The organism is Lactobacillus sp. ESL0684 (genome assembly GCF_029392675.1).
In the GTDB taxonomy this organism is placed as follows: Bacteria; Bacillota; Bacilli; order Lactobacillales; family Lactobacillaceae; genus Lactobacillus.
On record NZ_CP113941.1, the window covers coordinates 396,028 to 453,698 of the forward strand.

Annotated in this window: 54 protein-coding genes, 4 tRNA genes and 1 riboswitch (2 of these 59 only partly in view); of the genes, 50 read left to right on the forward strand and 8 right to left on the reverse strand. The window is 38.1% G+C overall.

The window, feature by feature from the left end; genetic code table 11:
- The 3 genes from OZX56_RS01880 to OZX56_RS01890 form a co-directional block, all read left to right on the forward strand.
- Positions 1-791: the final stretch of an LTA synthase family protein gene (locus tag OZX56_RS01880; protein ID WP_277139981.1), read on the forward strand. Its footprint begins 2,182 nt before the window's first position; only the last 791 of its 2,973 coding nucleotides appear in the window; the start codon falls outside the window, past its left edge; the stop codon is at positions 789-791.
- A 267-nt stretch (positions 792-1,058) separates the two neighbouring features.
- Complete coding sequence (gene tyrS / locus OZX56_RS01885; RefSeq protein WP_277139982.1) at positions 1,059-2,321, forward strand: tyrosine--tRNA ligase; 1,263 nt, start codon at positions 1,059-1,061, stop codon at positions 2,319-2,321.
- A 69-nt stretch (positions 2,322-2,390) separates the two neighbouring features.
- Positions 2,391-2,720 (forward strand): heavy metal-binding domain-containing protein, encoded by a 330-nt coding sequence (locus tag OZX56_RS01890; protein ID WP_277139983.1) that lies wholly within the window; start codon positions 2,391-2,393, stop codon positions 2,718-2,720.
- A 49-nt stretch (positions 2,721-2,769) separates the two neighbouring features.
- On the opposite strand, the gene OZX56_RS01895 is transcribed toward OZX56_RS01890, so the two are convergent.
- The gene (locus OZX56_RS01895; RefSeq protein ID WP_277139984.1) at positions 2,770-3,360 is read right to left on the reverse strand and encodes a hypothetical protein; all 591 of its coding nucleotides are present in this window, start codon (positions 3,358-3,360) and stop codon (positions 2,770-2,772) included.
- A 166-nt stretch (positions 3,361-3,526) separates the two neighbouring features.
- Here OZX56_RS01895 and OZX56_RS01900 point away from each other — a divergent pair, with 166 nt between their 5' ends.
- From OZX56_RS01900 to OZX56_RS01955, 12 genes are all read left to right on the forward strand, one after another.
- Positions 3,527-5,362: a beta-glucoside-specific PTS transporter subunit IIABC gene (locus OZX56_RS01900; RefSeq protein ID WP_277139985.1), complete on the forward strand. Its 1,836-nt coding sequence runs from the start codon at positions 3,527-3,529 to the stop codon at positions 5,360-5,362.
- 9 nt (positions 5,363-5,371) lie between these two features.
- The gene (locus tag OZX56_RS01905; protein WP_277139986.1) at positions 5,372-5,680 is read left to right on the forward strand and encodes a hypothetical protein; all 309 of its coding nucleotides are present in this window, start codon (positions 5,372-5,374) and stop codon (positions 5,678-5,680) included.
- Positions 5,681-5,694: 14 nt separating this feature from the next.
- Positions 5,695-7,116 (forward strand): 6-phospho-beta-glucosidase, encoded by a 1,422-nt coding sequence (locus OZX56_RS01910; RefSeq protein ID WP_277139987.1) that lies wholly within the window; start codon positions 5,695-5,697, stop codon positions 7,114-7,116.
- A 98-nt stretch (positions 7,117-7,214) separates the two neighbouring features.
- Positions 7,215-7,287, forward strand: a tRNA-Thr gene (locus OZX56_RS01915).
- Between the two features lie 29 nt (positions 7,288-7,316).
- Positions 7,317-7,970: an HD domain-containing protein gene (locus tag OZX56_RS01920; RefSeq protein ID WP_277139988.1), complete on the forward strand. Its 654-nt coding sequence runs from the start codon at positions 7,317-7,319 to the stop codon at positions 7,968-7,970.
- Between the two features lies 1 nt (position 7,971).
- The gene (locus OZX56_RS01925; RefSeq protein WP_277139989.1) at positions 7,972-8,382 is read left to right on the forward strand and encodes an NUDIX domain-containing protein; all 411 of its coding nucleotides are present in this window, start codon (positions 7,972-7,974) and stop codon (positions 8,380-8,382) included.
- 175 nt (positions 8,383-8,557) lie between these two features.
- On the forward strand, positions 8,558-9,637 hold the full coding sequence (locus OZX56_RS01930) for a BMP family ABC transporter substrate-binding protein (protein ID WP_277139990.1): 1,080 nt from the start codon (positions 8,558-8,560) through the stop codon (positions 9,635-9,637).
- A gap of 233 nt (positions 9,638-9,870) precedes the next feature.
- Complete coding sequence (locus OZX56_RS01935) at positions 9,871-10,962, forward strand: BMP family ABC transporter substrate-binding protein (RefSeq protein ID WP_277139991.1); 1,092 nt, start codon at positions 9,871-9,873, stop codon at positions 10,960-10,962.
- A 129-nt stretch (positions 10,963-11,091) separates the two neighbouring features.
- Positions 11,092-12,627 carry an ABC transporter ATP-binding protein gene (locus tag OZX56_RS01940; protein WP_277139992.1) on the forward strand — a complete coding sequence of 512 codons (1,536 nt, stop codon included), beginning with the start codon at positions 11,092-11,094 and terminating at the stop codon, positions 12,625-12,627.
- Complete coding sequence (locus OZX56_RS01945) at positions 12,620-13,741, forward strand: ABC transporter permease (RefSeq protein WP_277139993.1); 1,122 nt, start codon at positions 12,620-12,622, stop codon at positions 13,739-13,741. The genes OZX56_RS01940 and OZX56_RS01945 overlap by 8 nt, the downstream gene beginning before the upstream one ends.
- Entirely contained in the window at positions 13,741-14,697 is a 957-nt protein-coding gene (locus OZX56_RS01950) for an ABC transporter permease (protein ID WP_277139994.1), read from the forward strand. Before OZX56_RS01945 ends, OZX56_RS01950 begins: the two co-directional genes overlap by 1 nt.
- A 17-nt stretch (positions 14,698-14,714) precedes the next feature.
- Entirely contained in the window at positions 14,715-15,653 is a 939-nt protein-coding gene (locus OZX56_RS01955; protein ID WP_277139995.1) for a nucleoside hydrolase, read from the forward strand.
- A 57-nt stretch (positions 15,654-15,710) separates the two neighbouring features.
- On the opposite strand, the gene OZX56_RS01960 is transcribed toward OZX56_RS01955, so the two are convergent.
- Both OZX56_RS01960 and OZX56_RS01965 read right to left on the reverse strand, forming a co-directional pair.
- Positions 15,711-17,027, reverse strand: a complete 1,317-nt coding sequence (locus OZX56_RS01960) for a C1 family peptidase (RefSeq protein ID WP_277139996.1) — start codon at positions 17,025-17,027, stop codon at positions 15,711-15,713.
- Between the two features lie 100 nt (positions 17,028-17,127).
- Positions 17,128-17,550 (reverse strand): Hsp20/alpha crystallin family protein, encoded by a 423-nt coding sequence (locus tag OZX56_RS01965; RefSeq protein WP_277139997.1) that lies wholly within the window; start codon positions 17,548-17,550, stop codon positions 17,128-17,130.
- Between the two features lie 178 nt (positions 17,551-17,728).
- Here OZX56_RS01965 and greA point away from each other — a divergent pair, with 178 nt between their 5' ends.
- The 5 genes from greA to OZX56_RS01990 all read left to right on the forward strand — a co-directional run bounded on the left by greA (position 17,729) and on the right by OZX56_RS01990 (position 22,238).
- A complete protein-coding gene (gene greA, locus OZX56_RS01970) occupies positions 17,729-18,190 on the forward strand; it encodes a transcription elongation factor GreA (RefSeq protein WP_277126915.1) in 462 nt (153 codons plus the stop codon).
- A 151-nt stretch (positions 18,191-18,341) separates the two neighbouring features.
- The gene (locus OZX56_RS01975) at positions 18,342-19,691 is read left to right on the forward strand and encodes an MFS transporter (RefSeq protein WP_277126914.1); all 1,350 of its coding nucleotides are present in this window, start codon (positions 18,342-18,344) and stop codon (positions 19,689-19,691) included.
- 132 nt (positions 19,692-19,823) lie between these two features.
- Positions 19,824-21,137 (forward strand): nucleotidyltransferase, encoded by a 1,314-nt coding sequence (locus OZX56_RS01980; protein ID WP_277126913.1) that lies wholly within the window; start codon positions 19,824-19,826, stop codon positions 21,135-21,137.
- Complete coding sequence (locus tag OZX56_RS01985; RefSeq protein ID WP_277139998.1) at positions 21,130-21,510, forward strand: hypothetical protein; 381 nt, start codon at positions 21,130-21,132, stop codon at positions 21,508-21,510. Before OZX56_RS01980 ends, OZX56_RS01985 begins: the two co-directional genes overlap by 8 nt.
- A 62-nt stretch (positions 21,511-21,572) precedes the next feature.
- Positions 21,573-22,238: a type II CAAX endopeptidase family protein gene (locus OZX56_RS01990; RefSeq protein ID WP_277139999.1), complete on the forward strand. Its 666-nt coding sequence runs from the start codon at positions 21,573-21,575 to the stop codon at positions 22,236-22,238.
- 121 nt (positions 22,239-22,359) lie between these two features.
- On the opposite strand, the gene OZX56_RS01995 is transcribed toward OZX56_RS01990, so the two are convergent.
- Both OZX56_RS01995 and OZX56_RS02000 read right to left on the reverse strand, forming a co-directional pair.
- Positions 22,360-22,430, reverse strand: a tRNA-Gly gene (locus OZX56_RS01995).
- 49 nt (positions 22,431-22,479) lie between these two features.
- A complete protein-coding gene (locus OZX56_RS02000) occupies positions 22,480-23,082 on the reverse strand; it encodes an SOS response-associated peptidase family protein (protein WP_277140000.1) in 603 nt (200 codons plus the stop codon).
- Between the two features lie 94 nt (positions 23,083-23,176).
- On the opposite strand from OZX56_RS02000, the gene trpS reads away from it, so the two are divergent.
- From trpS to mgtA, 4 genes are all read left to right on the forward strand, one after another.
- Positions 23,177-24,196, forward strand: coding sequence for a tryptophan--tRNA ligase (gene trpS / locus OZX56_RS02005; RefSeq protein WP_277126909.1), 1,020 nt, complete (start codon positions 23,177-23,179; stop codon positions 24,194-24,196).
- Positions 24,197-24,202: 6 nt separating this feature from the next.
- Positions 24,203-24,682 (forward strand): deaminase, encoded by a 480-nt coding sequence (locus OZX56_RS02010; RefSeq protein WP_277140338.1) that lies wholly within the window; start codon positions 24,203-24,205, stop codon positions 24,680-24,682.
- Positions 24,669-25,271, forward strand: coding sequence for a TPM domain-containing protein (locus OZX56_RS02015; protein WP_277140001.1), 603 nt, complete (start codon positions 24,669-24,671; stop codon positions 25,269-25,271). Before OZX56_RS02010 ends, OZX56_RS02015 begins: the two co-directional genes overlap by 14 nt.
- Before the next feature lie 56 nt (positions 25,272-25,327).
- Positions 25,328-25,491, forward strand: a riboswitch (M-box (ykoK) riboswitch).
- Positions 25,492-25,580: 89 nt separating this feature from the next.
- A complete protein-coding gene (mgtA, locus tag OZX56_RS02020; protein WP_277140002.1) occupies positions 25,581-28,271 on the forward strand; it encodes a magnesium-translocating P-type ATPase in 2,691 nt (896 codons plus the stop codon).
- Positions 28,272-28,304: 33 nt separating this feature from the next.
- Here mgtA and OZX56_RS02025 read toward each other — a convergent pair whose 3' ends face one another.
- Together OZX56_RS02025 and OZX56_RS02030 are read right to left on the reverse strand one after the other, a co-directional pair.
- Positions 28,305-28,853, reverse strand: a complete 549-nt coding sequence (locus OZX56_RS02025; RefSeq protein ID WP_277126906.1) for an ECF transporter S component — start codon at positions 28,851-28,853, stop codon at positions 28,305-28,307.
- Between the two features lie 144 nt (positions 28,854-28,997).
- Complete coding sequence (locus tag OZX56_RS02030; RefSeq protein WP_277140003.1) at positions 28,998-30,305, reverse strand: amino acid permease; 1,308 nt, start codon at positions 30,303-30,305, stop codon at positions 28,998-29,000.
- 169 nt (positions 30,306-30,474) lie between these two features.
- Here OZX56_RS02030 and rbsK point away from each other — a divergent pair, with 169 nt between their 5' ends.
- From rbsK to alr, 12 genes are all read left to right on the forward strand, one after another.
- Entirely contained in the window at positions 30,475-31,389 is a 915-nt protein-coding gene (gene rbsK, locus OZX56_RS02035; RefSeq protein ID WP_277140004.1) for a ribokinase, read from the forward strand.
- A gap of 14 nt (positions 31,390-31,403) precedes the next feature.
- Complete coding sequence (rbsD, locus tag OZX56_RS02040) at positions 31,404-31,799, forward strand: D-ribose pyranase (RefSeq protein WP_277140005.1); 396 nt, start codon at positions 31,404-31,406, stop codon at positions 31,797-31,799.
- Positions 31,800-31,820: 21 nt separating this feature from the next.
- The gene (locus OZX56_RS02045; protein ID WP_277126986.1) at positions 31,821-32,717 is read left to right on the forward strand and encodes a GRP family sugar transporter; all 897 of its coding nucleotides are present in this window, start codon (positions 31,821-31,823) and stop codon (positions 32,715-32,717) included.
- A gap of 375 nt (positions 32,718-33,092) precedes the next feature.
- Positions 33,093-33,752 carry an amino acid ABC transporter permease gene (locus OZX56_RS02050; protein WP_277126902.1) on the forward strand — a complete coding sequence of 220 codons (660 nt, stop codon included), beginning with the start codon at positions 33,093-33,095 and terminating at the stop codon, positions 33,750-33,752.
- Positions 33,733-34,407 carry an amino acid ABC transporter permease gene (locus OZX56_RS02055; protein ID WP_277140006.1) on the forward strand — a complete coding sequence of 225 codons (675 nt, stop codon included), beginning with the start codon at positions 33,733-33,735 and terminating at the stop codon, positions 34,405-34,407. The genes OZX56_RS02050 and OZX56_RS02055 overlap by 20 nt, the downstream gene beginning before the upstream one ends.
- Positions 34,408-34,416: 9 nt before the next feature.
- Entirely contained in the window at positions 34,417-35,157 is a 741-nt protein-coding gene (locus OZX56_RS02060; protein ID WP_277140007.1) for an amino acid ABC transporter ATP-binding protein, read from the forward strand.
- A gap of 10 nt (positions 35,158-35,167) precedes the next feature.
- Positions 35,168-36,013 carry a transporter substrate-binding domain-containing protein gene (locus OZX56_RS02065; RefSeq protein WP_277140008.1) on the forward strand — a complete coding sequence of 282 codons (846 nt, stop codon included), beginning with the start codon at positions 35,168-35,170 and terminating at the stop codon, positions 36,011-36,013.
- 108 nt (positions 36,014-36,121) lie between these two features.
- A complete protein-coding gene (locus tag OZX56_RS02070; RefSeq protein WP_277126899.1) occupies positions 36,122-36,382 on the forward strand; it encodes a type B 50S ribosomal protein L31 in 261 nt (86 codons plus the stop codon).
- Positions 36,383-36,509: 127 nt separating this feature from the next.
- Complete coding sequence (gene murF / locus OZX56_RS02075) at positions 36,510-37,877, forward strand: UDP-N-acetylmuramoyl-tripeptide--D-alanyl-D-alanine ligase (RefSeq protein ID WP_277126898.1); 1,368 nt, start codon at positions 36,510-36,512, stop codon at positions 37,875-37,877.
- Between the two features lie 10 nt (positions 37,878-37,887).
- Entirely contained in the window at positions 37,888-39,405 is a 1,518-nt protein-coding gene (locus OZX56_RS02080) for a DEAD/DEAH box helicase (protein WP_277140009.1), read from the forward strand.
- 74 nt (positions 39,406-39,479) lie between these two features.
- Complete coding sequence (acpS, locus tag OZX56_RS02085) at positions 39,480-39,833, forward strand: holo-ACP synthase (RefSeq protein ID WP_277140010.1); 354 nt, start codon at positions 39,480-39,482, stop codon at positions 39,831-39,833.
- A complete protein-coding gene (gene alr, locus OZX56_RS02090) occupies positions 39,833-40,966 on the forward strand; it encodes an alanine racemase (RefSeq protein WP_277140011.1) in 1,134 nt (377 codons plus the stop codon). Before acpS ends, alr begins: the two co-directional genes overlap by 1 nt.
- 54 nt (positions 40,967-41,020) lie before the next feature.
- Here the strand turns inward: alr and cbpA are convergent, their stop codons facing one another.
- Positions 41,021-41,722: a cyclic di-AMP binding protein CbpA gene (cbpA, locus tag OZX56_RS02095; protein WP_277140012.1), complete on the reverse strand. Its 702-nt coding sequence runs from the start codon at positions 41,720-41,722 to the stop codon at positions 41,021-41,023.
- Between the two features lie 216 nt (positions 41,723-41,938).
- Here cbpA and pth point away from each other — a divergent pair, with 216 nt between their 5' ends.
- From pth to OZX56_RS02165, 14 genes are all read left to right on the forward strand, one after another.
- Entirely contained in the window at positions 41,939-42,505 is a 567-nt protein-coding gene (gene pth, locus OZX56_RS02100) for an aminoacyl-tRNA hydrolase (protein WP_277140013.1), read from the forward strand.
- A 1-nt stretch (position 42,506) separates the two neighbouring features.
- A complete protein-coding gene (mfd, locus tag OZX56_RS02105) occupies positions 42,507-45,998 on the forward strand; it encodes a transcription-repair coupling factor (protein ID WP_277140014.1) in 3,492 nt (1,163 codons plus the stop codon).
- Between the two features lie 13 nt (positions 45,999-46,011).
- The gene (locus OZX56_RS02110) at positions 46,012-46,254 is read left to right on the forward strand and encodes an RNA-binding S4 domain-containing protein (RefSeq protein ID WP_277126891.1); all 243 of its coding nucleotides are present in this window, start codon (positions 46,012-46,014) and stop codon (positions 46,252-46,254) included.
- Positions 46,255-46,331: 77 nt separating this feature from the next.
- Positions 46,332-46,709: a septum formation initiator family protein gene (locus OZX56_RS02115; RefSeq protein WP_277126890.1), complete on the forward strand. Its 378-nt coding sequence runs from the start codon at positions 46,332-46,334 to the stop codon at positions 46,707-46,709.
- The gene (locus tag OZX56_RS02120; RefSeq protein WP_277140339.1) at positions 46,706-47,074 is read left to right on the forward strand and encodes a S1 RNA-binding domain-containing protein; all 369 of its coding nucleotides are present in this window, start codon (positions 46,706-46,708) and stop codon (positions 47,072-47,074) included. The genes OZX56_RS02115 and OZX56_RS02120 overlap by 4 nt, the downstream gene beginning before the upstream one ends.
- Positions 47,064-48,332, forward strand: coding sequence for a tRNA lysidine(34) synthetase TilS (gene tilS / locus OZX56_RS02125; protein WP_277140015.1), 1,269 nt, complete (start codon positions 47,064-47,066; stop codon positions 48,330-48,332). Before OZX56_RS02120 ends, tilS begins: the two co-directional genes overlap by 11 nt.
- A 73-nt stretch (positions 48,333-48,405) precedes the next feature.
- Positions 48,406-50,562, forward strand: a complete 2,157-nt coding sequence (gene ftsH / locus OZX56_RS02130) for an ATP-dependent zinc metalloprotease FtsH (RefSeq protein WP_277140016.1) — start codon at positions 48,406-48,408, stop codon at positions 50,560-50,562.
- Positions 50,563-50,609: 47 nt separating this feature from the next.
- Complete coding sequence (gene hslO, locus OZX56_RS02135; RefSeq protein ID WP_277140017.1) at positions 50,610-51,488, forward strand: Hsp33 family molecular chaperone HslO; 879 nt, start codon at positions 50,610-50,612, stop codon at positions 51,486-51,488.
- Between the two features lie 96 nt (positions 51,489-51,584).
- Entirely contained in the window at positions 51,585-52,211 is a 627-nt protein-coding gene (locus tag OZX56_RS02140) for a histidine phosphatase family protein (RefSeq protein ID WP_277140018.1), read from the forward strand.
- An 88-nt stretch (positions 52,212-52,299) separates the two neighbouring features.
- The gene (gene dusB / locus OZX56_RS02145) at positions 52,300-53,337 is read left to right on the forward strand and encodes a tRNA dihydrouridine synthase DusB (protein ID WP_277140019.1); all 1,038 of its coding nucleotides are present in this window, start codon (positions 52,300-52,302) and stop codon (positions 53,335-53,337) included.
- Positions 53,338-54,882, forward strand: coding sequence for a lysine--tRNA ligase (gene lysS, locus OZX56_RS02150; protein WP_277126884.1), 1,545 nt, complete (start codon positions 53,338-53,340; stop codon positions 54,880-54,882). It abuts the gene before it with no gap.
- A 114-nt stretch (positions 54,883-54,996) separates the two neighbouring features.
- Positions 54,997-55,068: transfer RNA gene (locus OZX56_RS02155), tRNA-Gly, on the forward strand.
- A gap of 43 nt (positions 55,069-55,111) precedes the next feature.
- Positions 55,112-55,185, forward strand: a tRNA-Pro gene (locus tag OZX56_RS02160).
- Positions 55,186-55,342: 157 nt separating this feature from the next.
- Positions 55,343-57,671, forward strand: partial view of an ATP-dependent Clp protease ATP-binding subunit gene (locus OZX56_RS02165; protein ID WP_277140020.1) — the 5' portion only. The gene runs 176 nt beyond the window's last position; the window shows 2,329 of its 2,505 coding nt (coding positions 1-2,329); it begins with the start codon at positions 55,343-55,345; its stop codon lies off the right edge, out of view.

Below are 57,671 nucleotides of genomic sequence, written 5' to 3' on the forward strand. Positions count from 1 at the left end.
GTTTTAAGTTTGATAAATTTGCTTATGAAGGTTCAAAATATAAGATTGTCGATCAGAAGAAGTTAGGTAAAAACAGTTATAATTCTGACTTTACAACTTATAGTAACGGTATGCGTCAGATTAATTCACGTAAAGGTGGACAATTTATTAATCTGATTTCGATTCAAAATCACATGCCATATAATGATTGGTATCCAGATAATGAATACATGGGTAAAGTTTCAGGTGATTTGTTCAAGACAGCTGCTGTACGTGAACAGATGTCAACTTATATCAAGGGTACTCAATATACAGATAAAGCTGTTAAGCAATTTATTGGTCAAATCGATCAGGTTAAGAAGCCAATTACTTTGGTCTTCTACGGTGATCATTATCCAAGTATTTTATCGCAAAATTACACAGCCAAATACCCATTACAGATGCATTCAACCCGTTACTTTATCTATTCTAATAAGTATGCACGTGAACATGGTGCCAAAACTAGACTGCCACGCAAGGCCAATAATTATGTCAATACTAGTGACTTCATTGCCATGATGCTAGAACAGACAGACTCTAAAGTGACACCATATCAAGCATTGCTAACTGAGGTCCATAAGAAACTGCCAGCTATTTCAATTAACTTCAAAGGTGATAAAGGTTTTGAGTTAATTGGACGTAAGGGTCAGGTTGTTGATCCTAAATCATTGACTAAGAAGCAACAAGAATTGTTAGCTGATTATGAAATGATTCAATATGATATGACTTCTGGCAAGGCTTATGGATTAGAGAGTAAAGGTTTTTACAAATAAATTGGACTAGTATTGACTAATTAGAAATAAATTAGTATTATCATTTGTAATAAATTTAAGTAGTGCTTCGACTCAGAGAACAGAGAACTAGCGGTAGGTGTGAGCTAGGCAGGTTGTGGTTACGAATTACTGATGGGGTGGTTACCTTAGAAACCAAGTTGAGACACGTGATAGTACGTGAACGTGGGTGGTACCGCGGCTAAGAAGTAATTTAGTCGTCCCTAGATTCTTAATTGAATCTAGGGACGTTTTTTATTGGAGGAAAAAATGGCAAATTTTGATATTATTGAGGACTTAAAATGGCGTGGCGCCATTAATCAAGAAACTGATGAAGCAGGACTACGTGAATATTTGCAAACTCATGATGATCTAGCTTTATATTGCGGAGTTGACCCGACTGGTGATTCGCTGCATATTGGACACTTAATTCCCTTTATGATCTTAAAAAGATTCCAAGAGGCAGGCTATCATCCAGTAATCATTATCGGTGGTGGTACTGGTGCGATTGGTGATCCTTCTGGTCGAAAATCTGAGAGAGTTTTGCAAACAGCTGAGCAGGTAAAGCACAACGAGCAAGCATTAACTACTCAAATGGAACAGTTGTTTGGTACTGAAAATTTTGAAATTGTAAATAATATTGAATGGTTAGGTAAAATTGGGTTAATTGACTTTTTACGTGATTACAGTAAATTTTTCCAAGTTAATACGATGCTGAATAAGGACGTAATTGCTAGCCGTTTGGACAGTGGAATTTCTTTTACTGAATTTGCCTATCAAATTTTGCAAGCAATTGATTTTTATCAGCTAAATAAAAATTATGGCGTACAACTACAAATTGGTGGTAGTGACCAATGGGGCAATATTACTGCCGGGATTGATCTAATTCACAAGCTAGCGGGACCTGATCAGCAAGCATTTGGTCTAACGATCCCGCTAATGCTTAAGGCAGACGGCACTAAGTTTGGTAAGTCAGCTGGAGGAGCAGTTTGGCTTGATCCAGAGAAGACTAGTCCGTATGAGTTTTATCAATTTTGGATCAATCAAGATGATCGTGATGTAGTCAAGTATCTTAAGTACTTTACTTTCTTGAGTCGCGAAGAAATTGAAGATTTAGCGCAGGAGACTGAAAAAGAACCTTGGAAGCGAACTGCACAAAAACGATTGGCTGAAGAAGTAACTAGGTTTGTTCATGGGGATTCTGGACTTAGTGAAGCACAAATGATCACTCAGTCGCTATTTTCTGGTGATATCAAGAATTTATCTGTTAAGCAGATTGAGCAAGGTCTTAAGAGTGCACCAGCTGCAGTTGCTGAGGATAAACCACAAAATATTATTGACTTTTTAGTTGATACTAAGATTGAACCTTCTAAACGCCAAGCCCGTGAAGATGTCAAAAATGGTGCAATTTATCTAAACGGCGACCGTCAACAATCAGTTGATTTCGAAGTCAATCCTAGTTCAGCATTTGCTGGAAAATATGTTATTGTTCGTAAGGGCAAGAAGAAGTATACTCTGGTTACAATTAAATAGTTTAAAAATGACAATCTTTGACTAAATTAGTGGTATGCTTAAACAAAATTGTTTTAGGGAGGAAGCAGAATGGCTGCAGAGCAAATGTTGGTAACAACTACGGAGAACATACCCGGTCGAGAATATGAAATTGTCGGTGAAGTTTTTGGGTTAACAACTCAATCCAAGAATTTTATTAAAGATTTTGGTGCGGGACTGAAATCAATGATTGGTGGAGAAATCCGCAGTTATACTAAAATGATGGAAGAATCACGTAATAAGGCTTTGAGTCGCATGCGGCAAGCTGCTCAAGATAAAGGTGCAGATGCAATCGTCATGATGCGCTTTGATTCTGGGTCAATCGGTGGTGATATGCAGTCTGTTATAGCCTACGGGACAGCTGTTAAGTTTAAAGATTAATCAAATGAAGAAGATAAAAGCTGCTGAGAATTTTTTCTCAGCAGCTTTTTTAGTTTGTTTCTTTAAGGTTAATGTTTGTACTATTCTTTAAGCACTTAATAATAATATCGGCAATATTTTCTACTGAAGATGTTGGACTTTCATAGAACCACCATTTTAAGATTTGCATGATCGAAGCAGAGTATAAATTTGCTTGTAAGTTGTTAAATTTTTCATCATGATGATCATTGGTTAAAATGTGTGTTTTAAATTTTTGGGCTAACTTTGTTTGCATTTCGTTGAAAACGTCAAGTTCAAGATTGGTTGACCAAAGAATATTTAGCCAGTCTTTATGGTGAAAAATGGGTAAGAGAATTTTGATTAATCTATTGCGATAGTGTGCTAAATTATCACTTTTACTTGGATTTAAAAAAGAAACATTAAGATAATTTACGAAACTTTTGAGCGTTTCCTGTACCATCGTATCTCTTAAGTCGTATTTGTCTTGATAATATTTGTAAAAGGTTGACTTATTAATCATCATTGCTTGGGTCAGATCTTGAATGGTTAATTTTGAAAAAGTTTTTTTACTAATGCATTCAGCAAACCCTTTTTGAATGGTTAATTTAGTTTTTCTAACTCGTAAGTCTTCTGTTGCCATGAATTGTGTCCTTTTTACTAAATAGTTGCACCGTATATTTTAACTTAAAAGTTCAATAAGCAACAGATTTAATATTAAAGTTGCTTATCAGACTTTTAGCTTAAATTTAGTGATTTTTTTGAAACCGCAGTCATGATAAATTTATTGGTAGAAAGAGAGGAACTTTATGAATTATCAAAAAGTAGCTCAAGAAATTCTACATTTTTTGGGTAATGAAACAAATATTGATCAAGTAACTCATTGCTCGACTCGATTACGAATAAATGTGATTGATTTTAATAAGGTGAGTTTGCCTGATATTAAAAAAATTGCTGGTGTAGTTGATGCGGTTTATCAGGCTGGACAGGTACAAGTAGTTATTGGACCAAATGTTGCTAAGGTTTATGAAGCATTTGTGGAATTGCTGCCTAAAGTTAATCAGACTAATTTAAGTAGTCAGCCTCGAGAAAAAAAGGGAATATTCTCACGGCTGATTGAATTTATTTCTGGTAGTTTTACGCCAATTTTACCAGTAATTATTGGTGGTGGACTATTAAAGGGCTTTATTGCCATTTTTGTTGCCCTTAACTTATTAACTACAACCAGTCAAAATTATAAAATACTATCTTTGATTGCTGATGCAAGTTTTCAGTTCTTGCCAGTATTATTGGCTTATACTGCTGCTAAAAAATTAAAGGCAAATCCGTTTATTGCAGTAACTTTGGCGGGGGTGCTATTACATCCCACTTTTGCTGCGATGGTAAATAGTGGCCATCAAATTGCTTTGTTTGGCTTACCAATTAAGGCGGTCAATTATGGCTCAAGTGTAATTCCAATTTTGTTGATTGTTTATGTTCAATCTAAAATAGAAAAATGGCTGAATAGTATTTTTAACGATACTGTTGCGATGTTTGCGACTCCGACAATTTCGATTACAGTCAATGCTATTTTAGGCTTAGTTGTTTTAGGACCACTTGGCGGCTATGTAGGCGACTTACTAGGAATGGCAATCGCATTTTTGAATAGTACGGTTCCATGGCTTGCACCAACTATTTTAGGTGCTTTTTCACCATTATTGGTCATGATGGGTATGCATTATTCAATGTTTCCGATTGCTTTACAATCAATTGCCAAGTTTGGCTATGATTCTTTCTTTACACCAGCTGGATTGTGCGCCAATATGGCTCAAGCGGGAGCGGGTTTTGCTGTGGCGGTTAGAAATAAGCAAAGTAAACTTCGTTCGACCGCAGTTTCAACCTCAATTACCGCGCTGTTGGGAATTACCGAGCCAGTGTTATATGGGGTTAACTTAAAACTGAAAAAGCCACTTTATGCCGCTATAATTGGTGGCGCTGCTGGTGGCTTGTATGCTGGGTTAACTTTTGTAACTTCAACCGCTATGGCTAGCCCAGGTATTTTAGCCTTGGCTTTGTTTGCTAAAACGCCGCAAAATCTTTTGAATGCGATAATTGCCATGATCATTTCGCTAGTTGTTTCCTTTGTTGCTGGCTTGTTAATTATTAAAGCAGATGCTTCAACTGGTACGGCTGTTGTAACCAATGAGCAAACTGCTACGTTAACAGCTATTACCGCTGGACAAGTAGTTGATTTGGCAAAAGTTAACGATGAAACCTTTGCTAGTGGTGCTTTAGGAACAGGGTTAGCATTTAACTCAAAAACTGGCGATATTTTTGCACCGGTAGCTGGGAAATTAACATTGGTTTTTCCAACTAAGCATGCCTTAGGGATTACGACCGCAGATGGATTAGAAATTCTAATTCATTTGGGGATTAATACCGTTGAACTTAACGGAAAATATTTTACTAATTATGTTGAAAAAGATAGCCAAGTTTTTCAAGGGCAAAAGTTAGCACATTATGATGTTAATGCAATTAAGCAAGCTGGTTATGATCCAATTGCCATGATGATTATTACTAACTCAGGCAAACGAACTTTAGCATTAACAGCTAAGGCTGGTAGTGAGATTTTAGAAAAACAAACTGTGTTTAAAGTAACGGATTAAGGAGCAATAATGTATCAGTTAAGAATTTATACGATTAATAATCTAGAGAATGCCAAGATTTATTTAGATGTTCATTGGACTAGGCATATACCCAGTTTAAAGAAATACGGCATTACTACCTGCAATGTTTTTCGTACTGATCATCAAGCAGATGAAGAACAGCAAGTTTTGGCCTTAGTTAAATGTGATGCTGATCAGGATTTGAATGAATTGAATCAGAAATATATGGCTAGTCCGGAATTTAAAGTTGATATGCAGGGTTTTGATATGTCAGCGATTAAAAATGTCATGACAATTGATCTTGTTGAAAAAGCTTAAGGAGTCGAGTTATTTTGGTTAAGAAAAAGTTTCTCTGGGGAGTGGCAACATCAGCTAGTCAAATTGAGGGTGCTTATCAAGCAGATGGCAAAGGCCTAAGCATGGCTGATATATTACCGGGCGATAAAAAGCAGCGATTGCAATGCATGTTAAATGGTACTTATGCTCTGGAAAATTATCTACCGCAACAGAAAAATTATCCTGCTCATCAAGCAATCGATTTTTATCATACTTATCAGTCGGATATTAAGTTACTAGCTGAAATGGGGATTAATTCTTTTCGCTTTTCAATTATGTGGTCACGGATTTTTCCTAATGGCGATGAAACTATGCCTAATCAGGCTGGTTTGCAATTTTATATCGATGTAGTTGATGAATGCTTGAAGTATGATATCGAACCAATTATTACGATTAGTCACTTTGATTTACCGATTAATTTAATCAAAAATTATGGTGGTTGGCGTAATCGCAAGCTAATTGATCTGTACTTACACTTATGTGAAGTATTATTTTCTACTTTCAAGGGCAAAGTCCATTATTGGATTACTTTTAATGAAATTAATATGATTTTAAATCTGCCGTTTGTCGGTGGTGGTTTATCTTTTACCCAAGGAGAAAATGAAGCAGAAATCAAATACCAGGCAGCACATTATCAGTTGGTTGCTTCGGCTGCAGCAACTAAACTAGCACATGAAATTGATGCAACTAACCAGATCGGATGTATGCTGGCGGCAGGGGATGTTTACCCGTATTCATGTGCGCCAGAAGATATTATGAGTGCCCTAGAAAAAAATCGTGAACAATATTTCTTTACGGATATCCAAGTCAGAGGCTACTATCCAAGTTATGCTGCCAAAATGTTTACAGATCAGAATATTAAACTTGATATAACGCAGGCGGATCGTGATACGTTACGACATACAGTTGATTTTATTTCGTTTTCATATTATTCCAGTCGTTGTGTTTCGACAGATCCTAAAATTAATCAGAATATGACTGCTGGCAACGCTTTTGCTTCAGTTAAAAATCCTAACCTTCAAGTTAGTGAATGGGGTTGGCAGATTGATCCTTTGGGATTACGGATTACACTTAATACATTATATGATCGATATCAAAAACCGTTGATGATTATTGAAAATGGCTTAGGTGCACGTGATACAGTTACTAGTGATGGGCAAATTCATGATGATTATCGAATAGATTATTTTAACCAACATCTAGCAGCTATCAACCAGGCTACAGCTGAAGGTGTCGAGTTAATTGGTTATACGGCATGGAGCGGCATTGATTTGCTCAGTGCGTCTACGGGTGAAATGGACAAACGTTATGGTATGATTTACGTCGATTTAGATAATGAAGGCCATGGTAGTGGTAAAAGGATTAAGAAGGATTCATATTATTGGTATCAGAATTATCTTAAAAATTTAAATAATTAGTAAACGGGCTATTAGCATAAACGCTAGTAGCCTGTTTTGTTTAATCAGCGTTGTAATTATCGGCTACCAAAAATGCTGCTTTCTGGTACAATAAAGATGCCACTTTAGCTCAGAAGGTAGAGCACCGCCGTGGTAAGGAGGAGGTCCCCAGTTCAAATCTGGGAAGTGGCTTGATTAATCTAAAGAAAGGAAGATTAGAGTTGGATTTAACACGAGTAGTTGATTTTGTTAAGACAGAATTAAAAGACGAAAAGACTGGTCATGACTTTTACCATGGTCAGCGTGTGGCACATTTAGCTAGTAAATTGTATCTAAAAGATGAACCAGGTGCCCATCAGGATAGTCGCATGGTTGCAATTATTCAGACGGCTGGCTATTTACATGACACGATTGATGAGAAGATTTGTCCTGACCCCAGCCGTGTTTTAGCAGAAATTGAAGCTTTGCTAGCAGAGATGGCTTTTACTGAATTGGAAATTAAAGATATTCTGTTTACTATGCAGCACATGTCTTTTTCTAAAAATATTGAGCACCATTATCAATTACCATTATCAGGACAATATGTTCAAGATGCTGATCGAATTGAGAGCCTCGGTGCAATGGGAATTGCCCGTGCCTTTACCTATGGCGGTGCGCATGGCAATGTGATATATGATCCACAGATTAAGCCAGCAAAATTAACGAGTCATGCTCAGTATCGTAAGCATACAGAAACAACGATTAATCATTTTTATGAAAAGCTGTTTAAGCTAGAGCAGCTAATGAATACAGTTGGTGGTCAAAAAGAGGCACATCAGCGAACTGAATATATGCGTGATTTTGTTAATAAATTTATGCAAGAGTGGGAAGTTTAAAATGCGTGCTCGTGTGATTATCCATAATCCCCAAACTGATGCAGTCTTATTAATCCACCGTTTTAAGAACGGACGTGAATACTGGGTAGTGCCAGGTGGCGGCGCGCAAGGTGTAGAACTTCCTGTGCAAACTGCAATTCGTGAAATTACTGAGGAGTTACAAATTAAATTTAAACCTAGTGATTTGAAGGAAGCATTTGCCTTATCTGAAGACGAAGTAGAGCAGCAAATTTTCTTTTTGGGTCAAGTTATTAGTAGTGACGCTCCTAAAATTAGTGGTGAAGAGGCTGCTAGAATAAGTGAAAGTAATGTCTACATACCTACTTGGGTTAATTTAGCTGATTTGGAGCAGCTTAATTTACAGCCAAGCCAGCTAACTGCAAGACTTCAGCAAATCTTGAAAATTAAGTAATAGACCAACGTAAAGTTGGTCTATTTTGTTAATCATTTTAAAAATAAAGTTCGTATTTTATTTAAAATTATCAAATTAAAAAATAAATTCAGTTTTAGTATTGCAATTATGCGTACTTTTATATTATTATTGGGTAAAATAGTTCGTTAATGATTTATGTGGAGGTTTACGAATCGTGAATAAAAAAAGTCGGCGTCTATTGTCTTTGGGAGCTTTAGCAGCAATTTTGAGTTTGACCCTAACTGCTTGTTCGGGAAAGAAACAAGGTGGCCAAGGCAAGAAGGATACTAAAGATAGTATTGCCTTAATTACTGATAGTAATGGTGTAGATGACCATTCTTTCAATGAGGCGGCCTGGTCAGGCTTTAAAGAATACGGTCAAAATCATCATTATCAAAAAGGCAAAGGCTATCAATATTTTGAGTCTAGCAGCGCGGCTGATTACACGCCTAACTTTAATCAAGCTGCGGAATCTGGCTATCAAACGATTTTTGGCGTTGGCTATAGCTTAAAGGATGCAGTTAAGGCATCAGCTAAGAAAAATCCGAAAAAGAATTTTGTAATCATTGATGATGTTGTTACCGGTCAAAAGAATGTGGCATCAGTTACCTTTAAGAGTAACGAGTCATCATATTTAGCTGGTGTAGCGGCAGCGTATACGACCAAGACTGGGAAAGTTGGCTTTGTCGGTGGTGCCAAATCAGCGATTATTAGTTTGTTTGAAGCTGGTTTTAAACAAGGTGTGGCAGATGGAGCAAAGGCGCAGCACAAGAAGATTGCTGTTTCAACGCAATATGTTGGCAACTTTACTTCAACGGATAAGGCGAAGTCAATTGCTCAATCAATGTATTCTAGTAATTGTGATATTGTTTACCAAGCCGCTGGTAATGCTGGTAACGGGATTTTTCAAGAAGCTAAGGCTTATAACCAGACTCGTTCGAGTGCTAAAAAGGTTTGGGTTATCGGAGTTGATGTTGATCAATCCAATTTGGGTAACTACAAAACTAAGGATGGCAAGAAGGATAATTTCACTTTAACTTCCGTTTTGAAGGGATTGAATGTGGCTACTAAGACACTAGCTGAAGATGCAGCCAATAGTAAATTCCCTGGTGGCAAGCATTTAGTGTATACACTTAAAGACAATGGCGTTTCCATTACTAAGGGTAAGCTTGATGCACCTGCTTGGAATGCAGCGCAAAAGGCTCGTAAACAAATTATTGCTGGAAAAATTAAAGTTGCGACAGCAACTAAATAAGTCTTATAACTTAAAGCGAAATTCATACTTGAATTTCGTTTTTTGGTAGTACAAAAATTTTTCAACTTTTTGTACTTAGCTTATGCAATCACTTAATCTGATAGGCATCGTTTCAGTTCTAGACCAATTTACAAATCCCGTCAGGTCAATACTGCATCTTGTATCTTCATTTTGACATAGCCACTAAATATTGCTATCGTGGTTACTGGATAAATTATTTAGGAGGCTCAATCATGAAAGTGAAGTTCAAGAAGTTATTGGCGATTTCGTCACTAACACTAGCAGCAGGTCTAGTGTTAGGAGCTTGTTCGGGAAAAAAGCAAGGTGGCAGTGGCAATTCAAGTAGTAGTGCTAAACATTCGATTGCGCTAGTTACGACCACTACTGGTGTCAATGATAATTCATTTAACCAATCGGCTTGGAATGGCTTTAAGGCTTATGGTAAGGAACATAACTTAAAACGAGGCAAGAATGGGTACCAATACTTTCAATCAAGCAGCGATGCTGATTTTGAACCAAATTTTGCTCAAGCGGCTAAGGCTGGTTACCAAACGATTTTTGGAATTGGCTATAACTTAAAGGATGCGGTTAGCGCTGCTGCCAAAAAGAATCCTAAGAAGAATTATGTGATTGTTGATGAAGTAATTAAGAATCAGAAAAATGTGGCTTCTGCTAACTTTAAGAGTGAGCAGGCAGCATACTTAGCTGGTGTTGTGGCAGCTACGCAAACTAAGACTAATAAGATTGGTTTTATCGGTGGCGTGCGCGGCAATATTATTGATCTGTTTGACGCTGGTTTTACCAAAGGCGTTAATGATCAAGCTAAAAAAATGCACAAAAAGGTGACTATTATGAACCAATATGCTGGTAATTTCACTAGCGTTGATAAAGGTAAAGCGATCGCCCAATCAATGTATGCTAAGGGAGCTGACATTATCTTTCATGCTGCTGGACCTGTTGGTAATGGCCTTTTTCAAGAAGCTAAGTCACTTAATCAGACGCGACCAGAAAGTAAGCGGGTTTGGGCCATTGGCGTCGATGTCGATCAATCATATTTAGGTAAGTATAAGACTAAGTCAGGCAAGCAAGAGAATTGTATTTTAACGTCTGTAATTACTGGGGTTAATATCGCGGCTCAAGATATTGCTAACAGAGCATATGCGGGGAAGTTTCCTGGCGGTAAGAATTTAATTTACGGTCTTAAAGATGATGGGGTTGCCATTACGCGTGGACAGATTTCAGCTGCTGCTTGGAAAAATTCTCGTACTGCTCGGTCAAAAATTCTTAACGGTGAAATCAAAGTGCCAATTCATCCTGAAAAATAGTTCGTGTTTTTAGCAATTTTAAAAATAAAAAAATTAATTTGCAATAATATATTGAAATTATACGTATTTTTATAATATAATTAATACTAAAAGTTCGTATTTATTGGATAAAAGGGACTAATACGTGAAATGAAAAATGCAACTAATGTAATTGAGATGCGTCATATTGTGAAAGACTTCGATGGCTTCAAAGCCAACGATGATATTAATCTCACGCTGCATCAAGGCGAAATTTTAGCACTATTGGGAGAAAACGGTGCGGGTAAGTCGACCTTGATGAGCATCTTATCAGGTCTGCTGTTGCCAACTGCTGGTGAAATTTGGGTTAATGGGCAAAAAACGGAAGTTAAAAATCCTACTGTTGCTAAAAACTTGGGTATTGGCATGGTGCATCAGCACTTTATGTTAATGGATTCCTTTACGGTCCTTGAGAATATTATTTTGGGACATGAAACTACTAGCGGGCCAAGATTAGATTTTAAAGCAGCTAAGCAGCAAATTACCCAGCTTTCTAAGCGTTATGGACTAAATGTTGATTTAGACCAAAAAATTAGCAATATTACGGTAGCGCAGCAGCAGCGGGTGGAAATTTTAAAAGTGCTTTACCGTGGTGCGAATATTTTGATTTTTGATGAGCCAACAGCTGTACTGACACCGCAAGAAATTACCGAATTTATTCAAGTTTTACGAGAACTAGCTAAAGAGGGTAAGTCGATTATTTTAATTACTCATAAATTAGCTGAAATCAAGCGTGCGGCTGACCGAGTAACTGTTATTCGCGCTGGTAAAAGCGTGGGTAGTTTTAACGTGGCTGAAGTTGATGATAACAGTTTAGCTGAGCTAATGGTTGGGCATCATGTGAATATGCAGTTGACCAAGACTGCTAGCCAACCTGGCGAGATTGTACTCAAGGTCGATAATTTAGCGGTTAAGAATAAGCAGGGGATTGCGGCACTGAAGAACTTATCATTTAATTTGCGAGCAGGTGAAATCTTAGGTGTAGCTGGAATTGATGGCAATGGTCAAGACGAACTAGTTGCGGCTTTGAGCGGTCTCACGCCAGTTGATACAGGTCAAGTGATAATTAATAATCAAGATATGACTAATCATAAGGTTCGGCAAATTACTGAAAATGGAGTTGCTCATATTCCAGCAGACCGTCAAAAATATGGTCTAATTTTACCGTTTACGATTGCCGATAATCTAGCTTTACAAACTTATTATCAAGCACCACTTTCAAGGCACCATATTTTGCGCCAAGATGCCATTAAACATAATGCTCAAGAGTTAATTAATAAGTTCGATATTCGTACTACTGGACCTAATGCTCAGGTTGGTGCCTTGTCAGGAGGAAACCAGCAAAAAGTGATCATCGCTCGGGAACTTAATCGTGATAGTAATTTAATCATTGCTTTTCAACCTACACGCGGCTTAGATGTTGGTGCGATTGAATATATTCATAAGCAGCTTTTGCTTGAAAGAGAACAAGGGAAGGCAATTTTGTTAATTTCTTATGAATTGGATGAAATCATGCAATTATCTGATCGCATTATCGTTTTGCATGACGGTCAAATTTCAGGAGAAGTTCAGCCTGAAACTACTAGTGATGAAGAGTTAGGATTATTGATGACTGGAGTTAAGAAAGAAGGTACCGCTCTTGCTTAAAGTAACAGCAAAAACCAGAAAAATTTTGGTACCAATTATTTCAATTATAGCTGGCTTTTTAGTTGGAGCAGTTATTATGTTGATTTGGAATTATAATCCGTTAACAGCTTACTCTTCAATGTTTACTAGTGCTTTGGGTAATCTGAATGGAATTGGTGAGACAATTCGTGAAGCTACCCCATTAATTTTTACAGCGGTTGGGTTTGCTATTGCGTCTAGTGCGGGCTTTTTTAATATTGGTTTGCCAGGACAAGCACAGGCTGGTTGGTTGACTTCGATTTGGATCGTTTTAGCTAATCCACATTTACCCAAAGTGGTTTTATTGCCATTGGCAGTGATTGCTGGTGGGCTGGCAGGTGCGATAGTTGCTGGCATTGCTGGCTATTTGCGGGCACAATTTGGCACTAGCGAAGTTATTACCACGATTATGCTTAATTATATTGTGCTCTATACTTGCCAGCACTTAATGCAACAAGTAATGTCTAGCAAATTACGTCTAGATACGGATACGACTAAAACGATTGCCGCTAATGGTAGTTTGAAAATTAATTGGCTGAGCAAGCTATTTGGTGATTCACGGATTAATGCTGGAATTTTTCTAGCCTTGATCGCGGTAGTAATTTTTTGGTATTTGATGAAGAAAACAACTACCGGTTTTGAAATTCGCGCAGTTGGTGCAAATCCATTCGCTAGTCGTTATGCTGGGATGTCAACTAAAAAGAATATTATTTTATCAATGCTCTTGTCAGGTGGCTTTGCTGGATTAGGCGGAGTTGTGCAGGGACTAGGAACTTATCAAAATTATTTTACTCAGACAGCAAGTTTAGATATCGGTTGGGATGGTCTTTCTGTGGCGCTACTCGGTGGTGGAACGGCGATTGGTATTTTGCTAGCCTCCTTATTGTTTTCGATTTTAAAAATTGGCGGTTTAGGAATGCAGACTATCGCCGGGATTCCTTATGAGATTGTTTCAATTGTCATTGCGGCGATTATTTTCTTTATTGCGATTCAGTATGTAATTGGGCTAATGTTTAAAAATAAGCAGGCGAAATCACCACTGGTTACTCAAAGTAACAGTGCTGCGCAATCTATTGCAACTAAAGGAGAAGAATGATGAGTTTTGTTGCTATATTAGCATTGTTAGTGTCCTCAACCTTGGTCTATTCCGCGCCCTTAATTTTCACCGCATTAGGTGGAGCTTATAGTGAAAACTCTGGGGTAACCAATATTGGTCTAGAAGGAATTATGACGATAGGTGCTTTTGCAGCAATTGTTTTTAATTTGACTTGTGCATCTACTTTAGGCAAGGCTACTCCATGGTTAGGAGCCTTAATTGGTGGAATCGTCGGGTTAATCTTTTCGTTATTGCATGCAGTCGCCACAATTAATTTTCATGCAGACCACATTATTAGTGGCACCGTACTGAACTTGATGGCGCCACCTCTAGGTGTATTCTTAATTAAAGCGATGTATGACAAGGGACAAACCGAAAATATTACGCAAAGCTTTGGCTATTTTTCTTTTCCAGGATTAGCTGATATTCCGATAATTGGACCAATTTTGTTTAAGAGCACTTCTGCTCCTGCCTGGGTGGCAATTTTAGTTGCAATCGTTTTGTGGTGGGTACTTTATAAAACCCGTTTTGGTCTGCGATTACGTGCTTGTGGGGAAAATCCGCAGGCTGCTGACACCTTGGGAGTTAATGTCTATGGCATGCGTTACGCTGGGGTCCTAATTTCAGGCTTTTTAGGTGGCATTGGTGGTGGCGTGTTTGCTGAAGCAATTGCTGGGAACTTTTCAGTATCTACGATTGTCGGACAAGGGTTTATGGCTTTGGCAGCAGTGATTTTTGGGAAATGGAATCCAATTGGTGCAATGCTAGCGTCGTTATTTTTTGGTTTTGCACAAAGCATCAGTATTATTGGTAACCAATTACCATTCTTCAATCATATTCCGGCAGTTTATATGCAAATTGCACCATATGTGATTACGATTATAGTTCTGGTATTTTTCTTTGGTAAATCTGTTGCTCCGGCTGCTGATGGCGAAAATTATATTAAATCTAAGTAGAATTAAGGAAAAGATTAATGAAAGAAATTTATTTTAACCACGATGGTAATATTGATGATTTGGTATCGTATTTGTTATTGTTGCAAGCTCCAGATATTAAGCTACTAGGAGTTAGTGCAATTGACGCTGATGGTTATGTTGATCCAGCGGTTGAAGTTTGTCGCAAAATGACTGATCGCTTTAATCTGCGCAGTGACCAATTAGAGATTGCCAAATCAGACTCGCGGGCTGTCAACCAATTTCCTGAAGTTTGGCGATCTGCGGCGTATTCATTTAATTATTTACCAATTTTAAATGAATCAGGCAAGATGATGACTAAGCAGGCAGCTGAACCCGCTCATTTGGACATGATTAGTAAACTTAAGGCGGCTAAAGAACCAATAACTCTGGTAATGACAGGTCCACTGACTGATTTAGCACGTGCTTTAGAGGTGGATCCAACTATTGAAGCAAAGATTGCCAAGTTATATTGGATGGGTGGCTCACTTGATGGTCATGGCAATGTGTCAATGGTTAATGCTGACGGTAGCCAAGAATGGAATGCTTATTGGGATCCGATAGCTGTTGAACGTGTCTTTGCGTCAAGCATCCCGATGCAGGTAATTGGACTAGAAAGTAGTGAAGAGCTGCCGTTAACCGATGATTTACGGCTTCATTGGGCTAGTTTACGCAAATATCCAGCAATGGATTTGGTGGGACAGGGCTATAGTTTATTAGTAAATCCACCAATTCCTAGTGCGCAACTTTATTTCTGGGATGTATTGACGACAATTAGTGCATTGTATCCAGAAGTGGTTTCGGCAACTGCCGAGCATCATGTTAAAGTGATTACTTCAGGAATTGCCCAAGGTAAGCTGGTAGAGGATCCAGCTGGTAAAGGGATAACTTTGGTAACTAAGGCAAATAAAGAATTATTTTTCCACAAGTGGGATGAACTTTTAGAACAAACTAAATAATTACCAATAAAAAAATTCTGACCAGCAATTTAGCTGTCAGAATTTTTTTATTGATAATTATGCTAATGAGTCCCAAACAGGTAAGTCGTAGGTAGTGCCTTCAGCCAATGCAACTTGTTCAGCTGACAGGTATTTCTTGTGGACAACGACTTCATAAGTGTATTGCTTAAACCAATCATTGGACATTACGAAAAAGCCCTTGTCACCGTTTTTCTCACCCCAGGAATTTTCAACTTTCCATTGCCGAATATGGCCGTGGTCTTCATCAACACCAACTAAAGTCATCGCATGAGTTGAGGCAGCTGAACCAGTACGTAATTGATCTGCCTTAGACATCTTTAGGTCAACTCCAAAGAGGTTATTAAATTGATAAAGATTAGTGTCAAGATAGCCGGTTTTACGGTCACTCTGCTCACCGACATCGTTACTGAACCAAACAGCCTCGCCATCTTTTAGCTGCTTAACTGCGGCAGTTTCTAGATAATCCATTGGTACATTTAAAAACCTAATTCGGTATGAACCAGCAACATTATCTTCGAACGGCAGACCATATAATTTATTATATTCATGATCAGGCGCATTAGTTAGGACAACATAATCGTCAAAGTCAACGTCACCTAGATATTTATTTAAAAATTCTATTGGTGTTAAATCTTTATCTAAGTGATATTTTTTGTCATCATCACGATACTCCAAGTCAAGTTTCTTAGGTGGTTCACCAACTGCAATAGCAGTCATTTGGTAAACTTCACTCAAAAACTCTTCACGAGCTTGTTCTAAGTCTTCGGTTTTATTTGCCTGGGCTAATTTACGTAAAACCAAGGCGTCTTTACGTAATTTGTCGCCTAATGCTTTAGCAAAACCGGCAGTATTGTTAGTGTTGAAGTTTTCGGGCATGGCATATGTTGGCACTATTCCGTATTTAGCGACTAAAGCAGCGGCCATATGGAATTGACCACCATCTTCACCAGCGTCTGCTAAGTATGCTTTAACTTCGCGGCTGTCTAGTTCTTGGTCTGCTGTGTTGATGATGTTGTCATAAAAAATATTTGCTCGCTCGATTTTATCCCAGAAAAAGTTATAGCTTTGTGAAAAAGTAAAGTTCTTGACATGATATTTCTCGCCAAAATTATGCCGTAAAATATTTAAAGTAGCGAACTCCCAGCAACGACCGGATTGGCGCTGGTTAGTCACATTTTGGGTGTCTAATTCGGTGGAAAAAACCCGAGTTAGTTCTGATTGAACGCGATCATTATAGGCGGCATTCATAACGCCGTTTTTTTGTGTAGCACGTGCAACAACCTGATTTTGCGGATTTTCGTTAAAATTAGCGGAAAACTTTTCCACTTCTTGTTGAGTTAGTTTATGTCCCATGATAGTCTCCTTTGAATTTTAGAATTACCTTTTATTTTAAGGCAAAAAGAAACCGAGTTCAATTGGAGAACTCGGTTAAAGCTTATTTAGTTATAAAAATTTAGTCAATATTGATTGAGCTATCTTGCTCGCTAGCTGCTCGTTTAGGTAAAGTAACAGTTAGAACACCATCTTGATACTTAGCATGAATTTGACTAGCTTCAACATTAGGTAATCTAAAACTGCGTGAAATATGTCCCATGCTTCTTTCGCGATGGATTAAATTCTTCTGATTAGTGGTTTCTTGGTTGAAAGTTCTGGTTCCAGCTATGCTTAAAGTATCATTTTGGTAATTAAGTTTAAGCTCACTTTTATCCATTCCTGGTAAATCCACTTTGACCACATAGTTGTCTTTAGTTTCAGCAACGTCAGCCTGCATTAAATTGCGACCGTTATTGTTATCCCAGAATTTTCGTGGAAGATCGAACCAGTCGTTCATTGCATCGAAAATGTCACCACGATGATTCATCATATCATTACTCATAATAAAAAACTTCCTTTCAAAACTGTTTTGTAAGTAGAAACTTTCATTTCTGCTTTACACTGATTATTATAGAAGGGAAGTTAGAAAAAATAAAGTAATTAGCACTTAAATGCTTTGAGTGCTAAAAATTGCAAGCTGCCTTGTGGACAACTTGTGTGAATGGCAAAGGAGTAACTAGTTGGTTTATTATCAAAAGATGACACCAGAAGGCTATCATAAAATAGAAGCTGAAATTAAGCAGCTAAAAAAAGATCGTCCACGACGAATAAAAATTTTACAAGAGGCGCGAAGTTTAGGAGACCTGTCAGAAAATACTGAGTACACTGAAGCCAAGCGTGATTTGGGACATTTGCAAAGTCGATTACGGTATTTAGATAAGCAATTGCGTTATGCCGAAGTAATTGAGCCTAAACAAAATGGTCAAGTAGACCTAGGAAATTTAGTCACTCTAAAGTTTGAAGATGAATCAGAGTCTGAACAATATCAACTTGTTGGCCGGATGGAAGCAGATTTAGCTGAAAATAAAATTGCTTTTGATTCACCACTGGGGCAGGCTGTTATGAAACAATCGGCTCCGTCTACTGTTACCGTGGAGGCTCCGGCTGGTAGTTATGAGGTTACGATTTTGGCGGTTGAATGACCCCTTGTGAACAACCTACATAAATTTATGGTATCTGCAAGTGTAAGCAGATTTGCTGATGAATCTGTAAATCTGCTTAAGATAATTACTAAATGATATTTTTTATCTTCTTTGAAAGTGCTATCATAGGATGATAATGGAGGAAATAAAAATGTTCAAGTTCATGTTGATTCAACCAGATTCCAAAAAATTAGTTCCAAAAGATAAAGTCGCTAGCACGTATAAGTGGCGGCAGTTTGGTGTGTTGCTAGCTACCTGTATTGGGTACATTGGCTATTATATTATCCGACTCGTTTTTACTACTGAACAAAACGATATTATGAAGGCTTATCATTTTTCCACTGCCGATATCGGTTTGGTACTTTCATGTTTTGGCATTGGCTATGGGATTGCCAAGTTATTTATGGGAGCACTAGTTGATAAGTGCGACTCTAACCGTTATTTAATGGTTGGATTATTGTTATCAGCATTTTTGAATATCTTTTTGGGTTCAACGCATAATTTATATATAATGATGTTTTTAATGCTACTGATTGCGGTTACTCAAGGAATGGGAGCAGCGGCTTGTCAGCGCATGATCCAGTTATGGTGGGGACCAAGAACACGTGGTACCATGTATTCTATTTGGTCGTCTGCTCATAATGCTGGTTCGTTTATTTGTGTGGCAATTGTGCAGCTTGCTACTTTCTTATTTGCAGGCTCGCTGTCTGCTGTCTTCTATACGGCTTCTGCAGTTTCATTTGTAATTTGTATTCTAATCTTAGTTTTAGGAGCTGATCGTCCCGCTGTGGTTGGCTTGCCAGATATTTCAACTTATACAGGTGACAAGGTAGTATTAGATGATGGGCAAGTTTCTACCTCTGATAAAACTGACTTAAGTGTGACACAAATTTTTGTTAAATATATTTTGAAGAATAAGCTGGTCTGGGCAGTAACGTTAACTTCGATGTCACTTTACTTAGTACGCTATGGCATCCAAAGTTGGATTCCGTCATATCTAGTTCAGACTAAGGGATTTGATCCTAGTGAAGCTAAATGGGTGATTGGAATTTTTGAATTAGCTTCGGTACCTGGCGTAATTATTATTGGTGCGATTTCCGATTGGCTAAAAGGACGTAGGGCTCAGGTTTCAATTGCTTGTGTAGTTGGAGTGTTAATTTGTTTAACAGTTTATTTCTTCACTAATAACCATGCTTTAATTTTGACTGCATTAATTATTATGGGTAATCTAATCTATGCACCATTAACGCTAGTCGGGCTGATGGTAAACGAAGTCGTTCCGAAGTTTGCGGTTGGTGCTTCGACTGGATTTATGGGCTTTTTCCAATATATCTTCGGTGAAACACTAGCAACAGCTGTTATCGGTATTTTAGTTAATCAATTTGGCTGGATAGCAAGCAACACTGTATTATATGCAGCTTCGGGATTAGCGATTGTTTTCTTACTTTATACAGCTAAAAGTGAAAGTAAAATGCGCCAGTTGGCTGCCGATAAACAGTAATCAATTATTAAAACACAACTTTTGTTCAGGTTGTGTTTTTTTATTTTGCCCTTGCGTTTTCGAACGAACGTTTGTATAATTGAAGTGATTAGTTATCCGAACTAACGTTTGTCATCAAAAGAGGCGACTAAAATGTATGATTACCGTTATGAGCCACATCGTGTGATTTTTATGATTGATAATAAATCTTTTTTTGCTAGCTGTGAGGCGTTACGGCTAGGACTTAATCCAATGAAGGCTGTGATTGCTGTAGTTTCGCATCAGCCGGATACTAAGTTTGGTTCGGGATTAATTATGGCAGCCTCTCCACTAGCCAAACAGAAGTATGGCTTGACTAATGTAATGCGTGTACGTGACTTACCAGCTAAAAGTGTGGCTCCAGACCTCATGTTAGTTGAACCGCACATGAATTTATATATTAAGCGTAGCATGCAAGTACTAGATGTTTTTCAAAAATATGCAGCTCAAGAGGATATTCATGTCTATTCGATTGATGAGGGAATGATTGACATGACTAAATCTTGGCGCTTGTTTGGTGAAGATCCATATCTAGTTGCACGTCAGATTCAACAAGAAATTCGTGAGCAACTAGGTTTATATACGACATGTGGCATCGGTGAAAATCCACTATTAGCAAAATTAGCGATGGATCTTGAGGCTAAACATCGTAAGTCGATGATTGCCTCATGGCATTATATTGATGTACCAGATACGATTTGGCGAATTACTAATTTAACAGATGTATGGGGAATTGGTAAGGCAACAGCCAAGCGCTTGTCGCGATTGGGAATTAATACTATGTATCAACTCGCTCATGCGAATCCAGCTATTTTAAAGCAGGAATTTGGCGTAATCGGTGAGCAATTATTTGCACTTAGTTGGGGAGTTGATCGGAGTATTATCAGTCAAAAATATGTCTCTAAAACAAAGAGTTATGGTAATTCACAAGTTTTAACTAAGGATTATATAGTTCAGCGCGAAATTGAAATAGTGATTCGCGAAATTGGCGAACAAGTTGCTGCCAGAATTCGTGCACACCGCTTGCAAACTGCTTGTGTGAGTTTAATGGTAGGTTTTGCCCAGTATGAGCAAACTGGTAAGCACCAAGGTTTTAATGTGCAGCATAAAATAACTCCAACTAATGACAACGACTTGCTGGTACAAGAATTAATCGCACTTTTTCGTACCAATTGGCATCATGAAGCTGTGCGCAATTTAAGCGTGAATTATAGCCATTTAACTCCAGATACGAGTGAGCAATTGAGTTTGCTAGAGCCAACTGAACAGCAACTTAAAAAGCGCAAGTTTAATAGAACGGTTGATCAAATACGTCAAAAATATGGTTTTACCAGCTTAGTTAAGGCTTCTAGTCTACTAGACGGAGCAACGGCCATTAGACGCAGTGGTCTGGTCGGAGGACATAGTGGAGGCAATGCTTATGAGTGAGTTCGACCAAATAGTTTTAGCCTTCTTTAAAAATTATCATGATCGCGGGATGCAAAAGTGGCAAGGATATTTTTTAAGTGACCATACATTAAGTATTAATCAGCAAAAGCGGCGCAATGCCGTGCATAATTCGTTAAAACCAGCAATGAGCTTAGAGGATATTGGGTGCAAGCTATTAGAGGCATATAGTAATCATAAAGTAGTATGTGTGCAGCTTAAGGAGCTGAATGAGGACAAGCAGCCACCAGCGGACTTGGTCGGTTTTGTCACAGGTTATGATGAAGAGTCGATCATCATTGCAGAGCAAAAAGTGGCATTAACCAATATTAATAATATCGAAATTGATCAGAAAAAATCGTTTGATATTTCATAAAGTGACCTTTTTTTGCTATAATATGGGACTTGTAAGGTACATGATTAGATAGAGGTAATTTTGTGAATACACCAAGATCTAGAGAGGGCAATTTATTTAGGTATATTGTCTATTTCATCGGTTACTTAATGGTTGCTGGTGTAGTTAAATTAGTAACTTTGAATTCACCGCTGCATGTCTGGGATTTGATATTATTTGGAGTAATTTCATTAATGATTTTACTATTTTATATTTATCGTTTTAATCGCGAGCAGCGCTATTTTGACCATAATTTTGCCTCGGTTTCTTGGCTGGGAAACTTCGGCTTGATCGTTGGATTAACCTTAGTTGTCACGGCGCTAAGAATCAGCGTGGCTTATTTACAAGCTACGGGTAAATTGCAACTATACAATTTTCAAACCGCTTATTTAAAGCATGAGTCGGTAACGACATACTGGTTTTTGTTAGTGGCTATCGGAATTATTTTGCCGATCTTGCAAGAATTTTTGACCTCAGGCTTTCTTTTTAATTATGCTTTCAGGCGTAATACGATGGTTGTAGCAATTTGCGGTATCATTTTTTCAGGAGTGTTGTTTAGTATACTTAATTGGCAGTTTTCGTTTTCGCTACTGGTAGTTAATGCGATTTTTGGCTGTTTATTTGCGTGGTCGTATCTTTATACACAGACCATTTGGATGCCAATTTATTTGGCGGTAGTCAACGGTGTTATTCTATTAATTATGACGTAAAATTAGATTATATTAAAAGGGTTTGCCCAGTAATTTGGCTGTGCAAACCCTTTTTGAGTAGTTAAACAAAAAAAATAGTAAAGCTGAAATTATGATCAACTTTACTATTTAAGTACTAATAAGCGGATAGCGTGAATCGAACCCGCATCTTCAGCTTGGGAAGCTAATATTCTACCGTTAAACTATACCCGCATTACTAAAATAGTTTACCATGTTTTAATGTTAAAACCAAGACTAAATTTTAGTTTCTGTTAGGTAATTTGCTAGCTGCTAACGGAGTTGTGCTGCGATTTACTAGCGAAGAAAAGTTTTGAAATAACCATTGGCGTAATTCTTGAGGTGTGATTACTAGTGGCATGCGGTCATGAATCGGGGACATCACTGCATTAGGGCTAGTTGTAACCATGGCAAATTGATCAGCTTGATAAATTCCAGCAATCAATGTCAATGGTTCATCCGGATTACGAAAACTAAAACGTTCATGGTAGCGTCTTTGATTGGCAATGTAAGTTTGTTTGCCAGTCTCAAAAAATTGGTCAGCAATGATTAGGCAACGCTGTTTAGCAAATGAAGTATCCCACATTGAGGCTTTATTTTCAAAAAAGCGTTCAACTCTGGCATTAAAAAGCACTTTTTGTTGATTAATTGGACTTGGATAGCCCCAAGATTTGCTAATTAGTTGTAGCTGCTGATTTTGATAGATTAGCACTGGTGCTTGATCCTTAGGAAAGATTGCCCGGTTTTGCGGTAAAGTAGCAGCTGGTTCTACTAAGGGCAAATGTAAATCGGTTGCTAAATATTTTCTGATTGCGCTTAGGCTAGGTAATTGGAATTGGTTACACATTTTGTTCTCCTAGTTTAATCATCGCTTAATTTTTGGTAAAATCAAGTATAACATAGCATAAAACTATTTAACTTGTTAAAGAAGGCAAATAATAATGACAAAAAAAACTATTTTGACAGCTGATCGGCCAACTGGTAAGTTGCATATCGGTCACTATCTTGGATCTTTAAAAAATCGGGTAGCATTACAAAATTCTGGTGAATATCATCCATATATTATGATTGCAGATACCCAGGCTTTAACAGATAATGCGCGTAATCCAGAAAAGATTCGTAATAGCTTATTAGAAGTGGCTATGGACTATCTGGCTGTTGGGATTAATCCAGAAGTATCAACGATTTTTGTACAATCGCAAATTCCTGCTTTGTTTGAATTAACAGCCTACTACATGGACTTAGTAACGGTTAGTCGGCTAGAGCGTAATCCAACTGTTAAAACCGAAATTAAGCAAAAAGGCTTTAACGATTCTATTCCAGTTGGCTTTTTGAACTATCCAGTTTCACAAGCTGCGGATATTACTGCTTTTAAAGCCGATACAGTGCCAGTTGGTGATGATCAGGAGCCAATGTTAGAGCAGGCACGCGAAATTGTGCGTACTTTTAATCGGGTTTATGATTGTGACGTATTAGTTGAACCTAAAGGCTATTTCCCGCAAAAAGGACAAGGACGATTGCCAGGACTTGATGGTAACGCGAAGATGTCGAAGTCACTGAATAATGCGATTTATTTGTCTGATGATGCTAAAACGGTCGAAAAGAAAGTTATGTCAATGTATACGGATCCAGACCACGTTCATGTTGAAGATCCGGGTAAAGTTGCAGGTAATACAGTGTTTACTTATCTAGATGCTTTTGATCCTGATAAGGATCAGGTAGCAGAGCTCAAGGCAGATTATCAAAAAGGTGGCTTAGGGGATGTTAAGCTTAAGCGGTATTTATATCAGGTCTTGGAAAAAGAGCTTGCGCCAATTCGGCAGCGCCGCGCTAAGTATGAGCAAAATCCGTCCGAAGTCTATGATATGTTAATTGCTGGTTCCAAAAAGGCTAATGAAGTTGCTAATGAAACTTTGAACCAAGTACGCTCAGCAATTGGTCTAAATTATTTTGAGAGGTAATCAATGATGCGGGCGCGAATTCCTTGGAAGCAATATTTTATGATGCAGGCATTAGTCATTGCGCAACGTTCAACTTGTGATCGTGCGTTAGTTGGCAATGTACTAGTCAAAGACAACCGGATTATTGGTACTGGTTATAACGGTTCTGTAACGGGACAACCACATTGTGATGATGCTGGTCATCAGTTAGTAGATGGTCACTGCGTACGTACCATTCATTCAGAAATGAATTCGTTAATTCAGTGTGCCAAAAATGGTGTATCAACTGCTGATACGGAAATTTATGTAACGCATTTTCCTTGCTATAACTGTGCCAAGGCACTAGTTCAAGCAGGAATTACCCGGGTTAACTACTATTTTGACTATCATGATAATCCGTTAGCAATTGCACTGTTTGAAGATTGTGGGGTTCCCTATGAACAAATTAAAATCGATCGTAAGTACGTGGAGCAATTGGCCCGTAAATTGGAGGATGCTGAAAATTAAGCTGGCTTTAATTAGTGTCATTATGGGCTTTTTTGTTATGACCACTGCTTTTACTAACGCTAATATTCAAGATAACAGTCAGCTTTTAGATCGTAAAACCAGTAAATTAATTAGGGCGAAAAATGATCGGTATTTTCAAACTAGTGAGCAGCCACGGATCGTGGTGCGCACGCAAAAAGGAATCGAGCATTTAACTCCCAAGCACTTGAATAAATCGCATCGAACAGTTTTTATTGTAGTTGGCTCGCAAAAAAAGAAGCGCAACGTACAAATTTATTCGAGCAAAGATTTGCATAGTGCATTTAGCGCTGATGTGCGGGGCAATATTTTGCGTTCACAATCAGAAAAATTGCGTAGCAATAATCAAAAAGAGTTTAACGTAGGATTGCGTTTTGTCTTTAAGGCTTGTGCCACTACAATTGATCAGGAATATCAATATGCGTTAGATCAATATGATTTAACTAACGATGAACGAGCGCAAATTACGCATCCGCACCGAATGGCGTTACCGATTGCATTGGCGCTAGTGCTAGTGATTAGCGGCTTAGCATTATTTTTAAAAAAGCATTCTCATGTAGAAAACAAGTAAAAAAGTTTGACTTATGTGTAGCTTTTGCATTACACTCACATTGTCAATTAAATAAATAAATGAACTGTTAGGTGAGACTCCTACGTGAATATACGCTATCGCCCAGAAACATCCAGAGATGCCAACGGGTTAAATAGGTGTCGTCGACATAAGGCGACATCCAGATGGCTAGCAATTGCTTACGTCACGTAGTGTTAAAGCTGAACGACGAGTGATGAAGATACCTTGTTTAATTAAAGGGTCGCCTAACGCAGTTTTAGGCGGCTCTTTTTGGTTTATTTGAAAAATTCTAAATGAGGAGTGATGACAATGTTAAGAAAAACTGGTGATTCAGGCAATGGTAAGGACTTAAAATTAGTTCAGACTATCGCAAAAGAATCCCGCTCTGAGACTTTAGCTAGACTGCATGCCAGCAGTGATGGCTTATCTAGTAAGCAGGTGACTAAAAATCGTGAAGAATATGGTTCTAATGAAATTACCACTAAACAGGGGAATTCAAAGTTACGTTTCTTAGTTGAAGCTTTTGTGACACCATTCACGCTAATCTTATTGATACTGGCAATTGTGTCGTTATGCAGCGATTATCTGTTTGCTCCCAAAGGAGATCGCGATCTAAGTACCGTAATCATTATGTTAACAATGGTACTTATTTCTGGAATTACTAGCTATGTTCAAAATGTTAAGTCTTCTAATGCGGTAAATAGTTTACTCAAATTAGTTTCAGTTACGACCGCTGCTGTGCGTGATAGTAATGAGCAGGAGATTGCCACCAGTCAAGTGGTAGTTGGTGATGTTATCCGTCTTGGAGCAGGAGATATGGTTCCGGCAGATATGCGCTTACTATCTAGTAAAGACTTGTTTTGTTCATCGAGTTCATTAAATGGTGAATCTAATCCAGTTGAAAAGATTGCTAGTAAAAAGCCGCATATTGGTCAAGATAACGACTATTTAAACTATCCTAATATTTTGTACGAGGGGACCACTATTGTTTCTGGGTCTGGGTTAGGCGTAGTTTTTGCAACAGGGACGGACACCATGTTTGGTAAATTGGCTCATGATATTTCCCAAAATGATGTTAAGAATACCAATTTTGATGCTGGTATTAAGAGTATTTCTAAGTTACTACTTACGATGACCTTGGTCATTGCTCCGCTGGTTTTTTTAATTAATGGTTTAACCAAAGGAGATTGGCTAAATGCGTTAGTCTTTGCGATTGCTACTGCAGTGGGTCTAACTCCAGAAATGTTGCCAGTGATTGTGACTACAAATTTAGTTAAAGGGTCAATTGAGATGTCTAAGCATGGCACAATTGTCAAGAAGATGAATGCAATTCAAAATTTTGGCTCGGCAGATGTGATGTGTACTGATAAGACTGGTACTTTAACACAAGATAAGGTAGTCTTAGAACGCCACTATGATTTGAATTTGCATGAAAGTAAAAAAATCTTGGAATTAAGTTACCTTAATTCTTATTATCAAACTGGGATGAAAAACCTGATCGATAAGGCAATCATTGAAGCAGCCGGAGACGAGCTCGACATCAACGAAATTCAGCGTGATTATTATAAAATCGATGAAATTCCGTTTGACTTTTCAAGAAGAAGAATGAGTGTGGTAATGGCTAATTCTGACCATAAACATGGTGAGCATTTGCTGGTGACTAAAGGCGCCGCAGAGGAAATGCTAGGTGTGTCAACCAAGGTGGAAGTAGATGGCCAGATTTTACCGTTAACGGCTGCCCGAAGAGACAAGATTATGGCTCAAGTTAACGAGATGAATGATGATGGTTTGCGGATTATCATGTTGGGTTATAAAAATAATCCTGCACCTGTTGGTGAATTTTCGGTTACTGACGAGAATGATTTGATTTTGTGTGGCTTCTTAGCCTTTCTTGACCCACCTAAGGAAAGTGCTAAGGCAGCACTTGCAAGGTTAAAAGCTGACGGTATTACCGTCAAAATCCTAACTGGAGATAATGAAGCTGTCACTAGAACGGTTGGCTTGCAAGTGGGATTGAACGTAGATACCGTTTATTCTGGCAGTGATTTAGTAGATAAAAGCCATGAAGAGCTAGCCAAGATGGTGGAAGAATGCAATATCTTCGTCAAATTATCACCTGAAGATAAGACTCGGATTATTAATTTATTGAAAGAAAATGGGCATACCGTTGGGTACATGGGTGATGGTATCAATGATGCACCAGCCATGAAAGCAGCTGATGTATCTGTTTCGGTTGATACTGCAGTGGATATTGCTAAGGAATCTGCCGATATCATTTTATTACACAAAGATTTGAATGTGCTTGAAGAAGGCGTAAGAATTGGACGCAAAGTCTTTGGCAATACCCTGAAGTATATTAAAATTACTCTGTCATCTAACTTCGGTAATATCCTATCAGTGCTGCTAGCTTCATCATTCTTACCATTCTTACCGATGTTACCCTTACAGCTATTAATTTTAGACTTACTATATGGGACTAGTTGTTTGTCATTGCCATTTGACTCAATGTCTAGTGATTACTTAAGTCAGCCGCGAACTTGGTCAACTAAAAAACTACCGAAATTTATGTTTTACTTTGGCCCAACCTCTTCTGTTTTTGATATTATCACTTTCGGAATGTTGTATTTTGTAATCTGTCCTGAATTAGTGGGAGGCAACTTTAGCACGCTTGCACCAGCTCAAAAAACAGCGTTTATTGCCTTATTCCACACTGGCTGGTTTATTGTATCTTTGTGGACACAAGAAATGGTGATTCACGCCTTGCGTGACCACCGGTTACCGTTTATTAAGCAGCATGCAACGCCAACGGTTACGCTAGCTACTTTTGGTGCGGGAGTTATTGGTACGATTATTCCATTTTCATTCTTGGCAGAGCCGTTACAATTTGGCCAGCTACCTTTAAGTTTCTTATGGTTCGTATTAGTGATACTAATCTTTTATATTCTGTTGACAACTTGGGTAAAGCATTTCTATCTTAAGAAAGAACAATTTTTAATTTAGCTTATTTGATTAAGAAATGTATGGCTAGTTAATCTATCTTTTGATAGAATGATAGATTTTACGGACAAAGAAGTAGATGATTGGTACCATAATAGCTGTGGAAATTGAGTTGATGACTGTTGCAGTTTGACTAAAGAATGAGGAAATAATCGCTACTTTGAAGCTAGTACCAACCATTAGTGCTTCAACAATAGAAGCAAGATAACTGGTAATTAGTTTGGTAATTCCTGCAACTACCGCAATAATCGTAATATTTTTCTTAGTATCGTGATATTTAGCTAAGCGAAATAAGCCATCAACAACTAGGCCAAGAATAATTACTTGAATCATGGTTAGCCATGAAGTGGCAGCATAACCATTTAAGATATCAAAGCCTCCAAGCCCAATTAGACCAGCAATAATACCATTGCGACTACCTAAAAAAAGGATTGCAACTACAGTTAACGTATTGCCGAAGTGAATAAATGGCCGTCCAACAATTGCCGGGATCGGAAATCGTAAGATCCAAATGCCAATATAAATGATGGCCGCAAACATTCCAGTCATAGTTAAAGCTGTTAAAGAATTTTTTTGGTTACGCATAATGTCCTCCTAAAGCAATTAATTATTTTTAGAACTAATTATAGTACTTTTTATAAAATACTTAATCTTTTTTTAGTTAAAAATTCATTTTATCGAAAAATAACCTTCAATCATGTCATTAAGATAGATTGGAGGTTATTTCATTTAGGCTCTATTATGTTTATTAGTCCAGTTATACACTGGCCAACCGGTCAAAGTTAATAAAATGCCAGTCAATGCCAATTTAGGCTGTGTCAGTGTGGTGTTAATAATGATAAATATCGCACCAATAATTGCTAGAATGGGTGGCAAGGGATATAAGGGGATTTTGTATGGACGCAGTAAATCAGGTTCGCGTTTGCGCAAGATAAAGACGCCAATAAATAATAATAAGGAAAAAATCCAGGAAACATAAACTAACATGTCAGTCAAACTATCAAAGGTTCCTGAAAAAATCATGATAACTGCAATTGCACATTCGAAAAGCATGCTATTAGTTGGTACTAAGGTTTTGGGATTCAATTTGGCAAAAAAGGCTGCTTGAGGCAGCTTTTTTTGTTTACCTAGGGTATAAGGCATTCTTGAACCAGCCATCAAATGACCATTGATTGCACCAAAAATTGAAACTAGAATTCCTAAACTAATCATAAGGCCGCCAAAACTACCAAAGAGTTTTTGAGCAGCTAATAGTGCAGTTCCCTGATTGCCAACGATTTTGGACCAAGGAATAGTTTTAATGAAGCCCCAATTAAGTAAGGTATAAATCACGCTGACACCTAGTAGTCCCCAGGTAATTGCTCTGGACAATGTCTTGGCTGGATTCTTAATTTCATTGGCTAAGTTACCGATACTGAGCCAGCCATCATAGGCAAACAATACGGCAAGTAGAGCCTGACCAAAGGAAAAGGCACTGGTAGCTGAGGTGATCTGAGGACCTGGTGCACCAGCTAATTGATTGGTTTGGTTTGACCAGATTGCGAAGATACCGATTGCTAAAATAGGTAATAATTTGATAATTAAAGTTAATTTTTGCACCCCACTACTTAATTTGGAGCCAAGCCAATTAATTAATAAGATGATGAGCATAACTAGTAAGGCAATGCTTGTGGTCGATAAAGCTTGTAGATGTGGTAACTGTTTTAATTGAGTTGCAAAGACAATCGAAAGCGCTGCAATATTAGCTGGATAATAAATAATAATTAGTGACCAGCCAAACAGAAAAGCAATTTTGGGTCCATAAATGACAGTTAAATATCTTACGGCGCCACCATCTTCTGGGAAGCTAGCGGCTAGTTCCGCTACACTTAAGCCGGCCATGAGTGCAATTAAACCAGCTAGTGGCCAGACCAGAATACTTAACCAGGCATTATGGGTTAAACTAGAAACACTGGCAATTTTAAAAAATGCTCCCCCACCAATCATGGTACCCATGACGGTAGCTAAGGCGGCAAAAAGATTTAATTGTCTTTTCATGATTTGTGACCTCTCTTAATTAAATAATCTTTGTCATTATATGCTAAAAGCAGCTAAAGATAAAATTGTTCTTGATAGATTGGTGTTAATCGATATTTTTTGAAAGCGAATCCAAGTATGCTATCATTTTTAATGAAAACAAAAATAACACGATCTAAAGGAGATACAGATGAACAAAGTTGCAGTGATTGGCAGTATTAATCTGGATACTAATTTACGGGTTAAGGTAATGGCCAAGCCGGGGGAGACAATCCATGCTAAAGAGCATTACAGCGCAGCCGGTGGTAAAGGAGCAAACCAAGCAGTAGCTGCGGCACGTTCAGGCTGTAAAACTAGCTTTATTGGTGCAGTAGGAAATGATGCACCCGGAGAGCAAATGCTGGATTTGTTAAAACAAGATGGAATTGATACATCAGGCATTCAGGTTGTTAAGGAGGAATCAACTGGTCAAGCTTTTATCAGCGTTGATGATGCAGGACAGAATTCAATTATTATTTATGCAGGTGCCAATGCTGCTTTTGGCAGCGCAGAAGTAACTCAAAATCGTGCTTTGATTACTAACAGTGATTTTGTACTAGCCCAATTTGAAACGCCAGTTGAGGCAACTATTAAAGGGTTTGAATTAGCACGTCAAGCTGGTGCTAAAACGATTTTAAATCCTGCTCCGGCAATGACGCAGATTCCAGTAGAACTGCTTGAGTTGACGGATATGATTACGCCTAATGAAACAGAGGTTGAAACCATTACTGGAGTGCATGTAACAACTGAAGCTGATGCTCGCAAAGCAGCTGCTAAGTTGCATGCTTTAGGAATTGCTGCGGTGGTAATTACTATTGGCTCAAAAGGTGCTTTTTATGATATTAATGGTCAAAGCGCACTAGTTCCAGCTTTTAAAGTTAAGGCGGTTGATACCACTGCTGCAGGTGATACTTTTATTGGCGCTATGGTTAGTGTACTTAAACCCGATTTTAGTAATTTGGCAGCTGCAATTAAGTTTGCTAACAAGGCTTCGTCACTGACGGTTAGCCGCTATGGTGCACAACCGGCGATTCCTTATCAAGCTGAGATTGAACAAGTTAAATAATAGAAAGGTAACAAATGAAAAAAACTGCAGTTATTAATTCAAATTTATCACGGGTAATTGCTACAATGGGACATTTTGATAAATTAGCTATTGGTGATGCTGGAACGCCTGTCCCTCAGGAAACCGAGAAAATCGACTTGGCAGTTACTAAGGGCATACCTAGTTTTATGGACGTATTAAATAATGTCCTAGAAGAACTAGAAATTCAGCGCGTTTTTCTAGCAACCGAAATCAAATCGGAAAATCCACAAATGTTAGCTAGTATTAAAGAACTCCTGCCTGATACGCCAATTGAGTTTATTACCCACGAAGAGTTAAAAGCCAGCCTGAGTGATTGTAAGGCATTTGTTAGAACTGGTGAAATGCCCCCATATGCTAATATTTTGCTTGAAAGCAACGTGATTTTTTAAAAAGGGGAGCAAACATTGCAAATAGCTACATTAAATACGACTGCATTACTAGTTGGGCTAGGACCATTGATTGGTTGGGGATTGTTTCCGACTATTGCGTCTAAAATTGGTGGTAAGCCAGCTAATCAAATTTTAGGAACTACCTTGGGTACCTTTATTTTTGGATTAGCGTTTGCCTTGATTGGTGGTTACTCACTACCAACTGGAAGCTCATTATTTCTGTCAATTATTTCTGGAATTGGCTGGGCTAGTGCCCAAATTGTCACTTTCATGTCCTTTAACTTGGTTGGTTCTTCGAGGGTCATGCCAATTACCACTGCCTTTCAATTACTTGGGGCCTCTTTGTGGGGTGTAATTGCCCTAGGAAATTGGCCCGGAGTCAAAGCTAAAATTATCGGTGGGTTAGCATTAGTAGCAATTATTATTGGTGCTTATATGACAGTTTGGAGCGAAAATAAAACAGCACAAAAAACGAATTTGCTTAAAAAAGCAGTTATCTGGCTATTATTTGGTGAAATTGGTTATTGGTTATATTCAGCTGCGCCGCAGGCAGCCCGCGTTGATGGGCAACATGCATTTTTACCGCAAGCAATTGGGATGCTTTTAACTGGGATTGGCTATGGTATTTATGTTTCTCTTAAAAATCCGAAGCAAAATCCATTTAAAGAGTTAGTTTCATATCAACAAATTTTTGCTGGGTTCTTTTTTGCTTTTGCTGCTTTGACTTATCTAATTTCGGCACAACCCAATATGAATGGCTTAGCGACTGGCTTCGTTTTGTCACAGACTTCAGTTATCTTGGCAACCTTAACAGGTATTTGGTTCTTAGGACAAAAAAAGACTAAAAAAGAGCTGATAATTACCATTATTGGTTTAGTAATCATCTTAATTGCTGCGGCAGTGACAGAATTTATTTAGTAAGACTTTAAATTAGTAATAAACTTAGAAACTTCTTGTAGAGTTTCTATTTTTTTATCATAAAAAAGTGAGATTACTGGCTCATACTTTGGATAAAAAGATTGACAAAAAGTAAGTAAAAGCATAGCATATAAGACACTTACAGATAATAAGTAAGAAAGGAATATAATCTACGATGCAGCTTCAAACTTGTCCAATTCAATGTTTAAATAAATTAACTGTTTGCTATTTGGTGCTGTAGTTGTATTCTACTTTTTTATTGACAATAGGAAAGAACTACGCAAAGTCACATAGACGCGTAGTTCTTTTTCTTAGTAACGGTTAGCTGGACGCAAATAAGTGCCAGTAGTTTGATTAGGAATTGGGGGGTAAAAGATGAGTTGGCAAATTATTGCGCAAAGTTTACCAATTTTTGGTAAGGCCTTTTTATTAACCATTGGTCTAGCTTTAGTTGGAATTTTGGGTTCGCTAATTGTTGGAGTCATCAGTAGTTTAATCCAGTATTTCAAAGTGCCAATTTTAAACCAAATTGTAACGGTTTATGTTGAAGTAGCACGTAATACGCCATTATTAATTCAATTGTTCTTCTTGTATTATGCTTTTCCAGTGTTGGGGTTAAAATTGAAAGCAACTACTTGTGGGATTATTGGACTGATCTTTTTAGGCGGTGGCTATATGGCTGAAGGCTTTAGTGGCGGCTTTAGTGGAGTCAGTTCCAATCAAATTGATGATGGTAAAGCCTTGGGGATGAATCAGTTCCAGTTAGCTCGATATGTTATTTTTCCACAAGGCTTTGCTTTGAGCATGCCCGCTTTAACGGCCAATATTATTTTTTTAATCAAAGAAACATCCATCTTTTCAGTAATTGCTATTCCAGAATTAACCAATACCGCTCTTGACTTAATCGGTATGTATTATCGGTCAAATGAATATCTACTAATATTGGTAATTGCCTATGCGATTATTTTAATTCCGGTAATCTTATTACTTAATTATTGGGAAAGGAGAGTTCGTTATGGAACATTCGGCGATTAATGTTTTGTTTGCCGGTGATAACTTTGCAAGGCTGATGCAGGGATTGTGGACATCTGTTTGGATTGCTGCAGTTAGCTTAATTATTGGTTTGATCTTAGGGACAATTTTTGGGATTTTACGAACGCTACCAAACAAAGTGGTTCGGTTCATTTTACGGCTATACCTGGAATTCTTTCGAATTGTACCAACAATTGTTTTATTGTATTTAGCATATTATATTTTACCGCGTTCTTTGCATATTAACTGGCCAGCTAGCTGGATGGCAGTGATTGCCTTTTCTTTATGGGTAGCTGCCGAATTTAGTGATATTGTGCGAGGGGCCATTGAATCGGTTCCAGTAACGCAAAAAGAATCTGGACTTGCCTTGGGATTGAGTCAGGTACAGCTATTTCGGTACGTTTTACTTCCACAAGCTGCTAAATTGGAATTGCCGGCTACAATTAATTTGGCTACGCGAGTGATTAAAACCACATCATTGTTAATGACGATCAGCATTATTGATGTTATCGCGGTTGGACAGCAAATTATGGAAGCTAATAATCAACGGTATCCTAATGCAGTCTTTTGGATTTATGGGTTGATTTTTATTTTGTACTTTGCAATTGATTATCCACTATCAGCTTGGGCCAAGCGCCTGTCTGCTAAACAAAAGTAGGTGAAATAAATGACAGAAGAAATTTTACGTGTTGACCATTTGAATAAATTTTATGGTGATTGGCAAGCATTAAAAGATATTAATTTTACGTTGAATGAAGGAGAAGTGTTGACGTTACTTGGGCCATCTGGTTCAGGCAAAAGTACACTTTTGCGCTGTCTGAATGGACTGGAAGACTTTAGTGATGGCCAGCTTTATTTTAAAGGACAACAGATTCAGCCCACACAGCAAAATTGGCAAGCATTACGCCAAAAGATTGGCATGGTTTTTCAAAGTTATGATCTATTCCCTAACTTGACTGTTCTTGACAATATTCTATTAGCTCCAGTTAAAGTACAAAAACGTTCTGAAACAGAAGTTAAAAAAATGGCAACTCAATTATTAAAGCAAGTTGGTTTATCAGAGTACGCAGCTTCTTATCCGCGAGAATTGTCTGGTGGGCAAAAGCAACGGATCGCGATTGTGCGAGCTCTAGCAATGCAGCCAGAAATGATGTTGTTTGATGAAGTTACGGCGTCGCTTGACCCAGAAATGGTGCGTGGCGTGCTAGAAATTATGACCAATCTCGCTAAAAAGCAGCACATGACCATGATTATTGTGACGCATGAAATGAACTTTGCTGCTCAAATAGCTGATCAGGTGTTATTTTTAGAGTCTGGTCAAATTGTAGAAAGTACTTCCGGCAAACAATTTTTCACTAAACCGCAAACTAAGCGTGCACAGGACTTTTTGACTAGTATGGATTTTTAAAGGAGAAATGATGAAGACACATAAGACTAGAAATATTGTGATTGGTGTTTTGGTAGTAGTTGTGATTGCAATTGCTGCCTTTTTCGGAATTAAGTCATCTAGTAGCAATAATTCTGCTGCTAATGATAGCAGTGTGAGTGCAATTAAAAAACGCGGAACATTAAAAGTAGCTGTCTTTGGCGATTTGCCGCCCTATGGTTGGGTTAATGATCATGGCAAACGGGTTGGCTATGATGTTCGTTTAGCTCGCCAATTAGCTAAAGATATGGGGGTGAAAGTTAAATTTGTTCAAGTCAACGCTAATAACCGAGTAGATACGCTGAATGCTAATAAGGCAGATCTAGTCTTGGCTAACTTTACAGTTACACCTGAACGTAAAGAAGTTGTGGATTTTGCTAAGCCTTATATGAAAGTATCAGTCGGGGTTATTTCACCTAAGAAAAATCCAGTGACTAAGGCTAGCCAATTAAAAGGTAAGAACTTAATTGTAACCAAAGGTACAACTGCTGAAAATTACTTTACTAAACAAAAAGGCGTTGACTTGCTGAAGTTTGATTCTAAGACACAACAGTTTAATGCAATCAAGAATAAACGTGCAGCTGCTTTGGCTGACGACAATTCTTATTTATATGCTTGGGTAAAGCATAATCCAAATTATACAGTTGGCATTAAGAATATTGGGCCACAGCAATTTATTTCACCAGCGGTTAAAAAGGGTAATAAGTCGTTGTTAAATTGGGTAAATAAGGATCTAGCTAAGTTAAACAAGCGGCAATTCTTTATTAATGACTATAATCAAGAATTAAAACCATACTTTGGTAAAGAAATAAAGCCTAGTGATATTGTCCTAGACTAATGAAAAATATAATAAATCTTGAAATTTGCTTCTAAAAATGTTAAGGTAGTTAACGTTAATCGATTAATCTATGACTTGAGATAGAGTCATGGCAAAGGAGTAATAAACATGAAACAAGGCATTCATCCAGATTATCAAGAAGTTGTCTTCATGGACTCAGCCACAGGTGCTAAGTTCCTTGCAGGTTCAACTTTAAAACCAGATGAAACAGTTGATTACGAAGGTAAGACTTACCCATTAGTTCGGGTTGAAATTACTTCTGATTCACATCCATTCTACACAGGCAAGCAGAAGTTTGCTCAAGCAGATGGTCGAATTGAGAAGTTCAACAAGAAATACGGCAAGGACTTCAATACAAGCAGCAAGTAATACCTTTGATCTGGTGCAAGCAGTCCCATTGGGACTGCTTTTTTATGTGAAACTTAATTGTTATACTAAGTCAAGAATAAGTGTAATGATTGCTATGTGAAATTTCTTTTTACAGGAGAAAACTCAAATGAAAATGCAACTGGCAGAAATTGCCAAGGCAATAAATGCAACTTGTGAAGGCGACGAACAAATTATTGTTACTTCTGTTGCTTTTGACTCAAGAAAAATTGCAGCTGGTGGTTTATTTGTTCCACTTGAAGGACAAAGAGACGGTCATGACTTCATTAATAGCGCGATTAATAATGGGGCAGTTGCTACTTTATGGCAAAAAGGTCATCCCAATAAACCTGATAAAATAGCAGTTATTGAGGTTGACGATCCGTTATTGAGTATGCAAAAGTTAGCGCAATATTATCTAGAAAAGGTTAATCCAACCGTTATTGGTATTACAGGATCAAATGGTAAGACAACCACCAAAGATATGACGGCTGCGGTTTTAGCTAAAAGATTTAACGTCCATAAAACTGAGGGTAATTTCAATAATGAGATTGGTGTACCAATGACCATTTTAGAAATGAAGCCTAATACTGAAATTTTAGTCTTGGAAATGGGTATGGATCACGCTGGTCAACTACATCACTTAAGCGAATTAACGCATCCCGATGTGACAGTTATTACTATGATTGGTGAAGCGCACATTGAATTTTTAGGTTCTAGGGCAAAAATTGCAGACGCTAAAATGGAGATTACTGATTTCTTGCGTGAAGATGGCGTACTCATCTATAATGGGGATGAACCATTGTTGCGCCAGCGCAGTGAGCATGTTGGGCAAGAACAAGTAACTTTTGGTTTTAATAAGGATGATACGGTTTTTGCAACTAGTTTTAGAACTTATAAGCACCATGCTAGCTTTAACGTAAATGATTCTGAGCATCAATTCACCATTCCAATGATTGGTAAGCACAATGTGGCGAATGCTGTTGCAGCGCTTTGTGTTGGTCGTCATTTTGGTGAAAGTGATGAAGAGATTGCAACGGCGTTAGCTAGTTTTACTCCTACTGCTAATCGGATGGAGTGGGAAAAAGGCGACGTAGGCGAAGACATTATGAGTGATGTCTATAACTCCAATCCAACTGCTGTTCGAGCTGTATTGACTAGTTTTGGTCAAATTCAAGTACCAGTTGGTAGCCGGCGAATTGCTGTTTTAGGTGATATGCTTGAATTAGGAGAAAACTCAGCTGCTTTGCATGCTGACCTGGCCGATAGTCTTGACCCCAGAGTGATTAACGAAGTATATTTATTTGGCACGCAAATGGGTTATCTTGCAACTGCGCTAAAAGATAAGTACGCGCCAGAATATTTACATTATTATAAAGAGGATCAAATGCAACACATGGTTGCTGATCTAAAAAGCGATATTAAGCCGCATGACATTGTCGTTTTAAAGGGGTCGCATGGAATGCACCTTGAAAAAGTATTAGAGCGGCTTAGATAAGGAGAATTTAGTGAAATTTTCGGAATTAGGATTAAATGATGAATTGCTGAAGGCAATTAAACGTTCGGGCTTTGAGGAAGCAACACCAATTCAGGAGCAGACTATTCCACTTGCATTAGCAGGTAAGGATGTAATTGGTCAAGCTCAAACTGGTACTGGTAAAACTGCTGCTTTTGCTTTACCGATTTTACAAAACCTGGAAAAACAACATAAGACAATTCAGGCTTTGATAATCGAACCGACGCGTGAATTAGCAATTCAAACACAAGAAGAACTTTTCCGTTTAGGCCGTGATGAAAATGCACGTGTGCAAGTTGTTTATGGTGGGGCAGATATCGGTCGCCAAATTCGTTCACTCAAGAGCCATGTACCAGCAATCTTGGTGGGCACACCAGGGCGGTTGCTTGATCATTTAAAGCGCAAGACTATTAGTCTTGAAGATGTTAGCACGATTGTGCTTGACGAAGCTGATGAAATGCTTGATATGGGCTTTATCCAAGATATTGAAAGCATTCTTGGTTATGTCAAGAATCGTAAGCAAACCTTACTATTCAGTGCTACTATGCCTAAGCCGATTTTGCGAATTAGTGAAAAGTTTATGACGGATCCAGAAATCGTTAGAATCAAGGCTAAGGAATTAACTGCTGATTTGATTGATCAATATTTTGTCCGGTCAAAAGACTCTGAAAAATTTGATATTATGTGTCGCCTGTTCGATGTCGAAAGTCCAGATTTAGCGGTTGTCTTTGTAAGGACTAAGCGTCGCGTTGATGAAGTGACTCGCGGATTGCAGGCACGCGGTTATAATGCTGCCGGTATTCATGGTGATTTGACTCAAGCACGGAGAATGAGTGTTTTAAAGAAATTCCGAGCTGGTAAATTAGATATTTTAGTGGCAACTGATGTTGCGGCACGTGGACTAGATATTTCTGGTGTAACGCACGTTTACAATTACGATATTCCACAAGATCCTGATTCTTATGTTCACCGTATTGGTCGTACTGGTCGTGCAGGACAAAATGGTAACTCAATTACTTTTGTTACACCAAATGAAATTGGTTATATGAAGACAATCGAGCAGTTAACCAAGAAAAAGATGACACCGTTAATGCCACCAACTGATGACCAGGCTTTACAGGGTCAATTAAAGGTGGCTAAGTCTAAAGTAACAGATTTGATGAAGGATGATTTATCAAAGTATACTAAGGATGCTAGTGAGTTATTAGATAATTATTCTGCTGTTGATTTGGTTTCAGCATTTTTGAAGAATTTATCAAAAGATTCATCTGATGTTGAAGTTAAAATTAGTTCAGAAAAACCTTTGCCTTATCGTGGTGGCAGAGGTAGCCATCGTGGTGGTAACGGCGGTCACGGACGCGGTGGACGTTCACGCGGCGGTCATGGCAATTACCGTGGAAGTGGTGATCGGAATCGGAGTCGTGGTAATTATCGCGGCGGTGATCGCAATCGTCATAGTGGTGGCCATCACGGTGGTCACAACTTTGTGATTAAAAATAAAAAAGATTAATAAATTTACAAAAAGAGTTGTCTTTACTATACAACTCTTTTTTTATATGATAATTTGTTCATTGAGGTAATATAATGATTTATGGCGTTGGAATAGATGTAATTGAGGTAGCACGTGTAGCAAAAATTGTTGCTAAAGGCGACAATTTTGCCCAAAAAGTATTGACTGCTGATGAATTTACGCAGTATCAAAGGCTACATGGCAAAAGAAAGGTTGAATATTTAGGTGGACGATTTTCAATCAAAGAGTCTTTTTCTAAGGCATTAGGAACGGGATTGGGAAAGCATGTTGGCTTGCAGGATGTAGAAACACTCTGGGATGATTTGGGCCACCCTGTTACTACTTCGAATAAGTTTACTGGGAAAATTTTTCCGAGTATTAGTCATGATAATCATGAAATTGTTACGTTAGTTGTGTTGGAGAAATAATGGTAGTAGGAATTCATCGCCCAGCGCTAGTCCGAGTCGACTTAGGGGCAATCAAACAAAATCTTGAACAAGAAATGCGGCATTTGGCACCGGAACAGAAGTTATTTGCGGTAGTTAAAGCAGATGCATATGGTCATGGCGCTGTTAGGGTAGCTCAAACAGCTGTCAAGGCTGGAGTAAGCGGCTTTTGTGTGGCAATTTTGGATGAAGCTTTAGAATTGCGTCGTGCGGGGATTGTATTACCAATTTTAGTTTTGGGAGTAACGTCACCTCAGTACGTCGAATTGGCAGCAGCCAATAGCATTTCGTTAACTGTCCCGGATCTTGATTGGTTAAAGCAAGCAGCAATTAGGTTGGCCGGGACAGATTTGCAATTAAAAATTCATTTAGCGATTGATTCTGGTATGGGACGTATCGGGTTTAATACGGATGAAGAATTTGTGGCTGCTAATGACTTTTTACTAAACAATAAATATTTCACTGTTGAAGGAATGTATACTCACTTTGCTTCAGCTGATAGTGCAGATAGTGCTTATTTTGATAAGCAGGTGCAATCTTTTACCCATTTTAAAAATCTGCTAAAAGTTAAGCCTAAGTGGATTCATGTTGCTAATACTGCGACTAGTATTTTTGATAAGCAGGTTAAGAGTGATATTGTCAGATTTGGGATAGGAATGTATGGTTTAAACCCTTCATCTAATCCTACTAGTCCGGATATAGCTAGTGAAATAAAGTTAAAACCTGCATTATCATTTGAGAGCGAACTTGTCCAAGTTCACACAGTTCATCAAGGTCAAGGAATTAGTTATGGCTCAACATATGTAGCAGAGACTGATCAAATTATTGGGACTGTCCCGATTGGATATGCTGATGGTTTTAATCGTAAGTTTCAAGGATTTAAGATTCAGGTTGGAGACGCTTATTGTCCGATTGTTGGTCGAGTTTGCATGGATCAGTTAATGGTGCGTTTGCCACATGAAATGCCAGTTGGTAGCCAGGTAATTTTGTTATCAAAAGATCCCGAAGCTCCTAATAGTTTGAAGCACGCAGCTGATTATTTAGGGACTATTCATTATGAGGTTGCGTGTGCATTGTCGCAGCGTTTGCCAAGAACATATTATCTAGACGACTAAAAAAGCGTTGTTAACATATTGTTAGCAACGCTTTAATCTTGAAATTAAGCTTCATTAATTCTGATCATCGGTTAAATAAATACCGGGGTTTTCATCGCTCATAATTGTCATGCCGGCTTGTAAATCTTCGATTTCAGCTACAACGTAACCCTTATGTTCGAGGCGTTTGACGATTTCTCTTAAAGTGTCTTCTTTAACACCAGCGGGTAAAGTAAACAAAATACGGCGAACAGGGTTGCCTTTTTCTGCAGAAGCAGCGTCTAAACTCATGGTTCCTGCAATACTTGAATATTTACTGATAATTTTTGTCATTTTGACCAAGTTGCCACGGTCATTATTGGTTAAGACCGTAAAAACATAGGATCCAGTTTTAATATTCCATGCATCTGATAGCATGTCTAATAAACGCGAGTGGGTTAAGATACCATAGAATTTACCGCTCTCATCTAAAACTGAGATGTAAGGTAAATCCCTGATTGTGAAGAAAACTTTAAAAAATGGTGAATTGACTTTAATAGTTTTAGTAGCATTTTTGAGTAATTCGGTAACTGGTAAACTCATATCCTTGCCCTGTGATTTATGGCGATAAATATGCATTTTGTAAATGTTACCACGAAAGATTGTTCCAGTATCATCTAAAATTGGCACACACCGAAAACCGGAATCTTCAAGAATTTTTAGCGCTTCTTCAAGCGTAGCATGTTCATTAACTGTTGTTAGGTAATCTTTTTTGATAACCAAGGATTTAATAAGCACGAAATTACCTCCATTGAAAAAATAATCTAAGTAATTATAGCATAGAAAGCTTTGCGATTAAACAAATATTAAAATAAAAATATATTAAAGTTGGACTTTATGTCGGAATCTAACTAAATAGTTAGTTATGACTAAAAGTTAAAGGATAGCAATTTCAAAATCAAATGTCGATAAGTATGCTATCATTAATACGATAAAAAATAAGGGGATTTTTTAATGAAAATTATTGCAGGCTTGGGTAATCCAGGGAAAAAATATGATGGAACAAAGCATAATACCGGTTTTATGGCACTTGATTATTATTTAAATAATAATGCTTTACAATTAGAACGTGAAAAGTTTGAGGGGAAATACACTAAACAGAAAATAGCTGGCGAAGATGTTATTTTACTTGAACCACAAACCTACATGAATGATTCTGGACGTTCAGTTGCCCAGGTAGCCCATTTTTTTAAAGTTGCTCCGCAAGATATTTTAGTTATTCATGATGATATGGACATGGCGCTTGGCAAAATTAGGATTCGGGCTAACGGCAAGTCTGGTGGTCATAACGGTATCAAAAGCATTATTAGCGATTTGGGTAGTAGTGATTTTAATCGGCTAAAAATTGGTATTCGTCATCCAGATAACGCTACTAAGGAAAGCGTTATTTCTTGGGTTTTGTCACCATTTACTAGTCAGCAACAAACTCAAATGACTGCTGCATTCGCTACGAGCAGTGAGATTATTGCTGATTTTATTGCGGGTAAAAGTAGTCAATTTTTGATGAATAAATATAATTAATATGCGTTTAACAAATATACTGGAACAAGATCAAAGTTTAACAAATTTTATTGCTAAAACAACTAAAGTAAAAAATTCGCTGTTAACTGGGGCTAATGCTGGTGCCTTTAGTTTGCTGCTGGTAGAATTGCTGCAGCAGTTGCAGCAACCCTTAATCTTGATTGAAGAAAATGAAAATAAGGCGCAAAAGCTATTTAGTGAGTTAAGTGCGATTTTGCCGAATAACACAGTTTATAATTTTCCAGTTGATGCTACTATTGCTACACAGACAGCGGTCAGTTCGCCTGACGAGTTAAGCGATCGGATTCAGGCGCTTAATTTTTTGTTGAGTAAAAAGCTGGGAATAGTCGTCACTACACCGCAGGGTTTGCAATATCAGCTATCAGCACCAGAGGATTTTGCTAATGCTAGGCGCGAGTTTGCTCCAGGTGTAGAAGCTGACTTGACTAATTTGACTAACTGGTTGGTAAATTCTGGTTATATTAGAGAAAATTTGGTTGCTAAACCGGGTGAATTTGCATTAAGAGGAGATATTCTTGACATTTATCCACTTGATCAAGAAAATCCAATCCGAATGGAATTCTTTGGTGACGAAATTGATACGATTAAAGTATTTGATCTAGCAACCCAACGCAGTCAAAAAACATTGGAGCAAGTGGTAATTGGTGCGGCGCAGGATCGAATTTTTACGACCGAAGATTTTATGCGTGCAGCAGACGCAATCTTGGCAGCTATGGAGTCGGCACCAGCTTCTGAAGCGGCAATTAAAGAACACTTTGCTCAAACTCTTGATGAGTTAAAGAATCAAACTTTACCACAAAATTATGCTTTTTTAATTGATTTTTTGCTTGAAGAGTCTAGTAGCTTGTTAGATTATTTGGCAAAGGATGGTCAGATTTTGGTCGATGATTGGCCGTTGATTGATCAAGCAATTAAAACGGTTGATCAACAGAATGCTGGCTTTATTGATGATGAGTTAAAAGCTGGAGGTATGCTTCCTGGCCAAGAGTTGCGTGCTAATTTTAACGAATTATGGACAAAAGATGTTCATCATCGCATATATTTTTCACTATTTCAGCGCAGCATGGGGCGAATTAGACTAGGTCAATTGTTTGATTGGAAAACCCGTGAGCCAGAACAGTTTTTTAGTCAAATGCCTTTGCTTAAGACTGAACTTGAATCTTACCAAAAAAGTGGACAAACTGTGATTTTACAAGCTGACAATGAAAAACGAGCTAATCAGATTAGTCAGACTTTGGCAGATTTTGATGTAGCTGCACCAATTGTTGCACCAGAAGACTTAATTTTAGGGCAAACCCAAATTACAGTTGGTGGTTTTGGCAGCGGCTTTAATTTACCTACCAGCAACCTAATTTATTTAACTGAGCATGAGTTATTTAACAAGACAACTCATCATAAAAAGCGGATCCCCACACTCGAGAATGCCCAAAGATTACGTAATTATACTGAATTAAAACCGGGAGACTATGTGGTTCATGTTAATCACGGGATTGGTCGTTTTGAGGGGATTCAGACCCTAGAAAATAATGGCGTCAAGCGTGACTATATTACGATTACTTATCAAAAAGGTGATCAATTATTTGTGCCAGCTGATCAGCTTAGCCTAGTTCAAAAATATGTTACTTCCGAAGGCAAGCATCCCCATATTAGCAAACTTGGTGGCAGCGAATGGGCTAAGACTAAGCGCAAAGTTCAAGCTAAAGTTGAAGATATTGCCGATGATTTAATTGATTTGTATGCTAAACGTGAGTCTGAAACAGGTTTTGCTTTTGCAAAGGACGATGAATTACAAGATAAATTTGAAGCGGCTTTTCCTTATGTTGAAACCCCTGATCAATTACGATCAATTAAGGAAATTAAACATGACATGGAACAGTCTAAGCCGATGGATCGGTTATTAGTAGGTGATGTTGGTTTTGGTAAAACTGAGGTGGCTTTAAGAGCAGCCTTTAAGGCAATTGAAAATAATAAACAAGTTGCCTTTTTAGTGCCAACCACAATTTTGGCTCAGCAGCATTACGAAACTATTCAGGATCGTTTTAAGGACTTTCCAGTTAACTTTGCTATGTTGTCACGCTTTCAAACTCCTGCTGAATCTAGAAAAATTATTGCTGGGTTAAAAACTGGTAAAATTGATTTAGTTGTAGGTACGCATCGTTTACTTTCACAAGACGTTCATTTTAAAAATCTAGGTTTACTAATTGTCGATGAAGAACAGCGGTTTGGGGTTAAACATAAAGAAAAGTTAAAAGAATTAAAAGCTAATATTGATGTGCTTACTTTAACCGCGACGCCAATTCCGCGTACGCTGCACATGTCAATGGTTGGTGTGCGGGATTTGTCGGTAATGGAAACTCCACCCTCAAATCGTTATCCGATCCAAACCTATGTTATGGAACAGCTCCCTAGTGTAGTTAAAGATGCATGTTTGCGAGAAATGCAGCGGCAGGGACAAGTTTTTTATCTGCATAATCGAATTGGCGATATTGATGAGGTAGTCAATCAATTGCAGGACTTGATTCCAACGGCCAGAATTGCCAGCGTTCATGGTCGAATGAGTCAAACCCAAATGGAAGATACCTTATATCGATTTTTAAATCGTGAGTTTGATATTTTGGTAACGACTACGATTATTGAAACAGGCATTGACATGCCGAATGTGAATACAATGATTATTGAAGATGCGGATCGTTATGGATTAAGTCAGCTTTACCAATTGCGGGGCCGAATTGGTCGTAGTGCACGATTAGCGTATGCTTATTTCTTATATCAGCCTAATAAAGTTTTGACTGAAATTGGTGAAAAACGGCTTGATGCCATCAGAGATTTTACTGAGTTGGGGTCAGGCTTTAAAATTGCTATGCGGGACTTGTCAATTCGCGGTGCCGGGAACATGCTAGGTGCTCAGCAGCATGGCTTTATTGATAGCGTTGGTTATGATTTGTATTCTCAGATGTTAGGTGATGCAATCAAACAACGTAAGGGTAAGAAGGTTGTTAAGAAAACCAATGCTGAGCTTGATTTGGGATTGGAAGCATATATTCCAGATACTTATATCGGTGATCAGGAAGAAAAAATTGAATTTTATAAAAAAATCAAGGCTGCTGATTCTGATGAGCTGATTCAAATTCAAGATGAATTGATAGATCGTTTTGGCGATTATCCGGTACCAGTTGAGAATTTATTGGCAATCTCGAGTTTAAAAATTATGGCAGATTTAGCTCAGGTGGTAGGTATTAGCCGTACTGATTTGAAAGTTCAGGTTAAATTTACTGAATCTGCAAGTCGCCAGCTTGAGGGACCTAATGTGTTTAAGGCACTTGAACATGTTTCACTTAAAGCAAAAATCACATTGGATCCGCAAAAATCACTGTTAGTTTTACTTGAATTACCAGCAAAGTGTAATGATCGCTTGTTAGTTAATGAGTTGACAACGTTTTTAACGGCAGCAAGTGATATTATTCAAAGATAAAGTGAGGTTTAAAATGAGAATTGATAAATTTTTAAAGGTTTCTCGGTTAGTTAAGAGAAGACCCATTGCTAAAGAAATGGCCGATCAAGGAAGAATTAAGGTTAATGATCGAGTTGTTAAATCAAGTTACGATGTCCAAATAGGTGACATAATTGAAGTTGGCTATGGTTCAAGACAAGTTAAGGCTAAAGTGTGTGCAATTAGGGAAACTACTAAAAAAGCTGAAGCAAGTGAATTATATGAATTGCTAGATTAATTAGTAGCTAGACTTAATGACTTTTATAGTTGGCCTTGCTATAATGAATTAAATTGTTTTAGTGATAGAGGATAATCATGATGAAGGGACCACGTATTTATAATTCACTCAGCCCACAAGAGCGAGCAGCGCGTTTAAAGCGTCAACAAGAAAAACGAGCAAAAGAAGTTCATCGCAATCGGCGGAATCGGATTGCGGCCATTTTTGCAATTCTATTCTTGGTTTTAGGTGTGCAGATAGCAATTACTCATGCTAAAACGGTTAGAATCAATCAGCAAGTTGAAACTACTAAAAAGTCTTTAAAGCAAATTAATCATGAGAAACGGGCACTATCGACTAAACGTGATGACCTAAAAGACCCAGATTATGTAGCGAAATTGGTGCGATTCAAATTTTTGTATTCCAAGCCAAATGAAACGATTTATAATATTCCAGATGGAAAAAGCAATAAATAATGAAATATCAAGTGGGACAAAGACTTACTGGCAAGATTAATAATATTACTAAACTAGGGATTTTTATCACTATAGCTGATCATCAAACTGGGTTGATTCATCATAGTGACTTTGGTAATAATTGGCTGCGTGAAAGTCATAATTATCAAGTTGGGCAAACAATTCGAGTGGTTGTGTTACATAATCACCATGGTAAGCTAGCATTATCTAAAATGCGGGTTAATGATCCTGAATTGCTTGATCCAACTAATCCATTTTCGTCTACTAAGCCAGCAGATTTTCAGACTGTTTTGACTGAGACACTCAGTGCTGCTAAAAGTGAAACTGCAAAATTAACAGCGGATTTGGTGAAGTATGCAGATTGATGCATTTTTTAAACAAAACCATTTGGCGTTAACTGGTAAAACTTTAGTTGTAGCCGTCAGTGGTGGCCCCGATTCTATGGCTTTACTAGATTTATTAAATACAATTCAGGAACGCTATCAACTGCAGTTAATCGCCGCTCATTTAGATCACCAGTTGCGAAAAGATTCACTGCAAGAAGCAAGAATCATTGCTGAATATTGCCAAGATAAACCAATTAAGCAAGTTAATGGTTATTGGCCTAAGTCTGCTCATCCTAAAGTTGGGATTGAAGCTGCGGCACGTCAGTATCGTTATGACTTTTTACTAAAGGTAATGCGTCAGGAGCATGGCGACTATCTATTAACTGCTCATCATAATGATGATCTGCTAGAAAATATTATCTTGAAGTTTATTCGTTCAGGTAATCCTAATGAAATGAATAGTTTAAAGGCAGTTACTAAAAGGGAAGAAACTACTTTATTAAGGCCCTTATTGACTGTAAAAAAAGGACAATTATTAGATTATGTCCAAGATAAAAAAATTACTTTTGTCAAAGACATAACTAATGATGAGGACGACGTTTTACGAAATCGGATTCGTCATCACATCATCCCACTGTTAAAACAAGAAAATGCGCAAGTTGGTACAAATGCGGTACGCTTTAGCAGACAAATGGAAGTATTGAGTAAAATTACTGAACGCAATTTTGAGCATCTTCCTAAGCCCCAAGAATTTTTGGGGTGTTCCTATCGTTTGCCTAGTAAAGTACTTAGCACTTTATCTGTATCTGAGCAAACTAGTTATTGGCAGAATTTTATTTGGCAGACGTTTCAAAGGCGAGTAAACGAAAACTTGGCTAACTTTAAATTGATTAATTATCAAGATTATTTTTATTTGGTTAAAGATAACTTGCCACAGCCTGTGGAAATTAATGCAATTAGCTTAAATCATGCTTTTAACTTTTTGGATCGTCAATTTTTGGTTACTAAAGAGCCGAGAGCTTTCACTCTATTAGATTGCTTTTTGGCTCCAGATCAGGTAACTTTTTATGCTGGGTCACTTGCAGCTGGAACTAAGTTAAGATTACGAAACGGTCAGCATGTTAAAAGTAAGAAAAAGTTTGCCCAAAAAGGGATTCCTAACGTGCTTCGGCCATACTGCTTAACGATTTATGCTGATGGAGAACCAGTATTTATTGAGCAAACATACCATAATCAGGAATGCAATCAAAATATGATTAATTATTATGTATATCAAAAAAATGGTAAAAAAATTTAAAATATTAGAGCATTAGTGAAATTTGTGTTAAACTTTTATTCGTATATTTCTATAAACTTTGCGGAGGCTTTTTATGAAAAATAACCGGAATCGGCTGTTTTCGAACGGCTTGTTCTATATTGTTGTCTTCCTTTTATTATTGGGTGGCATTAACTGGGCACTTGGTGGATCAGACAAATCAGGTGGCAGTGAAAATATTAGTTACTCAGAATTTGTTAAGGACTTGCGTCAGGGCAAAGTTAAAAACTTTAATGTTCAGCCTGCTAACGGTGTTTATACCGTTTCGGGGAGCTATAAAAATGCTCAAGAAACTAAGGGACAAACAAAAAATAGTTTTGACTTCTTAAATGGTAATTCTGGCTCACAGGTAAAACGTTTTTCAACTACGATGTTGCAAAATGATTCAAGTGTGGCTAATGTGCAAGATTTGGCACAAAAGAGTAATACCAAGATGACGACCCAAGGGGAATCCCAGTCAGGTAGTTGGCTATCAACAATTGTGATGCTGGTACCAACTATTCTCTTTATCGTGATGCTCTGGATGATGGTTAGCCAAAGTGGCGGCGGTAGTGGCCGCGGCGGCAATGGCGGCATTATGAACTTTGGCCGTTCTCATGTTAAACCTGAGGATCCGAAGAAAAATAAAGTTCGTTTCTCGGATGTTGCAGGTGAGGAGGAAGAAAAGCAAGAATTAGTAGAAGTAGTTGAATTTTTGAAGAATCCAGCTAAATTTACTAAATTGGGAGCCAAAATTCCTTCTGGTGTCTTACTTGAGGGTCCTCCGGGTACAGGTAAGACTTTACTTGCTAGGGCAGTTGCTGGTGAAGCCAATGTACCATTCTTCTCGATTTCTGGTTCAGACTTTGTTGAAATGTTCGTTGGTGTTGGTGCTAGTAGGGTGCGTGATCTGTTTACTAATGCTAAAAGGAATGCACCAAGTATTATCTTTATCGATGAAATCGATGCAATTGGTCGTAGTCGTGGCAGTAGTGCCAGTGGCGGCGGTAACGATGAACGTGAACAAACATTAAATCAATTACTAGTTGAAATGGATGGATTCCAAGGCAATGAGGGAGTAATTGTGATCGCTGCGACTAACCGTTCAGATGTTTTGGATCCAGCTTTACTTCGTCCAGGACGCTTTGATCGTAAGGTATTAGTTGGGACTCCTGATGTGCGCGGACGTGAAGCTATTTTACGAGTTCATGCCAAAAATATGCCATTGGCTGACGATGTTGATTTGAAAGAAATCGCACGACAGACTCCTGGTTTTGTTGGGGCAGATTTAGCCAACTTGTTGAACGAAGCCGCATTACTAGCAGCTCGCCGCAATGGTGGAGAAATTACTGCTCTTGACCTTGATGAAGCAGAGGATCGTGTAATTGCTGGACCAGCTAAAAAGAACAGTCTTATTTCTAAGAAAGAACGTCAGCGCGTGGCGTTCCATGAAGCTGGACACTCTATTTGTGGGTTGGTATTAAGTGATTCAAGAACAGTGCGCAAGGTAACAATTGTACCTCATGGTCGTACTGGTGGTTACAATTTGATGCTACCTAAAGATGACCAATTCTTGTTAACTAAGAAGCAGTTAATGGAGCAATTAGTTGGTCTGATGGGTGGTCGTGCTGGTGAAGAAGTTGTAGTTGGTGATCAATCAACTGGAGCTTCTAATGACTTTGAGCAGGCTACGCAAATTGCTCACAGTATGGTTGTTAATTATGGGATGACCGAGTCTTTAGGAATGGTTGAACTTGAAAAAGAGGGCGAAACCAATCCTTATGGAATGAAGCCATACAGTGAAGCTACTTCAGCTAAAATTGATGAAGCAGTGAAGCAATTACTAGATGAGGCTCATGCAAAAGCGGTTGAAGTGGTTAAGAACAATCGCGAAAAGCATCGTATTATTGCCGAAGCTTTGCTAAAATATGAAACTTTAGACGAAAAACAAATTATGTCCTTGTATGAAACTGGTAAAATGCCAGAAAAAACTGAACAATTTCCTAGTGAGTCAAAGGCTTCTACTTATGAAGAAGCTAAGGCTGCAGCTGAGAAAAAGGAAAGTTTAAAGGCACAAGTTGCAGACAAGACACAAGCAGATGATGAAGTTCAAACTAATGCTGAACAAAAGGACAGTGAACAGACAACCAAGTCTGACACGGCACCTGCATCGTCATTACAGTCTGAAGCTAATAACGATGACCATCCAACGGATGATCAAAAACAAGATTAATATAAATAGGGCCTGGCAAAGGGCTCTATTTTTTTAGGAGAATATTAATGAGTGACTATTTAATTAAGGCATTAGATAAAACTAAAAATTTGCGGTTGTTGACGATTACAGCTAAAGACCTAGTACAGGAAGCTCAGACTAGGCAGGATACTTGGTCAGCTTCTTCGGCTGTTTTAGGTAGAACACTTATTGCTGGTGTTTTGCTAGCTGGAGCCGAATTGAGTGACAAAGAAGAACTGACTTTGCGACTTTTAGGAGATGGGCCTGTGGGAGCGACAGTTGTCACTGCTCAATCAAACCTGACAGTCAAAGGCTATGTCAAAAATCCCCATATTGCTTTACCATCGAAAAAGGCTGGGCACATTGATGTTAAAAGTGCAGTTGGATCAGGTTGGCTGCAAGTAACTAAAGATTTGGGATTGAAAGAACCTTATACAGGTGAGGTTCCAATCGTGTCTGGAGAAATTGCTGAGGATGTTGCTTATTATTTAACTAAATCAGAGCAAATTCCATCTGCAGTTGGTTTGTCAGTATTTGTAAATCCTAACAATACAATTGGTGAAGCTGGTGGCTTTATGTTGCAAGCATTGCCGGGAGCTAGTGATAGCCTAATTGATCAGACAATTAATCGAATTAATGAGTTGCCAGCGTTATCGACTTCTTTTTTAGACGGCATGACTCCTGAAGATTTAGCTCGCAAGATTTTGGGAACTGACTGCAAAATTTTGACTAAAGATAAGGTTGCTTTCAAATGTGATTGTTCAAGAAAAAAGTATACTGAACTATTGAGAACACTCAAGTCGTCTGAACTAAAAGCGATGATTACCGAAGATCATGGGGCTGAATTGACTTGTAATTTTTGCTCGCAACAGTATCAATTTACTCAAGAACAATTACAAAATATTTTGGATCAAAAACTTAACTAGTATTTTTTAATCAGATTAAGTTAAAAATCAGGGTGCAGTAAGCAATAATCTTGTTTATAATGGAGAAGTTAAAGAAATTTGAAAAGGAGTGCAAAAATGCTAAACGTGTATGTTGTGCGTCATGGTCAAACAGATACTAATAAAACTGGCGCCATCAATGGTTCAGGAACTAACTTACCTCTAAATGAAACGGGAATTAAACAAGTAGAAACTTTACATAATAGCTTTGATATTAATAAAATTGATTGTGTTTATGCTAGCCCACTAACTCGGGCCAAGCAAACAGCAGAAATTTTAACCCAAGGTAAACGGGAAATTATTACTGATGACCGGCTTAAGGAAATGGATTATGGTGATTGGGATGGCAAAATTAGTGCCGAAGTCCGTACTAGTTATCCACAAGTCTTTGATGAGCTAGGCTATTTTAAGAATAATTATAGTGATTATTGTCATGGTGAGAGCTATGAGCACTTGGCTGCACGGCTAATGGATTTTTGGCATGAGTTAGTGCAAAAGCATGAAGATGAATCTGTCTTGGTGGTCTTTCATGGGACCGCTTCTCGTTCGCTAGTGCAGAATGTTTTAAAAGTACCTGACATTACATTAATTGGTGAAGTACAGAATGCTGGTGTGATTAACTTTTCTGTTGATGATCGGACTAAAAAAACTTTTTTGCGTTATTATAACCGTGTTGCTCCTGGTAAATTTTTTATTGAAAAATAAGAGTTCAATTTATCCGCTTTTTGATTAAGAAGTTTTGTTAATCAAGCAGGATTTGGTATGATGTTAGGGTATTTGAAAGGATGATTTAGTGGATAATAGCTGGAAAATTCGCGATATTACTATTCCTAATCGCGTTGTTGTCGCACCAATGGCAGGAGTTTCAAATTCTGCCTTTCGGATGATTTGTAAAGAATTTGGTGCTGGAATGGTAGTTTGCGAAATGATTTCTGATCATGGAATTATTTACCGAAATAAAAAGACGATGTCGATGATCAAGGTTGATCCGCGTGAACATCCAATGAGTATTCAAATTTTTGGTGGTACTGAGCAGACTCTATTGCAGGCGGCGCAATATATTGATCAACACACTGCTGCTGATATTATTGATATTAACTTAGGTTGTCCTGTGCCCAAGATTACTAAAACTGATGCAGGTTCGAAGTGGTTGCTTGATTCAAACAAGATTTATCAAATGGTGCATACTGTCGTTCAGAATGTTTCTAAACCTGTCAGCGTTAAAATGCGAATTGGGTGGGATCGTAAGCATATTTTTGCGGTTGAAAATGCATTGGCTGCTCAAGAGGCAGGTGCCAGTATGATCGCGATGCATGGTCGTACACGTAAGCAAATGTATCAAGGACAAGCAGACTGGGAAACGTTACATGAAGTAGCTAAGGTTCTTGATGTACCATTTGTTGCTAATGGAGATATCACTACTCCAGAATTAGCTCAAAAAGCCCTAAAAGAAATTGGTTCAACTGCGGTAATGGTTGGCCGAGCTGCTCTTGGTAATCCGTGGATTATCAAGGATATGGTTCACTATCTTGATACTGGTGAAAAGTTAATTCCGCAAACAGTAGCTGAAAAGGTTGCTACGGCTAAACACCAGCTGCAGGCATTAGTTGACTTAAAAGGTGAGCGGATAGCTGTTCCTGAGTTTCGTCAGCAAGCAGCCTACTATTTAAAAGGAATCCCGCGTTCAGCCAGAACTCGCGCTAAGATAAATGAGGTTTGGACTGCTCAGGAAGTTTATGATTTACTTGATAATTTTGCTGCTGAATATGAAAAGCGACAGGCAATGAAAGCTAAAAATGTTAAAACTAAACTAGTAATGGAGGAAAAATAATTGGCAAAAAATGAAATGAATGACCAACTTGTAGTTCGTCGCCAAAAGATGACAGAATTGCGGGACAAGGGAATTGAACCATTTGGACAAAGAAGATTTGATCGTCAAGATTTGGCAAGTACTTTAAACGAAAAATACGGTCAAGAAGATAAAGATGAATTGAACAATGATATGCCTAAGACCAAAGTAGCTGGTCGGATGCGTGCTAAGCGTGGCAAGGGTAAAGTCGGCTTTGCTGATCTATATGATCGCACGGGGAAAGTTCAAATTTATGTGCGTAAAGATATCGTTGGGGAAGAAAATTATCAAATCTTCAAGAAGGCAGATATTGGTGACTTTTTAGGTATTGATGGCGAAGTCATGAAGACTGATACTGGTGAGTTAACGATTAGAGCTACTCACGTTACTTTTTTATCGAAAGCATTGCGTCCATTACCTGAAAAATACCATGGTCTTAAGGATGTTGAACAGATTTATCGGCAACGGTATCTTGACCTAATTACTAATGATGAAAGTCGTAAGCGCTTTGCTAATAGAAGTAAGATTATTCAAGCCATTCGTGATTATTTAAATAAGCAAGATTTTCTAGAAGTCGAAACACCAGTCTTGCATAATATTCCGGGTGGAGCAGAAGCGCGTCCATTTATTTCGCACCACAATGCTTTAGATATTGATTTGTATATGCGGATTGCTCTAGAATTGCCACTTAAGCGACTAATTGTGGGTGATATGGAACGGGTATATGAAATTGGCCGGGTTTTCCGTAATGAAGGAATTGATACACATCACAATCCAGAATTTACTGAATTAGAAACTTATGCTGCATATTGGGACTTCCATGACGTAATGAATGAAGCAGAGGGTATTATCCGCGCTGCTGCTAAAGTTGTTAGCAATGATGGTAAGGTTAATTACCAAGGTACTGATATTGATTTAGGTAAACCATTTAGACGGGTTCATATGGTTGATCTAATCAAAGAGAAGACAGGAATTGATTTCTGGGAAAAGATGTCACTAGAAACAGCAACTAAACTTGCTGAAGATCATGGCATTAAGGTTGAAAGTTTTTGGCAAGTAGGTCATATTATCAACGCTTTCTTTGAAAAATACTGTGAAGAAACAATTGTTGATCCAACTTTTGTATACGGACATCCAGTTGAAATTTCGCCTTTAGCTAAGAAAAATGCTGATGATCCAAGATTTACTGACCGATTTGAAATTTATATCTTAGGTGAAGAATATGGTAATGCCTTTTCTGAACTAAACGATCCAGATGATCAACGGGCACGTTTTGAAGCTCAAATGGCTGAACGTGAGGCTGGCAATGATGAAGCTGATATGATCGATGAGGATTATTTGCGGGCAATGGAATATGGTATGCCGCCAACAGGTGGTTTAGGTATCGGGATTGATCGGTTAGTGATGCTTCTAACTGATGCGCCAGCAATTCGGGATGTTTTACTCTTCCCAACGATGCGTCCTGAAAAAGATGAAGAAATTGAACGTGAGTTACAAGCTGATTTAGCTAAACAAAAGCAAGAATAAACTTATTGTAAGCAATATAATTAGTCAAAAAGAGATTCTGTTAACGGAATCTCTCTTTTTCTTTCAAAAATAGTTTGCAAAATTAAAATAGTTTGCTATAATAAAATATGTCTTGCGGAAGTAGTTCAGTGGTAGAACATCACCTTGCCATGGTGGGGGTCGCGGGTTCGAATCCCGTCTTCCGCTTAATATGATTGACTCACCGATCTCGGTGAGTCTTTTTATTAAACGGGAAATAGCTCAGCTTGGTAGAGCGCTACGTTCGGGACGTAGAGGTCGCAGGTTCGAATCCTGTTTTCCCGATATCAACTGTCCGATAATGGGCAGTTTTTTTGTTGCTTGTAAAAACCAGAATATTAGCGTGGCTTAAAGGTCTTTGGTATAATGGTAACAACGTTTTTGACAAAAAATCATAAGGCAATTAAGGCAAATATTACGTTATTAAAAGGTGGTGCTATCGATGGAAACTTCTTATAGCAAAAGTGCAAATCAAATTATGGAAATTGCACGTGAACAAGCGCAAAAATTTCATCATCGACTGATTGGAACTGAACATTTATTATTGGCGATGGTGATTGAATCTGATGGCGAAGCTGGGAAAGATTTGCGTTCATGGGGCGTTACTCCTAAGGCAGTCAGTGAAGAAATTGAACGATATACAGGGTACGGCTCTGCAGCTAAAACATCTTACATGGAAATTTCTCCTCGTTTAGGTATGGCATTGACTTATTCTAAAAATATGGCTGTTCATATGGGGTATGACGAAGTTAATTCAAGATTTCTGCTAATAGGCTTGATTTCTAGTGAGCAAATTTTATCTGCTGTTATTTTACGTAATTTAAATGTTGATATTCATGAATTAGGACTTAATGTCAAAAAAGCATTGGCGATTACTCCTCCTGATAATCAGAATTATCAAGATTACGATGATTTGATTGATGCTAAACCGACAAATCCTGGAAGAAATAAGGCTAAAAGTTTGACTAAGACTTTGGATCAAGTTTCAGTAGACCTTAATGAACAGGCTAAAAATAATCAAATTGATCCCGTAATTGGACGCGAGCAAGAAGTAAGTCGGGTAATTGAGGTTTTGTCACGGCGAACTAAAAATAATCCGGTTTTGATCGGTGAGCCAGGTGTGGGTAAAACTGCGGTTGCTGAAGCAATTGCAACTGCGATTGTCAATAAAAAAGTGCCAGCTGACTTACTTAATAAACGAGTAATCTCATTAGACTTGGGGGGATTAGTTGCTGGTACTAAATATCGTGGTGAATTTGAGGAACGTTTAAAAAATATTCTCAAAGAAATCAAGCGTGATGGCAAAATTATTCTCTTTATTGATGAATTACATATGATAGTTGGAGCTGGCGGTGCAGAAGGGTCAATTGATGCGTCTAATATATTGAAACCGTCACTTGCTCGTGGCGATATTCAAATGATTGGTGCTACTACTTATAACGAATATCAAAAGTATATCGAAAAAGATCAAGCGTTGGCGAGACGGTTTCAGCAGGTTCGCCTAGACGAACCATCACGAGCTGAAACTTTGGCAATTTTGCAAGGTTTAAAGCCTAAGTATGAAAAATTTCATCACGTTAAAATTGCAGATGAAGCATTAGCTAGTGCGGTTGACTTGGCTACTCGGTATATTTCTAATCGGTATCTACCAGATAAAGCGATTGATTTAATTGATGAAGCTAGTGCGGCAGTTAAGATTGCACATCAGCCTAATCAACCTAGCAATCAGTTATTGCAACTGACCAAGCAAATTGCAACTATTACTGATGAAAAAAATCAGGCCGCAATTAATCAGAATTTTGTCCAAGCAGCTACTTTACAAGAAAAGCAGAATGCTTTACAAAATTGTAAAGCTCAATTGAATGCTAAGTTGGAACAAGGTGTTTCGGGGCAGGATACTGTTTTACCTAAAGATGTTGCCCAAGTAGTTTCTGCTTTGACTGGTGTACCAGCCACTCAAATGACTCAAAGCGAAACCAAACGATTAGCCGATCTAGAGCATGAGCTTCACAAGCGGATTGTTGGTCAGGATCAAGGAGTTAGGTCAGTCAGTCGTGCAATTAGGCGTAGTCGTAGTGGGATCAAGGATGAAAATCGTCCAATTGGCTCGTTTTTGTTCTTAGGACCAACAGGTGTAGGTAAGACGGAACTTGCCAAAGCGATTGCTGAAACAGTTTTTGATTCTGAGAATAATTTAATCAGAATTGATATGTCAGAATATATGGATCAGGTTGCCAGTAGTAAATTGATTGGTTCTGCACCAGGTTATGTTGGCTATGATGAAGGTGGTCAGTTATCTGAGAGGGTACGCCGCCACCCATATTCAGTGATTTTGCTAGATGAGGTAGAAAAGGCGCATCCTGATGTGTTTAATCTGCTATTACAAGTATTAGATGACGGCTTTTTAACGGACTCTAAGGGTCGAAAAATTGATTTCCGCAATACAATTATTATCATGACTTCTAATTTGGGTTCACGTTCTTTGTTTGAAACCAAACAAGTAGGTTTTGCGGCTAATGAAACTAGTCAGGCAAAGCAACAAAAAGAGCGCATTGATCGAGCTTTAAAACAATTCTTTAGACCAGAATTTTTGAATCGGATTGATGAAACTATCATTTTTGATGAGCTTGATCAAAAGCAATTACGGCAAATTGTAACTTTGCTAGTTCAAAGATTAGTTACTCGCATGCAAAAGCAAGGAATTCAGTTGAAATTGTCACCAGCTGCATTAGACAAAATTGCTAAGGATGGTTATAGTCCGCAGTGGGGAG

Coding starts and splice junctions, on each gene's coding strand:
- tyrS (WP_277139982.1), top strand. CDS start 1,059: ATGGCAAATTTTGATATTATTGAGGACTTAAAATGGCGTGGCGCCATT.
- OZX56_RS01890 (WP_277139983.1), top strand. CDS start 2,391: ATGGCTGCAGAGCAAATGTTGGTAACAACTACGGAGAACATACCCGGT.
- OZX56_RS01895 (WP_277139984.1), bottom strand. CDS start 3,360: ATGGCAACAGAAGACTTACGAGTTAGAAAAACTAAATTAACCATTCAA.
- OZX56_RS01900 (WP_277139985.1), top strand. CDS start 3,527: ATGAATTATCAAAAAGTAGCTCAAGAAATTCTACATTTTTTGGGTAAT.
- OZX56_RS01905 (WP_277139986.1), top strand. CDS start 5,372: ATGTATCAGTTAAGAATTTATACGATTAATAATCTAGAGAATGCCAAG.
- OZX56_RS01925 (WP_277139989.1), top strand. CDS start 7,972: ATGCGTGCTCGTGTGATTATCCATAATCCCCAAACTGATGCAGTCTTA.
- OZX56_RS01935 (WP_277139991.1), top strand. CDS start 9,871: ATGAAAGTGAAGTTCAAGAAGTTATTGGCGATTTCGTCACTAACACTA.
- OZX56_RS01940 (WP_277139992.1), top strand. CDS start 11,092: ATGAAAAATGCAACTAATGTAATTGAGATGCGTCATATTGTGAAAGAC.
- OZX56_RS01950 (WP_277139994.1), top strand. CDS start 13,741: ATGAGTTTTGTTGCTATATTAGCATTGTTAGTGTCCTCAACCTTGGTC.
- OZX56_RS01955 (WP_277139995.1), top strand. CDS start 14,715: ATGAAAGAAATTTATTTTAACCACGATGGTAATATTGATGATTTGGTA.
- OZX56_RS01960 (WP_277139996.1), bottom strand. CDS start 17,027: ATGGGACATAAACTAACTCAACAAGAAGTGGAAAAGTTTTCCGCTAAT.
- OZX56_RS01965 (WP_277139997.1), bottom strand. CDS start 17,550: ATGAGTAATGATATGATGAATCATCGTGGTGACATTTTCGATGCAATG.
- OZX56_RS01975 (WP_277126914.1), top strand. CDS start 18,342: ATGTTCAAGTTCATGTTGATTCAACCAGATTCCAAAAAATTAGTTCCA.
- OZX56_RS01980 (WP_277126913.1), top strand. CDS start 19,824: ATGTATGATTACCGTTATGAGCCACATCGTGTGATTTTTATGATTGAT.
- OZX56_RS01985 (WP_277139998.1), top strand. CDS start 21,130: ATGAGTGAGTTCGACCAAATAGTTTTAGCCTTCTTTAAAAATTATCAT.
- OZX56_RS02000 (WP_277140000.1), bottom strand. CDS start 23,082: ATGTGTAACCAATTCCAATTACCTAGCCTAAGCGCAATCAGAAAATAT.
- trpS (WP_277126909.1), top strand. CDS start 23,177: ATGACAAAAAAAACTATTTTGACAGCTGATCGGCCAACTGGTAAGTTG.
- OZX56_RS02010 (WP_277140338.1), top strand. CDS start 24,203: ATGCGGGCGCGAATTCCTTGGAAGCAATATTTTATGATGCAGGCATTA.
- OZX56_RS02015 (WP_277140001.1), top strand. CDS start 24,669: ATGCTGAAAATTAAGCTGGCTTTAATTAGTGTCATTATGGGCTTTTTT.
- mgtA (WP_277140002.1), top strand. CDS start 25,581: ATGTTAAGAAAAACTGGTGATTCAGGCAATGGTAAGGACTTAAAATTA.
- OZX56_RS02025 (WP_277126906.1), bottom strand. CDS start 28,853: ATGCGTAACCAAAAAAATTCTTTAACAGCTTTAACTATGACTGGAATG.
- OZX56_RS02030 (WP_277140003.1), bottom strand. CDS start 30,305: ATGAAAAGACAATTAAATCTTTTTGCCGCCTTAGCTACCGTCATGGGT.
- rbsK (WP_277140004.1), top strand. CDS start 30,475: ATGAACAAAGTTGCAGTGATTGGCAGTATTAATCTGGATACTAATTTA.
- rbsD (WP_277140005.1), top strand. CDS start 31,404: ATGAAAAAAACTGCAGTTATTAATTCAAATTTATCACGGGTAATTGCT.
- OZX56_RS02050 (WP_277126902.1), top strand. CDS start 33,093: ATGAGTTGGCAAATTATTGCGCAAAGTTTACCAATTTTTGGTAAGGCC.
- OZX56_RS02055 (WP_277140006.1), top strand. CDS start 33,733: ATGGAACATTCGGCGATTAATGTTTTGTTTGCCGGTGATAACTTTGCA.
- OZX56_RS02060 (WP_277140007.1), top strand. CDS start 34,417: ATGACAGAAGAAATTTTACGTGTTGACCATTTGAATAAATTTTATGGT.
- OZX56_RS02065 (WP_277140008.1), top strand. CDS start 35,168: ATGAAGACACATAAGACTAGAAATATTGTGATTGGTGTTTTGGTAGTA.
- OZX56_RS02070 (WP_277126899.1), top strand. CDS start 36,122: ATGAAACAAGGCATTCATCCAGATTATCAAGAAGTTGTCTTCATGGAC.
- murF (WP_277126898.1), top strand. CDS start 36,510: ATGAAAATGCAACTGGCAGAAATTGCCAAGGCAATAAATGCAACTTGT.
- acpS (WP_277140010.1), top strand. CDS start 39,480: ATGATTTATGGCGTTGGAATAGATGTAATTGAGGTAGCACGTGTAGCA.
- alr (WP_277140011.1), top strand. CDS start 39,833: ATGGTAGTAGGAATTCATCGCCCAGCGCTAGTCCGAGTCGACTTAGGG.
- pth (WP_277140013.1), top strand. CDS start 41,939: ATGAAAATTATTGCAGGCTTGGGTAATCCAGGGAAAAAATATGATGGA.
- mfd (WP_277140014.1), top strand. CDS start 42,507: ATGCGTTTAACAAATATACTGGAACAAGATCAAAGTTTAACAAATTTT.
- OZX56_RS02110 (WP_277126891.1), top strand. CDS start 46,012: ATGAGAATTGATAAATTTTTAAAGGTTTCTCGGTTAGTTAAGAGAAGA.
- OZX56_RS02115 (WP_277126890.1), top strand. CDS start 46,332: ATGATGAAGGGACCACGTATTTATAATTCACTCAGCCCACAAGAGCGA.
- tilS (WP_277140015.1), top strand. CDS start 47,064: ATGCAGATTGATGCATTTTTTAAACAAAACCATTTGGCGTTAACTGGT.
- ftsH (WP_277140016.1), top strand. CDS start 48,406: ATGAAAAATAACCGGAATCGGCTGTTTTCGAACGGCTTGTTCTATATT.
- hslO (WP_277140017.1), top strand. CDS start 50,610: ATGAGTGACTATTTAATTAAGGCATTAGATAAAACTAAAAATTTGCGG.
- OZX56_RS02140 (WP_277140018.1), top strand. CDS start 51,585: ATGCTAAACGTGTATGTTGTGCGTCATGGTCAAACAGATACTAATAAA.